Below are 56,655 nucleotides of genomic sequence, written 5' to 3'. Positions count from 1 at the left end.
GCGGTGATGAGGGTCTCCCAGTTGTCCGCCAGAGCCGGACTGGGCTGGGGGATCGGCCGACCGGCCCGGCACCCCGGGCGGCAGCGGTCGCCGGGGCACGGCGCCGGATCTGATGGAGCTGCTGCCCCAGTGGCTCGCGGCGGCGAACACGCACGGTTTCGCGGCGCCTCCGCAGACACTGCCCGCGCTGCTCGACGCGGCCAGGGGGCGTACGGACCTGCGTCCGGCGGCGCTGGAGTTCGCGGGCCCGCGCGCGCTGTGGCTGGCCCGGCTGAACACGGACTGGCGGTTCGCCCTGCGCTCGGCCCCGGGCGGGGGCACGGCCCTGCCCGGCGCCGACGAGACCGAGCGGATCCAACAGCTGTGGCAGGAGGGCCTGTTCGCCGAGCGGGTCTCCCTCCTCTCGGCGATACGCGCGCGGGAGCCCGCTGCCGCCCGGGAACTGCTGGAGAAGACCTGGCCGACGGAACGCGCCGAGGACCGGCTGATGTTCCTCGACTCGCTCCGCACGGGACTGTCCGCCGAGGACGAGCCTTTCCTGGAGCGGGCGCTGGCCGACCGCAGCCGCAATGTTCGTGCGACGGCGGCGGAGTTGCTGTCCGCGCTGCCCGACTCGGCGCTCGCCGCGCGGATGGCGGTCCGGGCGGGAGCGTGCGTGGCCGTCGACCACACGAACAGCGCCGGCCACACCGACAGCACGGCCGCCGGCAAGCGCGGTACGAGTGGCTGGCCCTCGCGTGCCGTCGAGGCATCGCACGAACGCGACGCGGGCAAGGAACGCGCCGGCGCCGCCGGCGAGGGCGGTACGAAGGACAGGCCCGCGCTCGTCGTCGAGGCACCGCACGAGTGCGACGCGGGCATGGAGCGCGACGGCGTCGTGGCCAAGGCCCCGGCGGGACGCGGCGAACGGTCCTGGTGGCTCGGCCAGTTGGTGGAGGCCGCCCCGCTCGGCTCCTGGTCGGAGCGGCTCGGCGGGCGCACTCCGGAGGAGATCGTGGCACTGCCGGTGGCCGACGACTGGCGGGCCGAACTGCACGCCGCGTGGTGCCGGGCGGCGGTCCGGCAGCGGGACGCCGACTGGTCCCGGGCTCTTCTCGGCGCACCCTCGACACCCGAGGCCGGCGGGCCCGGTGCGGTGTCCCTGGCGGAGCGGGCGAAGCTGCTCGCGACGCTGGACTCCACCGAACGGGCCGAGTGGGTCGCGGGGTTCATCGCGACCCACGGCCTGTCGGAGGCGTTCCAGCTGCTCGGGGTGTGCGCGGTGCCCTGGGCTCCGCCGCTCGGGCGGGCAGTGGTCGACGCGCTCAACATCGCCCGGGACGCGGGAAGTTACCCCTGGAGCTTCAGCGGCGTGATGGGCCTGGCGGAACGCTGTCTGGACCCCTGCGAGGCCGGCCACCTCGACGGCCTGCTGGCGGTCCCGGACGAGGGGGAGGACGCGTCACCGGGCGCGGGAAGCTACTGGGCGGAGGCGTTCCAACGCCTCGTGGGCACGTTGCGCCTGCGCGCGGCCATGGCGGAGGAACTGGCGCCGAGTGGGAAGGAGGAAGAAGCCTGAACCGCGACCACGAACCACCTGTACCCCAGAACCCCGGACCCCGCACCCCGAACACACGCCCGCCTACGCCCCCGCCGACTCCCGCACATTCCCCCGCACCCACTCCACCACCGAAGCCGTGGTCGCCCCAGGCGTGAAAATCTCCGCGACCCCCTTCTCCTTCAGGGCGGCGATGTCCGCCTCGGGAATGATCCCGCCGCCGAAGACCTTGATGTCGGCCGCGTCCCGCTCCGCCAGGAGGTCGATCACGGCGGCGAAGAGCGTGTTGTGGGCCCCGGAGAGGACGGACAGCCCGATCGCGTCGGCGTCCTCCTGGATCGCCGTGTCGACGATCTGCTCGGGAGTCTGGTGGAGCCCGGTGTAGATGACCTCCATACCGGCGTCCCGCAGCGCCCGCGCGATCACCTTGGCGCCGCGGTCGTGCCCGTCGAGCCCCGGTTTCGCCACCACCACGCGGATCGGACCGCCGGCCACACCCATCACTGCCTCCATGAAGTACATGAAGTGAACGAACGTTATGTCCAGCATCCCGCAACCCGCAGTTTCACGACGATCGGCGAGGGGGAAATCACACGGTGGGACACGTTCGCCGCGCACCGTTGCCTTCACCGGAACGGAGCAAGGGGAGCCGCATCGAGGTCGTCGCACCACCGCGCCGCGAGCCGCGCGCCGTGGCGGTGCGGTGGCTCGGAGATGGCACGAAGGGCGGAAAGGGCACGACAGCGGGGAGCTTCGTCGCCATACAGGCAAGGAGCCTCTCCACCCCTCGGCGTCACACACGCCGCACGCCCCCTCGTACACCACCGACGCCACCACAGGCCGCCCTCGGCGCGACCCCCCACTAGGGCACACGGGGGACAGAGAAGTCCTCCCGCGTGCCGACAGGAGGTCGGCCATGAAGGTCATCCGGGCAGTACAGCCGCTGCTGCCGCTCTGCGAGCGCGTCCTGCCGAGCAGGCTGGCGGGGCTCTCCATCACCCTCCTGAAGGCGACCGCCCTGGAGATCGCGATCCTGGCGGGACATCTGCTGCTCTATCCGTCGGGCATCGCCCAGGAACGCCGGGCCACGGCCACGGACCCCGCCGCCCCCTCCACGCTCCCCGAGACCCCCACCACCACCCACCTGCCGACGGAACCGAAACCCCCGGTCGTCCTCCTGCACGGCTTCATCGACAACCGCTCCGTCTTCGTCCTGCTGCGCCGTTCCCTCGCCCAGCACGGCCGACAGCAGGTCGAGTCGCTGAACTACTCGCCGCTGACCTGCGACATCCGCACCGCGGCCGAGCTGCTCGGCCGGCACATAGAGGAGATATGCCGGCGTACGGGCCACCCGCAGGTGGACATCGTCGGGCACAGCCTGGGCGGTCTGATCGCCCGCTACTACGTGCAGCGGCTCGGCGGCGACTTCCGCGTCCGCACGCTCGTCACTCTCGGCACCCCGCACTCCGGCACCCGGGTCGCCCCGCTGGCCGACGCGCACCCGATCGTCCGCCAGATGCGCCCCGGCTCGCAGGTCCTCGAGGAACTGCGCCTGCCCGCCCCCGGCTGCCGTACGCGCTTCGTCAGTTTCTGGAGCGACCTGGACCAGCTGATGGACCCGCCCCAGACGGCCTGCGTCGACCACCCGGACCTGCTGGCGCAGAACGTGCAGGTCACCGGCGTCGGCCATCTCGCCCTGCCCGTGCACCCCGCCGTCGCGACCGGAATAAGGCAGGCCCTCGACCAGAGCGACGCCCCCGTCGCCACCGGAGCACAGGCCGGAGCGCAGACCGGCGGACTGACCGTGGCGTAACCCCGCGCACAGGCGGCTCAGCACCACCGAGAAGGCGACTCAGCACCACCAGAATTCGAACAATCTTCGAACGCCAGGCCAAACCCGTGCCCGCAGTCCCCCGAAACACGGCCGAATGCCCGTTTCCCGCAGGCACGAAACCTGCGGAAGATTGTCGCGCCCGCATACCGCCGGGTACAGTCGCCGCACTGCTCTGCCAGCTCTGCCAGCCCCTGTTGTCGAGGCGAAAGAGAAGTTGGTGAACGAACGTCACCCGTCGGGGACCATGACCACCCCGGCTCCGGCTTCCGATGCCGCGACAGCGCATTACGCGTCGTACGGCACCCAGGAAGTCCCTTTCGGTGACTTCACCACGTACGACCCCACCTTCGCCAACGGTTTTGACGCGGGTATGGGCACGGGTACCGGCACCGGCACTTTTGCCGCCGACCCGCTCTTCGGCAACATGCCGGCCGACGACACCACCGGTTCGTACGACAACTCCCAGTGGTCCACCGGCAGTCACCACACCCTGAACTACGACCCGTACGCGGCCCAGCACCACGCCGCCTACGACACCGGGGCGTACGACACCACCACCTGGGCGCCCGGCTACCAGCAGCTCGCCGACATCCCCGCCCAGTCGCCGCCCCCGGGCGCCGAAACCAGTGGCCAGTGGGACGCGAACGCCTGGCTCCAGCCCGAACAGGCCGGCCAAGCCGACCAGACCCAGCAGTGGGCGTGGGGCACACAGGTCTCCGACACCGGTGTGTACGACGCCACGCAGTGGAACTCGGACAGCGGCCCGAGCGGCACGTCCGCCGAGTACGACCACGAGCGTGAGCACGAGTACGACCAGCAGGCCACCGCGATGTTCGAGCAGATCGCGGACGTGCCGGACGTACCGGAGTACGACCAGCACGCTCTCGCCCACGACGAGTCGGACCTCGTCGCCGACGGCGAACTGCCCGCCGAGACACCGCTGCTCGACGGCCAGGAAGAGACCGCCCCGAGCACTGCACCCACCGGCGGGCGCGCGGCGTCCCGTACGGCGGCGCGCAACGCGGGCCGGTCCCGGCGTCGTACCCCGGCCAAACGTTCCGCCCTGCTGACCGTCGCCGTTCCGTCCGCCTGTGTGATGGGCGTCGCGGGCATCGCCGCCGCCTCCGTGGGCGGCATGAGCGACGACGAGCAGAACACGACGGCGTCGGCCTCGGACGGCGTCGCCGTGAAGCCGTCCACCGCGAACAACAAGCTGGACTCCCAGCTGGAGAGCCTCTCCGCGGGCGCCGACGACTTCGCCGACCGGGCCAGCCGGACGCAGGAACGCATCGACCTCAAGGCCCAGCAGCTCGCCGACAAGAAGGCAGCGGCGGCGGAGGCGGCCCGCAAGGAGCGCCTGCGCCCCAAGTACGCCCTGCCCGTCGCGCAGAAGGGCCTCAGCGCCTACTTCGGCCAGGCCGGCATCAACTGGATGTCCGTGCACACCGGAATCGACTTCCCGGTCTCGTACGGCACGACGGTCATGGCCGCGACCGACGGCACCGTCCGCACGCAGTGGAACAGCGCGTACGGCAACATGATGATCGTGACCGACAAGGACGGCACGGAGACGTGGTACTGCCACCTCTCCAGCTACCAGGTCGCGTCCGGTACGACGGTCAAGGCCGGCGACGCCATCGCGTACTCCGGAAACTCCGGCAACTCGACCGGCCCACACCTCCACTTCGAGGTCCGCCCGGCAGGCGGCTCAGCAATCGACCCCCTCCCGTGGCTCCGCAGCCACGGCCTGGACCCGACGTAACCGGCAGCCGCGCACCTGATGCCCCGCCAGGGGCGCTCAGGGGCGCGGGGAACTGCGCGACAAGCCCCCACCGGCCCGCAGGCGAATAAACCGCGCCCGAGCGGAGCGCTAAAGCTTCTCCACCGGCGCATACCGCAACAGCAACCGCTTCGGCTTCTCCTCACCGAAGTCCACCGTCGCCTCCGCGTTCGAACCGGTCCCCTTCACACCCACCACGGTCCCCAGACCGAACTGGTCGTGCGTGACCCGATCCCCCACCGCCAGCGCGACAACCGGCTTCTCCGCACCACCCCGCCGCGTGGCGAAGCCCGACGCCCCCGAGGCCGCGGAGCGCGAGCGCGAGGACGACAGCGAGGACGCCACCCCGGAGACGGGGCCCGAGGACGACGCCGGAGCCATCCCGCCCGTGCGCTTCCACTCCAGATGCGTCGTCGGGATCTCCTCCAGGAACCGCGAGGGCGGGTTGTACGAGGGCTGCCCCCACGCACTGCGCAGCGACGACCGGGTCAGATACAGCCGTTCACGCGCGCGCGTGATGCCGACGTACGCGAGCCGCCGCTCCTCCTCCAGTTCCTTGACCTGGCCGAGGGCACGCATGTGCGGGAAGACGCCGTCCTCCATGCCGGTCAGGAACACCACAGGGAACTCGAGGCCCTTGGCGGTGTGCAGGGTCATCAGGGTGATGACGCCGGAGCCGTCGTCGTCCTCGTCGGGGATCTGGTCGGAGTCGGCGACCAGGGCGACCCGCTCCAGGAACGCGGCGAGCCCGACCGGGGCCGCCGCCTCGCCCTCGGCGGGCTGTTGGGAATCATCCGCCTGCGCGGACTCCTGCTCGAATTCCAGGGCCACCGCCGCGAGTTCCTGGAGGTTCTCGATCCGGGTCTCGTCCTGCGGGTCGGTGGACGCCTGCAACTCGGCGAGATAGCCCGTGCGTTCGAGCACCGCTTCGAGGACGGTCGCCGGGCCCGCGCCGGACTCGACGATCGTACGGAGGTCCTCCATCAGCGTGTTGAACTTCTTGACCGCGTTGGTCGAACGCGACGCCATCCCGTACGCCTCGTCCACCCGCCGCAGCGCCGCCGGGAAGCTGATCTTCTCGCGCTGCGACAGCGCGTCGATCATCGCCTCGGCACGCTCCCCGATACCCCGCTTGGGGACGTTGAGGATCCGCCGCATCGGCACCGAGTCCTCCGGGTTGGCGAGGACACGCAGGTAGGCCAGGACGTCCCGGACCTCCTTGCGCTCGTAGAAGCGGACGCCGCCGACGACCTTGTAGGGCAGGCCGACGCGGATGAAGATCTCCTCGAAGACACGGGACTGGGCGTTGGTCCGGTAGAAGACGGCGACATCGCCCGCCTTCGCGTCGCCCGCGTCCGTCAGTCGGTCTATCTCCTCGGCGACGAACTGTGCCTCGTCGTGCTCGGTGTCGGCGACGTAGCCGGTGATCTGCGCGCCCGCACCCGCGTTGGTCCACAGGTTCTTGGGGCGGCGGGACTCGTTGCGCTCGATGACGGCGTTGGCGGCGCTCAGGATCGTCTGCGTGGAACGGTAGTTCTGTTCGAGCAGGATCGTCGTCGCGTCCGCGTAGTCCTCCTCGAACTGGAGGATGTTGCGGATCGTCGCGCCCCGGAAGGCGTAGATCGACTGGTCGGCGTCACCCACGACACACAGCTCGGCGGGGCGCAGGTCGTGCTCGCTGGGCGGTACGTCCACCGGGTGCTCGGCGGTGCCGACGAGTTCCCGTACGAGCGCGTACTGGGCGTGGTTGGTGTCCTGGTACTCGTCGACGAGTACGTGCCGGAAGCGGCGGCGGTAGTGCTCGGCGACGTCCGGGAAGGCGCGCAGCAGGTTGACCGTCGTCATGATCAGGTCGTCGAAGTCGAGCGCGTTGGCCTCGCGCAGCCGCGACTGGTACATCGCGTACGCCTGGGCGAGGGTCTTCTCGAAACCGTCGCTCGCCTGGGCGGCGAAGTCCTCCTCGTCGATCAGCTCGTTCTTCAGGTTGGAGATCTTCGCGCTGAAGGACTTGGGCGGGAAGCGCTTGGGGTCCAGGTCCAGGTCGCGGCAGACGAGCGCCATCAGGCGCTTGCTGTCGGCCGCGTCGTAGATCGAGAAGGAGGACGTGAAGCCGAGCCGCTTGCTCTCCCGCCGGAGGATCCGTACGCACGCGCTGTGGAACGTCATCACCCACATCGCGTTCGCGCGCGGGCCGACGAGCTGCTCGACGCGCTCCTTCATCTCGCCTGCGGCCTTGTTGGTGAAGGTGATCGCGAGGATCTGGCCGGGGTGGACGCCCCGCTCGCCGAGCAGATACGCGATGCGGTGCGTGAGTACACGTGTCTTGCCGGAGCCTGCGCCCGCCACGATGAGCAGGGGGGTGTCGGCGTGCACGACGGCCGCGCGCTGGTTCTCGTTCAACCCGTCCAGGAGCGCGGCCGGGTCCACCACGGGGCGTGGGGCGCCGTCGCGGTAGTACGCGTCCCGGTCCGGCGGCGCGTCGAACTGCCCGCCGAACAGGTCGTCCGGAACGGGCTCCGGCACATGCTCGTCCTCGGGCGGCGGGGGCTCCTCCTCATGGGCACGAGGGCCCTGGAGGTCCGCCAGGAAGCTGTCGTCAAAGAGGCTGCTCATCGCTCTCCGAGTCTAGGCTCCCCCACTGACAACCGGCCGCCACCCCGAAAACATCCTCCGTCCTGTCCGGACAGCGGATCGCTGATCGGGATGAACACGTCAATTGCGGACCTAACGTCACACATTCCTCCAGATCGACTCCGGTGACCCGTGTTTAAGGTTGAGGTCACAAAAACGTATCGGGCATAGCGGTCATCAACCTTCACAGGGGCCACACGAATTGGTTAGCGTGCCCTCCAGGCCGCTCGACCCCCACCGGCGAACATCGCCGGGCCGCGCGGCCTCCGCCGAGTCCGATCGTGCCGCCCTGTGCGGCAGGAGCCGGGGACCCACCGAAAACTTGGGGTGAATCGGTCCGACTGCCGTCCAGGGCAAGGACCGTAGGGCAACCCTTCCGAACCACCCGCCCGAACCCGACAGCTAACCCGGTAGGCGGTACGTGGAAGGAGTCGCCTCCCTTGGCGTCGTCGCACCGCAAGTCGCGTCCTACGGGGACGCGCGTAGCAGGCATACGGACCCCCGCCTTCGCCACGGCGGCCCTGACCTCCGTCGCCCTGCTGTCCCAGACCGCCAACGCCGCGCCCACGGAGCCCGCCACTCCCCCGGCGCCCTCGGCCGACGACAAGCCGAGCATGGAGGAGGTCGAGGCGAAGGTCGGCGACCTCTACCGCCAGGCCGAGTCGGCCACCGACAAGTACAACGCCGCCAAGGAGAAGACCTCCAAGCAGCGCAAGCGCGTCGACACCCTGATGGACGACGTGGCCCAGCGCACCCAGAAGCTCAACGACGCGCGCGAGGAGCTCGGTTCCTTCGCCGCGGCCCAGTACCGCACCGGGTCGGCCGCCCCCGACACGGCGACGTTCCTGCTCGCGGACGACCCGCAGGACTACTTCGACCAGAACCAGCTGATGGACCGGCTGACCGCCCGCCAGAAGGACGCGGTCGACGAGTACATCACGGAGCAGGCCGAGACGACGCAGATGCGCCAGGAGGCCACCGCGAGCCTCGAATCGCTCACGGAGTCCCAGGACGACCTGCAGACGACCAAGACCACCGTCCAGACGAAGCTCGCACAGGCCCGCCAGCTCCTCTCCCGCCTCACCGCCGAGGAGAAGCTACGGCTAGCGGCGATCGAGCGGGAGAAGCAGGCGGAGGCCCGCCGTCAGGCGCAGGAACTCGCCCGTCAGCAGCAGGCGGCGGAGCAGCAGCGCCAGCAGGAAGCGGCGGCGGCCGCGGCGGCCCAGCAGCCGACGGGCAGCACCTCCTCCGACACGTCGACGACAACGGTCACCGACTCCTCGTACGCCGCCAAGGCCGAGAAGGCCCTCACCTTCGCACGCGCACAGGTCGGCAAGCCGTACGTCTGGGGCGCGACGGGCCCGGACTCGTACGACTGCTCCGGCCTCACCCAGGCCGCCTGGAAGGCCGCCGGAGTCACCCTCCCGCGCACCACCTACGACCAGGTGAACGCGGGCACGACGGTCTCCCTCTCCGACATCCAACCCGGCGACCTGGTCTTCTTCTACGACGACATCAGCCACGTCGGCCTCTACATCGGCAACGGCATGATGATCCACGCCCCGAAGCCGGGTGCGTACGTCCGTGAGGAATCGATCTTCTACGACGGCGAGTCGGCGATCCACAGCGTGGTGCGCCCGGCCTGACGGGCAGGTCGGGCGGCTCTCATCAGGTCCAGAGCACCGCGATGAAGATGTTCGCCGTCGTGAACAGACCCACCAGGCCGAACAGCCGCTTGTCCACGGTCTCGTCGTCCCGCTTCACGTAGACGAGGCCGAGGATCACGATCAGCAGGGCCAGCTTCACGCCGATCTTGACGTTGTTCACCGTCTGGTCGTCGGCCTGGTTGAGGCCCACCAGGGCGACGCCGGTGACCAGCATGGTGAACGCGCCGTGCAGCATCGCCGGCACGAAGCGGGCCGTGCCCTGCCCCATCGCCTTCATCTGGGTGAGGAACCCGCCCAGCAGCGAGGCGATGCCGATGATGTGCAGGCCGACGAAGAGATGGATGAGTACGTCCATGAGCCCGGAGCCTAATCAGAGGCTCCCGCGCCGCATGACACCGGGCTGGGGTGAAGGGCGTTCGCAGGGCATCCGGCGTGCCTCGCACGACACCCCAAGACCTCGCATATATGCACCCCATAGCACCGTGTAATCGCCACGTGCCTCCCAAACCTCCTCATCGGTCAGCCGTCTGCGTGAAGTCGGCGGCGCCGGAGCGCGATCACGGTCGGATGCGGTCACCCGGTGGTCGGCTCACGCCAGTTCCGTACATGGCGTTACCCCCACGTCACACTCCGGTTTAGCGTCCTCCACCAGGTGACCGGCTCCCCACCGCCGCCCGGGCCAGGGGCGGCAGTCGGACACCACCGCCGAGAAAGTCCGGCGGCGGACCGTTCCCCCTGTGCGGGCCGCCGCCGGACGCGCAACCGCCCTCCTGGGTCCGCTTCCCAGGCAGCCTTCCGGCGGTCGACGCAGTGGCGGTCGTACGAAAGGACGTGACGCCCCGGTGGCAGCGCACCGCAAGCCCCGACAGCGCTCGCTCAACGGCAATACGGCCCGCACCGCCGCCACGATCGCCCTCGCGGGCGCGGCGACGGCGACCGGCTTCGACGGCATCGGGTACGCCGAGCCACAGCTCACCCAGGCCCAGGTCGAGGCCAAGGTGAACAAGCTGTACGAGGAGGCGGAGGTCGCCACCGAGAAGTACAACGGCGCGAAGGAGAGGGCCGAGCGGGCGGAGCGGCGGCTGGGGAACCTGCGGGACGAGGCGGCCCGCAAGGAGGACCGGCTCAACTCGGCGCGGGAGGCGCTGGGTTCGATGGCCGCGGCGCAGTACCGCTCCGGCGGACTCGACCCCGCACTGCAACTCGCCCTCTCCGACGACCCCGACGGCTATCTCGCCGGCGCCGCCCTCGCCGAACGGGCGGACAGCAGACAGGCTTCGGACGTGACCCGCGTACGCCGGCAGCTGCGGGAGATCGAGCAGCTGCGCGGAGCCGCCCACGTCGAGCTGACCACCCTCAAGTCACGCCAGGCCGAGCTGAACCGCCACAAGAAGACGGTGACCGGAAAGCTGGGCGAGGCCCGCCAGCTGCTGTCCCGCCTCAGCACGGAGGAACGTGCCCGCCTCGCCGCGGCGGACGGCGGCAGTGGCAGCTGGGGCGGGGCGCATGCTTCGCGGTCGTCGGGGAGCGCTCGGGACGAGCTGGGGGCGGCGGGAGCCACCGACGCCACTGGGGCGTCCGGGACCTCCGGAGTCGCCGAGGCACCCAACTCCCGTGCGGCTGCAGCCGTTTCCTACGCCTACCAGAAGCTCGGCAGCCCCTATGTGTGGGGCGCCACCGGCCCGGACGCCTTCGACTGCTCGGGCCTCATGCAGGCCGCCTACCGCTCCGCGGGCATCTCCCTGCCCCGCACCACCTACGCCCAGATCAACGCCGGCCAACGTGTCTCACAGTCCGAACTCCTCCCCGGCGACCTGGTGTTCTTCTACTCGGGCATCAGTCATGTGGGTATGTACGTGGGCCGCGGTCAGATGATCCACGCCCCGAACCCGTCGGCGCCGGTACGGGTGGCACCTCTGGACGAGATGCCGTTCGCGGGCGCCACGAGGGTGGCCTGACTACACCAGCCGCCGGGCCGTGGCCCACCGCGTCAGCTCGTGCCGGTTCGACAGCTGGAGCTTCCTGAGGACCGCCGACACATGCGACTCCACCGTCTTCACGGAGATGAAGAGCTGCTTGGCGATCTCCTTGTACGCATAGCCCCGGGCGATCAGCCGCAGTACCTCCCGCTCGCGCTGGGTGAGGCGGTCGAGGTCCTCGTCCACCGGCGGGGCGTCCGTGGACGCGAACGCGTCGAGAACGAACCCGGCGAGCCGCGGCGAGAACACCGCGTCGCCGTCCTGGACGCGGAAGACCGAGTCGACGAGATCCGTGCCGGTGATCGTCTTCGTGACGTATCCCCGCGCACCGCCGCGGATCACACCGATGACGTCCTCCGCCGCATCCGAGACGGACAGCGCCAGGAAGCGAACCGGCTGCTCGGGATCTGCCATCAACGGGGCGCAGCGGCGCAGGACTTCGACCCCGCCGCCGCCCGGCAGATGGACGTCGAGCAGGACCACCTCGGGCCGGGTGGCGGTGATGACGGTGACCGCCTGGTCGACGTCGGCGGCCTCACCGACGACCTCGACACCGGTCCGCTCGGTCTGCCCGATCTCGGCCTGAACCCCCGTACGGAACATCCGGTGGTCGTCGACGAGCACCACCCGCACCCGCCGCCCGACCGCGTCACCAGTGCCGCTGCCGCTGCCGCTGCCGGCAGGATCACCGGACTGCGCACCTTCGGCGGGTGCGGTGGTGGGTTCGGCAGCCACTGTCGGTTCGGCCGACTCCGCCGAACCGGCCGAACCGGTCCGCCTGTTCTCCCCCTGTGCCTCGCTCATGACGTACTCTCCGCCCTCTCCATCTCCAGCTCGACCTCTGTGCCGCCATCCGGTACCGCGCGCAGCCGCGCCGTACCGCCGTTGCGCTCCATGCGGCCGATGATCGATTCTCTGACGCCCATGCGGTCGGCGGGTATGGAGTCGAGGTCGAAGCCGGGTCCGCGGTCCCGGACGGACACGAAGACCGTCCTGCCCTCGACCTCGGCGTAGACCTGCACCGCACCGCCCTCGCCACCGTACTTGGCGGCGTTCACCATCGCTTCCCGCGCGGCCTGCATCTGTGCGCCGGTTCTGTCGTCGAGCGGGCAGTCGCCGACGACCACGACCTCTATGGGGACACCGTGCTTGTCCTCCACCTCCGCCGCACTGCGCCGCACCGCCTCGGCGAGGGTGTCGGGTTCGTCGGCCTCTTCCTTTCCGGTGCCCTCCGGTTTGTAGAGCCAGTTGCGCAGTTCGCGCTCCTGGGCGCGGGCGAGGCGGCGCACCTCGTTCGCGCTCTCCGCGTTGCGCTGGATCAGGGTCAGGGTGTGCAGCACCGAGTCGTGCACATGGGCGGCGACCTCCGCACGCTCCTGGGCGCGAATGCGCATCAGGCGCTCCTCGGAGAGGTCCTGGGTCATCCGGACGAGATACGGACCTGCCAGCAGCGCTATCCCGACCAGCACCGCGAGCGCGGCCTGCAGGACCGAGCCGAGATGGGCGGCGGAGCCCTGCAGGACGAAGATGCCGGACACTCCGGCCGTGACCAGCATGACGCCGGCGGCGGCACGGACGAGGGTGAGCGTGCGCCTGCGGCTGCCGACCTCCATCCAGCGGGCCCGCCGGGCGTTGTCCGCCTGGCGCCAGACCAGGGCGACACCTGCGGCGACGAGCACGGTCGGGAACAGATAGGCCTTGGCGCCCCCGCCGAGATTCACATTGCCGACGAACACCATGGCCACGACGACCATGAGGAGAAGGGCGACGATCTGCCCCTTGTCCGGCTTGCGGGCGACGAGTCTGCGACGGCCGTCCGGCGAGGTCTCCGCGCTGACGAGGGAGGGGGGCCGCTGGGCGTCGACGCCGCCGACACCGAGCGGCACGAAGAACCAGAAGGCCGCATACAGCAGCGCACCGAGTCCGTCCGCCATGAACAGGCCGACGAACATGAGGCGCAGCCAGATCACCGGCAGCCCGAGATGCCCGGCGAGCCCTCGCGCCACGCCTCCGAGCCAGCGTCCGTCGCTGCTGCGGTAGAGCTTGCGCGAGGGCCGCGGTTCGACGAGTGGCAACGCTGCGGCTTCCGGCATGCCATCGATGTTCACACGAGCGGCAGGCCCGGGCATCAGGGTCGGCCCCCGAGACTCCCCTGATCTTCAGGCCCGTCTGCCCTCGAACGCTTCCCCCGCCCCGCGTCAGGGCCGATATCAGGGTTCGCCCAGGGTCATCCCGACTGCCGCCGAGCCGCCTCAAGCGCCAACATGGACGCATGACAGATCACGCACACGCCGCGACGGGTCCGGGACCCGGCTCCGGCCCGCGCCCTTCCTCGGGCGCCGGGCCGCAGGATGCCGCACCCGCCGCGGCAACTCCACCGCCCACGGAGAAAGGGGAACCGCGCGCGCCCGAGCACACGGACGCTGCTGCGGCTGCCGCAGCCGACGAGCAGCTGCCGGCCAGGCTCCGGCGCGACCGGCGGCAGAAGATGCTGGGCGGGGTGTGCGCCGGGCTCGGGCGGACCTGTGACATGGACCCGGTGATCTTCCGGATCACGCTCGCGGTGCTCTCCGCGACCGGTGGCATCGGCCTCATCTTCTACGGCTTCGCCTGGCTGTTCGTGCCGTACGAGGACGAGGAGGAGAACGAGGTCCGCAAACTGCTCACCGGCCGAGTGGACGGCCAGGCGCTGACTGCCGTGCTCTTCGCGCTGGTCGGCTGCGGTGTGTTCCTGACGATGCTGAAGAACGGCGGGGTGCTGTCCTTCGCCGTCATACTGTCCATCCTTCTCGCGGGCGCCGGCTACTGGTCGCGCAACCGCGGCGCCCCCGACCCCGACCCCCTGGCCGCCCAGGCCGTCGCGGACGCCCCGCCGGAGGCCCAGGCGCCCCCGGCCCCTTCCGCCTACCCCTCGTGGTGGCGCGACCCCATCGTCAAGGACGGCACACACGTCGGCGGGACGGGCTATCTGTGGGGCCCCCACGACACCCGCGACCGGGACATCTCGGCAGCGGTCAACATCACCCACGGCAACTACAACGGCCGGCGTCCGGATGTCCGGGCGGCCTGGCCCCGCCCACCGAAACCGCGCGGCCCGCGCTGGATCGGCGGCTGGATCCTCCTGCTCGCCCTCCTCGCCGGATTCGTCGGCACAGCCGCGAAATGGGACGACGAGGCATTCGCCACCAGCTTGCAGACCGGCCTGGCCTGCGCGCTCACGGTGTTCGGTGTCGGCATAGCCGTCAGCGCGTTCCTCGGCCGTACCGGAGCCGGCTCGGTCTTCCTGGCGATCATCACAGCGGCCCTGCTGGCAGGCTCGGCCGCGCTGCCCAAGGACGTCAGCACCCACTGGGTGCGCACGGAGTGGACACCGACCGCGGTGGCAGCCGTCCAGCCGAGGTACGACCTCGGCACGGGTGAGGCCACCCTGGATCTGACCGGGCTGCGCCTCGCCAAGGGGCAGACGGTGACGACGTCGGCCGGGGTGGGCGTGGGCCGGATCGAGGTGATCGTGCCGAAGAACGCGACGGTGAAGGCGAACATCGAGGTGGGGGTTGGTGACATCCAGCTGCCCGGCGACGACAAACAGGACGTGGACGTGGCACCGGGCAAGCACAAGCAGGTCACGCTGTCGCCGACGAGCGGCGGCACCAACACCGGCACGGTCGTCCTCGACCTCGATGTCGGCCTGGGACAGGCGGAGGTGACCCGTGCTACGTCATGAGTTCCAGCCCGGAAAGCTGATCGCCGGCATCTTCGTCACCATCGCCGGCATCACCTATATCGGCGACGCGGGCGACGCCTGGGAGACACCCTGGTTCGCGGTGATCCCGCTCCTCGTCTTCGGCCTCACCCTGGCAGGCGCCGTGGCCTTGCTCACCGGAGCGATACGCCGCCGTAGGAAGACCCGCCGCACACCGATGCCCCCAGCCGGCTCACCGGAGGCGGTAGCCCCCTCAGGCCCCCCGGAGATACCGAACTGACCGGCTCTCGATGACCCGGCCAACCACCCGCTACCGCCGCTGCTACCGATATCCCTCGGACCGCTGCCGCCGTCGCCCCCGCAGGGCGGCGTCCACGGAGAAGACGGACGCACCGGCGAGAACCAGAGGAAGCCAGGCCATCAGATAGGGGAGGTCGTTGCCGAAGTAGTACGGGTCGGAGGCCCAGCTCACGGTCAGCCAGAGGCTGAGCGAGATCAACGCGCCGCCGACGGCCGCCAGCCGGGCCAACAGCCCGAGCAGCGTGCCGATACCGACGGCCAGCTCACCGAAGGCGATGGCGTAGCCGAAACCGGCGGGGTTCTTGAGGGCGAGGTCCACCAGGGCCGGGATGGCGGAGGAGTCCCGGACCGTGCGCATCAGATCACCGATCGACCCTGATCCGGAGTCGGCGAAGAAGGAGCTGTCAGTGAGTTTGTCCAGGCCGGCATAGATGAAGGTGACGCCGAGGAAGACGCGCAGGGGCAGTAGGGCATAGCGAGTGGCGGTGTCCCGCCAGTCCCGTTCGCCGTCGAGATAAGGAGAGTGCGTGTCCGTTCGAGTGCTGTGAGTCATCGCTCTTAGCCGCCTCTCGCCCGCCATACGTTGACCCCTCAACAGACGATACGTACGACGACGTGACCTCGCTCACTTCCGGTACGCCAAATTTCCGCCTTTGGCCGGGAAGCAGCAGCGACCGAGCGCCAGGCCTACGCAACCACCATCAGGAGGCAGACCCTCAGTCCGTCACATCGATCACACACCGGTTCGTCTCCACGCCCGCCGCGGTGACCACCTGCACCTCGACCCGTCCCGGCTCCACATCCGCCGGTACAGGCACCGTCAGCACGTCGTCGCGAGGGTTGCTGAAGCCGCCGGGTACCGGGACCAGGGGGACGTGGACGTGGACGGGGCCGATGCGGACGACCATGCGGGACAGCCGGTCGGCGGTGCCCGCACCCGGGGGCACGAAGCCGGCGCCGCGGATCTCGATGTCGTCGCCGGTGCGGATCGGGGCGTCCAGGTCGCCCGCCTCCCGGGACCGGACGACCGACAGGATCACCGGCCGGCCGCCCTCCGCGTACTTGCCGGCCACGTAGGTCGCCGCCGACACCAGCACCACCACCGCCAGCCCCCACGGCAGATCCGGCAACTGATCCGGGCGCCGCGCCAGCCGTACGACAGCGAAGAGGAGAGCGACCGTGCCGATCATCACGTACTGGATGTCCGCGAAGGTGCCGCGGCCCGAGTCGTCCGTCAGGAGGTCGGCCGCGCGGGGACGGTCCGTGCGTACCTTCTGGAGGCGCTGGCCGAGGACGCGCAGGCCCACCACCCTGCGTACGAGCACCGCGATCGCGCACACGACCGCGAGGACGGTCACGACGCCCGCGCCCCGGGCGAGTTCGAGGCCGGCGATCAGCGCGTCGCGCTCCTCGTGGCCGGAGGCCGCGGCGAGCCGGCCGACCAGCACGAGTACGGCGTACGTCACGAACAGCACCCAGACCGCCGCCACGACACGCGACGTCGACAGGCGGTTGTCCTCGCCGATCAGGGGCGCCAGCGCCCCGCCCCGCGCCCGGTGGAACCAGGACGCGGCCGTCAGCGCGCCGCCGACCAGTACGGCGGCCACAAGGCCGGCCGTCCGGGCGGACGTCCAGCCCGCCCCGATCGCGGTGAGCGCCTGCACGAGCAGCAGGACGCCGATCAGCGCCCACACCGTGAACGCCGTTCGGCGCCACAGCCGGGCGAGCCAGACCTCGCCCTCGGCCCGGCCGCGCTCGGCGACGACCGCCGCGGACTGGGTCAGTTCGTCCGAGACCCACTGGCGGGAGGCCGAGGCCGAATGGGCCACCGCCGCCGGCAGCCCCTGTCCGGCCGCGAACCCGTCCCGCATGACCAGGAACTCGGCGACCGCACGCCGGTGTCCCGTACGTGCCCCGTGCGGGCAGTCCCCGCAGGTGCAGCCGCCCCCGTGTTCCCCGGGCAGCACACCTTGTCTCGCCTCCTGCACCGCCACGCCCGACGCCTGCCTTCCCGCACCCGAAGCCCGAACCACACACGCGCGGATCGCCACCCGAACCGCACTCCCGAACCGTTCAATCGACCGCCGTGCAACTCCCCCGCGACGAGAGCGAATTGTGCCCTACGCAACACCCTCCGCGTACGGCAGGTCGGCCCCGGCAGGGGAAAGTGCGAGTGAAACCGTGACCCCCATGTTGACCCGGCTGCGAGAATTTGCGTATGGCCGAGATCATCCAGCGCGACGGGACCTGGGCCTTCGACGGCAGCACGGTCAGGATCACGCCGGGGCTCCACCGTTCCGTGCCGCTGTTCCGGCAGACGTACGGCGAGGTCGCCGTGCCTCTGGAGGCGGTCTCCGGGATCGTCTACGAGCCCGAACACAAGCGTGGGCGGCTGCGGTTGCGGCTCCGCGAGGGTGCCGACCCGTTGCTCCAGGCGACGGGCGGACGGCTGCCGGACGCGGCGGACCCGTACCGGCTGACGGTGGACATCGACCGGTCCGGAGTCGCCGAGTACATCGCCGAGGAGATCCGGCACGCCCTGCTCCTCGACCAGGTGCCGAAGGAACCGGCGAAGGCGTATCTGCTGCCGGGTCCGCCGGTGCCGGTGTCGGTGCGGTCCAGCGACGGCATGGTGTCCTTCGACGGTACGCAGGTCCGTATCGACTGGTCCGACACCTCCGACCGGGTCAAGCGGGCCACCGGGCCCCGCATCGTCTCCGTGCACGATCTCGTGCAGGTCGACTGGCTGCCCAACTCCGGCTACGAGGACGGGTTCATGCGCTTCGTGACCCGCGAGACGGTGTTCTCCAAGCTGCCGCCGGAGAAGGACCCGTACGCCCTCGACCTGTGGGGCAGCGCCCGCCGGGACCTGCTCACGGCGCTCGTCGCGACCGCGGTCACCGCCCGGCTGCCGCACCCCTCCACCCGGGCGGTGGACTACGTGGAGCGCCCCCGGCTGACGCCCGCGGTCCCGCCGCAGTCCGACCATCACGACGTACTCCTGCGCAGGCTGCGGGAGTTGGGCGAGCTGCACCGCGAGGGCGTGCTCACGGACGAGGAGTTCGCGACGACCAAGGCGGCCGTCCTACGGGGTTTCTGACCCACCCGGCTCACCCGGCACCTGATCGAACTCGGCCACACCCGGGGCACCCGGCGTCTCCGGCCCGGCACGCCCACCGGCATCCCCGGTCGTCGTCAGCTCAACAGGTCCGGCTCACTCCTGCTGATGTCGCGCCACATCGGCTGGTAGTTGATCCAGGCCACCAGGTCGCCGCCGAGCTGCTCGCGTGTCGAGACCGCCTGTTTGTGGTCGATGAGGATGGGGCGGCCGGCCGCCCTCGCGGTCAGCTGGACCTGGCTCGACCGTTCCATCGACAGGAACCACCAGGCCGCCGCGTCCACCGAGTCGCCCACCGTGAGCAGCCCGTGGTTGCGCAGGACGAGGGCCTTGCGGGTGCCCAGCGCGGAAGCGATCCGCCGGCCCTCGTCGGCGTCCACGGCGACGCCCGTGTACGCGTCGTACAGGGCGTGGTCCTCGTAGAAGGCGCAGCTCTCCTGGGTGATCGGGTCGAGGAGGTCGCCGAGGGCGGAGAGGGCGCGGCCGTGCACCGAGTGGCAGTGGGCCACGGCGACGACGTCCGGGCGGGCCGCGTGCACCTGGGCGTGCACGGTGAAGGCCGCCTGGTTGATGTGGTAGCGGCCCTCGATGACCTGGCCGTCCTGGTTGGCCATGACCAGGTCGCTGACGGTGACGTGCTTGAAGGGCATCCCGAACGGGTTCACCCAGAAGCAGTTGCTGTACTCCGGGTCGCGCGCCGTGATGTGCCCCGAGACGCCGTCCTCGAAGCCGAGCCGCCCGAACAGCCTGAGGGCACCGGCCAGCCGTTCCTTGCGGTGCCTGCGCTCGTCGTCGAGCGACTCGTACATCGGGGGCATCGCGAACTGCAGCTGGTCGGTGGGCAGCGGCAGGGGCGGAGTGGGCCCGTGCATAGGTCCTCCAGCACTGGGTTCCTTTACGGAGCGGAAGTTACCGTCGGTCCGCGCAGGAGAACAGGGATGGTTGAGAAGAGGTTGAGAAGAGATAAAAGAGATACCGGAGACAGGGTCCCGAGACCCACCCGAGATACGGACGAGCCCCGGACAGCGGCGAATACGAGACACCCACGGGACGCCTGCGGGATGACAGCAAGATACCTACGGGACACCAGCGAATACACGTCACAGGATGTCGGGTATCCGCGTCAGACTCGGTCCCATGAACTGGGCAGTGTTCACCACCACGGAACCCGAACTGGCCGAAACCGTCGAGGAGCGCTTCCGCGCCTTCACCCACCACACCCTCGCCACCCTCCGCAAGGACGGCTCGCCGCGCACTTCCGGCCTCGAAGTCCGTTTCCTGAACGGCGAGTTGTGGCTGGCGATGATGCCGGACTCGCTCAAGGCACAGGATCTGCTCCGCGACCCCCGCTTCGCCCTCCAGGCGAACCCCGGGGCGGGGACGGACATGGGCGGGGGCGACGTACGGGTCGGCGGGCGGGCGTACGAGGTCGAGGATCCGGCCGCCAAGGCCGCGTACGCCGAAGAGGTGGAACCGCCGGAGCCGTTCCACCTCTTCCGCACCGAGCTGACGGAGGTCGTCAGGACCTACGTCGAGGACGAGAAGTATCTGGTCGTCCAGGTCTGGACGCCCGGAGAGCCGGTGCGGACTCTCAAGCGGACATAGACCGGCAAGGGGTTACTCCCACTCGATGGTGCCCGGCGGCTTGCTCGTCACGTCGAGGACGACTCGGTTGACGTCGGCGACCTCGTTCGTGATGCGGGTGGAGATCTTCGCCAGGACCTCGTACGGGAGGCGGGACCAGTCGGCGGTCATCGCGTCCTCGGAGGAGACCGGGCGCAGGACGATCGGGTGGCCGTACGTCCGGCCGTCGCCCTGGACGCCCACGCTGCGCACGTCGGCGAGGAGGACCACCGGGCACTGCCAGATGTCGCGGTCGAGGCCGGCGGCCGTCAGTTCCTCGCGGGCGATGGCATCGGCCTCGCGGAGGAGGTCGAGGCGGTCCTTGGTGACCTCGCCGACGATCCTGATGCCGAGGCCGGGGCCGGGGAAGGGCTGGCGCTGGACGATCTCGTCCGGGAGCCCCAGCTCCTGGCCGACCATCCGGACCTCGTCCTTGAAGAGCTTGCGGAGAGGCTCGATCAGCTGGAATTCGAGGTCTTCCGGCAGGCCGCCCACGTTGTGGTGGGACTTGATGTTGGCGGTGCCGGTACCGCCACCGGACTCGACCACGTCGGGGTAGAGGGTGCCCTGCACCAGGAAGGCGACCTCGGGACCCTCGTCCGCGATGATCTCGGCCTGTGCCTGTTCGAAGACGCGGATGAACTCGCGCCCGATGATCTTCCGCTTCTCCTCGGGGTCGGAGACCCCGGCGAGCGCGTTCAGGAACCGCTCCTCGGCGTCGACGACCTTCAGCGTGACACCGGTCGAGGCGACGAAGTCCTTCTCGACCTGCTCGGTCTCGCCCTTGCGCATCAGCCCGTGGTCGACGTACACGCAGGTCAGCTGGGAGCCGATGGCCTTCTGTACGAGGGCTGCGGCGACCGCCGAGTCCACGCCGCCGGAGAGGCCGCAGACGGCGCGCTTGTCGCCGACCTGCTCGCGGATCAGCGCGACCTGCTCGTCGATGACGTTGCCGGTGGTCCAGGAGGGGGTCAGGCCCGCGCCCCGGTAGAGGAAGTGTTCGAGGACCTGCTGGCCGTGCGTGGAGTGCATGACCTCGGGGTGGTACTGGACCCCGTACAGCTTCTTCTCGTCGTTCTCGAAGGCGGCGACCGGGACGACGTCCGTGGACCCGGTGACCGAGAAGCCCTCCGGGGCGGCGGAGCAGGCGTCGCCGTGCGACATCCACACCGACTGGTCGGCCGGGGTGCCCTCGAAGAGGGTGGAGGACGGCTTGGTGACGGTCAGCTGCGTACGGCCGTACTCGCGGGCGCCGGTGTTGTCGACCGTGCCGCCGAGGGTGGTCGCCATCAGCTGGAAGCCGTAGCACATGCCGAAGACGGGGACGCCGGCCTCGAAGAGGGCGCGGTCGACGGTCGGGGCGCCCTCCGCGTACACGGACGAGGGGCCGCCGGAGAGGATGATCGCCGCCGGGTTCTTGGCGAGCATCTCCTCGACCGGCATGGTGCTCGGCACGATCTCGCTGTAGACCCGGGCCTCGCGGACTCGGCGGGCGATGAGCTGGGCGTACTGCGCACCGAAATCGACGACCAGGACGGTGTCGGGGGCGGGGGTCGCTGCTGACACGGGGGCCTTCCGGCGGTTGGGCGGGGGTCTGTGCGGATGATTCTACCGGGGTGGGGGTTGGACACCTTGCCGTCTGCTGGAGATGCCCGGTACGGCGCTGAAGGAGTCGCCGCCTTGCACAGGCGCCTCCCCGCATGCACACTGACCTCCATGCTCACGCACCCGACCTTCCTCTTTACCTATGGCAACCGGCCCGCCGGATGCCATGGTCGTGCTGCTTGAGCAACTGACAAGCGACTTCCCAGGCGCCCCGGGCCGACAAGGCCCGGGGCGTCTGTCGTTTCCGGGTCCTGCCGATCCGGGGCACACCGTCCCGTCCGACAAGGAGCCCCGAATGACCACCACCGACACGGCCGGCACCGCCGATGTGATCGCCGACGCCCGTGCGCGTATCGACGCCCTGGACGACCGGATCATCGGTCTCGTCCAGGAACGGATGGCCGTGTCCGCGGTCGTCCAGGAGGCGCGTATCTCCTCCGGCGGGCGGCGCGTGAACCTGTCCCGGGAGATGGAGATCCTCAGCCACTACCGGGACGCGCTGGGCAAGCCCGGCACCTCGCTCGCGATGACCTTGCTGGAGCTGTGCCGGGGCCGGATCTGAGGTCGTATGTGAGTTCGGGCGCCGTCTCACCCGTCCGGCGCGTGACCGTCGTACGGACTCTTCGTTGGTACCGGTGTCCGTGCCAGCCAGGGGCGGGCCCGCACAAACCACGCGTGGCTCCAGGGTTGTGACCGGACGGCAGGGGACAGCAGCCCGGTCACCCCCGAGAACGGTCGGCTCCGGGGACGCCCGGAGTCGGCCGGCAAAGTTCAAGGCCAGGGCAGCCGGAGCCTGGGCCAAGGTCAAAAAGTACAAGGCTGGGTCAAAAGGTTGCGTAGTCGACGGCCTTCCAGCACGATGCAAGAGCGACCCCAAGTCCCGTAGCAGACAACCGCATTGACGTGTGACCACTGACTGCCATTGGTCCAGACCGGGTGTGCGCCCCCCGTACGCCGGGGCGCCGACCGGTGGACACAGACCAATAACGCGGCGCAACCCCCCGGCGCCGCTCCCCCAGGCACCGGCGCTGCCCTGACGCCGGTGCTGACGGAGAAGGGCCCCGCGGCTCCGTCCCGCGGGGCCCTTTGCCATGCCCGGGCACCCACAAGATCCACGACACATGTGACCCAGCACACATAAATTTCGCGTGAGTGAAGAGCAACCATTCACAGCGGCCGCATGTCACACGTTCAGAACCAGGGGTCACATCCGTGCCCCGCATCTGGACGTTTCGAGGTCGTGAGGTCTTCATGAAGCTTCGCCGAGCCATGGCCGCAGCAGCGGTGACGGCTGTCATAGCCCCGCTGGCGCTGCTGTCCGCGCCCGTCGCGTTCGCCGACGAGTCGACCTCGGCCACGCCGAGCGAGCCGCCGGCCGTCACGGAGACCCCCTCGGAGACCCCGAGCTACAGCACGTCGGCGACACCCTCGGACCCCGCGCCCTCCGACACCGGCCTGCCGTCCGACACGGCGTCCTCCACCGCCTCCACGAGCGCGAGCGCGAGCCCGAGCGACTCCACCTCGGCCTCCCCGTCCGACTCCGCCTCCCCCTCGGTCTCCGCCGAGCCGAGCGAGGACCCGACGGACCCGGACGTCCCGTTCTGCGAGGACCTCGACGAGAACTACAGCAACGCCCAGGTGTCCGCCGACATCAAGGGCCTGCCGGGCAAGATCGTCGCGGGCGACGGCTTCCACGCCTTCAAGCTGGTCGTCACCAACGACTCGACGGTCGACCTCAAGGGCGTCGCCTTCTACGCCGAGATCGAGAACTACGAGCTGGACGAGGCGAAGTTCCTCAGCCCGTACGTCGACCTGGAGTTCAAGAACCCCGAGACCGGCACCTGGGACCGCATCGGCGACGACGAGTGGGCCGGCGACTACTTCTTCTACGTCGAGAAGCTGAAGGCCAAGGCGAGCCAGTCCGTCGACCTGCGCGTCAGCATCGACAAGCAGGCCCCCGCGGGCGACGCCTACTCCTTCGGCTCCGGCGCCTACATCGACAACGTCGACGGCCAGGACTGCATCGCCGAGGGCTGGGCACAGTACGACTTCCAGGTACTGAAGGCCGGTTCCTCGAACACCGACCCGGGTTCGGCCACGCCGAGCGACGGCGGCTCCAAGGACTCGGTCAAGAAGCCCCAGGGCAACGTCTCCGAGCTGCCGACCGGCAACCTCGCCGACACCGGCTCCAGTTCCGCCCTGCCGATGATCGGCCTCGTCGGCGGGGTCGCCGTCGTCGCCGGTGCGGGTGCGGTGTTCGCGATGCGTCGTCGTAAGGCGGGCACGGAGGCGTAGGCCTCCGGCAAGAACAAGAGAAGGACCTGCACTCGGAGGGGGGTGCGGGTCCTTCTCTTTTGCTCTGTGAGCCTTCTTCGACCTCTTTGCTCTACAGAGCCTTCTTCGGCACCGCCGGTATCCCCAGGAACGGCAGCCGCAGCGCGCCGAACGCCTCCGCCGGGACCGCCGGTGCCTTCGGCTCGACCGCCTGCAGACGCTCGTACGCGGCGCCCTGAGCCGGACGCGGGTCGGCCTCGCCGTTGTTCGGCCAGTACGACATCGCGCGTTCGGCCTGGGCGGTGATCGTGAGGGAGGGGTTGACGCCCAGGTTCGCGGAGACCGCGGCGCCGTCGACCACCGAGATGCCCGGGTGGCCGTAGAGGCGGTGGTACGGGTCGATCACGCCCGTCTCGCGTGAGTCGCCGATCGGACAGCCGCCGAGGAAGTGGGCGGTCAGCGGCATGCCCATCAGTTCGCCGACGTTGCTGCCGGCGAAGCCGTTGATCTCGGCGGCGATCGCGGAGGCGCTCTCCGTCGCGGCCCTGATCTGCTTGGGGTTGGGAGCGCCGTGGCCCTGACGGGCCGTCAACAGGCCTTTGCCCGCGCCCTTCGGCTTCAGATAGGTGGTGAGGGAGTTGTCCAGGGACTGCATCACCAGGCCGATGATGGTCCGCTCCGACCACTGGCGGTTGGAGATCGAGCGCAGGACCAGGAGAGGGTGGCGGGCCGCGTTCGCCAGCCAGCCCAGGACCCTCGACGACCCTTCCGCGTACGGGACCTGGAGGATCGACAGGCCGCCCATCGAGTTCGAGCCCTTGCCATAGCGGACGGGTTCGATGTGGGTGTTCTCGTCGGGGTGGATCGAGGACGTGATCGCGACTCCGCGCGTGAAGTCGACCTTCGTCTCGCCCGTCACCTTGCGGTAGCGGCGGTTGTCGGTCTGGGCGCCGACCAGCGCCTCCGAGTTGGTACGGGTCAACTCGCCCAACCGCTCGGAGAGGTACGGGAGTTGGCCGCCCGCCTTCATGCGGTGGAGGAGGGTCTGGGTGCCGTAGGTGCCGGCGGCCAGGACCACGCGCCGGGCTGTGTACGTACGGCCCCCGCTCTTCCTCTTCGCGTCCGTCGGGAGCGTGGCGACCGCGTAGCCGCCGCGTGAGTCGTCCGTGACGGACACGACCGTCGTCAGGGGGTGGACGACCGCGCCCGCCTTCTCGGCCAGGTAGAGGTAGTTCTCGTTGAGGGTGTTCTTCGCGCCGTGCCGGCAGCCCGTCATGCACTCACCGCACTCGGTGCACGCCTTGCGCGCGGGTCCGGCGCCGCCGAAGTAGGGGTCCGGGGCCTGCTCCCCCGGCGCCGCCTTCACCCCGCCCGCCGCGTCCTCGCCGTCGCCGAAGAAGACGCCCACCGGCGCGAGGTGGAAGGTGTCGCCCACGCCCATCCGCTCGGCCGCCGCCTTGAGGTGGACGTCCGACGGGGTCATCGTCGGGTTGAGCCGTACGCCGAGCATGCGGCGGGCCTGGTCGTAGTACGGGCTCAACTCCGCCTGCCAGTCCGTGATGTCACGCCACTGGGGGTCGTCGAAGAACGGCTTCGGCGGTACGTAGAGGGTGTTGGCGTAGTTGAGGGAACCGCCGCCGACGCCTGCGCCCGCCAGGACCATGACGTTGCCCAGCAGGTGGATGCGCTGGATGCCGTACATGCCGAGGCGGGGGGCCCAGAGGTAGTTCTTGAGGTCCCAGGAGTTCCGGGGGAGCGTGTCGCGCGTGAAGCGGCGGCCTGCCTCCAGGACGCCCACGTTGTAGCCCTTTTCCGTGAGGCGCAGGGCGGTTACCGAGCCGCCGAAGCCGGAGCCGACGACGAGCACGTCGAAGTCGTAAGCTTCCTTTGGCACTTGCCTTCTCCCCTTTGAGTGTGCAGTGCGGGTGCTCTGTGGTTGCTCGCGCAGTTCCCCGCGCCCCTAGGTTGGCTACCGCAGCCTCAGTGCCTTCATCACCCTCAGACTCCTGCTCATGAACTCCGCGTACTTCTCGTCGTCCATGCCCAGTGCCGGGGCCATCGGCAGCAGGCGCTGTTGGGCGATCGTCTGGGCCTCGGTGTACTTGAGGATGCCCTCGGAGCCGTGGCGGCGGCCGAGGCCGGAGTCCTTCATGCCGCCCATGGGTGACTGGACGCTGCCGTACGCGGACGCGTAGCCCTCGTTGACGTTGACCGTGCCGCAGCGGACGCGGGCCGCGACGGCGCGGCCACGGGTGGCGCTCTTCGTCCAGACCGAGGAATTCAGGCCGTACGGCGTGGAGTTGGCGAGCGCCACCGCCTCGTCGTCCGTCTTGAAGCGGTAGATGGAGACGACCGGGCCGAAGGTCTCCTCCGAGCAGACGGCCATCGGGGTCTCGACGCCGTCGAGGATGGTCGGCTCGTAGAAGTAGGGGCCGATGTCCGGGCGGGCCGTGCCGCCCGCGAGGACCTTCGCGCCCTTGGCGACCGCCTCGTCGACGTGCTTCGTCACCGTCTCCAGCTGGCGTTCGCCGACCAGCGAGCCCATGTCGGCGCCGTACGCGAGGGACTTGCCGAGCCGCATCGCCTTCGTACGGGCGACGAAACGCTCGACGAACGCGTCCGCGATCGACTCGTGGACGTACAACCGCTCGATGGAGATGCAGAGTTGGCCGGCGGAGGAGAAGCAGGCCCGGACCGCGCCCGCCGCCGCCTTCTCGATGTCGGCGTCCTCCAGGACCAACATGGCGTTCTTGCCGCCGAGTTCGAGCGACACCCCGACCAGACGCGCGGCGGCGCCCTGCGCGACCTCGCGGCCGGTGCGGGTGGAGCCGGTGAAGGAGACGTAGTCGGCGTGCTTGACGACCTCGGGGCCGACGACCGGGCCCTCGCCGAGGACGACCTGGAAGACATCGGCGGGCAGCCCGGCCTCGATGAGCAGGTCCCGGGCCCACAGGGCCGTCAGGCAGGTCTCCGTGTCCGGCTTCATCACGACCGCGTTGCCCGCGACGAAGGCCGGGATCGCGTCGCCGACGGACAGTTCCAGCGGGTAGTTCCAGGGTGCGATCTGGCCCACCACCCCACGCGGGTGGCGCAGTTCGGTGACCTTGGTGAGGGTGGGCATCGCGCCCGCGTGCCGCTTCGGCTTCAGATAGCGGGGTGCCATGCGGCCGTAGTGACGGGCGGCCACGGCGACGGCCTGGACCTCCTCGTGGGCGTGCAGGCGGGCCTTACCGGTCTCCAGCTGGATGAGGTCGAGGACCTCGGCCTGGCGGGCCAGCACCAGGTCGTGGAAGCGGAGCAGCACGGCGGCGCGCTGCCGTACCGGGGTCTGCTCCCAGACGGCCTGCGCGGCGCGGGCGCGCTCGTACGCCTTCTCCACGTCCTCGGGGGTGGACTCGGGCAGGTCGGCCAGCTTCTCGCCGGTGAACGGGGTGTGGTTGGCGGTGCGGCCTGAGCCGACGACACCCTTGGTGAGCTGGGCGATCAGCTCGGGCGTGACCACGTCCGCGGCGGTGCGGGCGCCTGTGGGCGAGGGGGCCAGGGGGTTCGTACCGGTGGGGGCGTCGGTGCCGGGCTTTACCGGGGCCTGCGAGTCCGTCATGAGCCGCAGGGTATGACGGCTCGGAGCCTTTGGGTACCCATGGGTAACCCGGATTCACCGTCTACGCACAAGCCGCCGGCTCTCACCGGCATGCCGCCAGTGAGCACTGGCAACGAATCCGCTGATCAGGGCGTTGGGCGTCGCGTGTGCACCCGAAGTGCGGCGGCAGGGCAGCGATCTGCATCACTTCTCCTCCACCGGGAGGCGCTACTTCTCGATCGCGAGCTGGTCGCGCGCCCCCTTGAAGACCTCGGTGCCCCGCTTCTCGTCCGGTGTTCCCTTGGGCATGTCGACGCGCAGCTCGTACAGCCGGCTGTCGTCGGTCAGGATCATGACCTGCATGACCCGGACGAGCCTGCCCTCGGTCTCGTACGTCGTGTCGGCCTGCACTGCCTCGTAGCCGTCGACGGTCGTGTTGGTGTACTGGGTGGTCGACTCTCCGTACCCCGCCCAGATCTCGGCGGACTCCTTCGCCCGGCCCATGGGAGAGCTGGGCGCTCTGTCCCACATGGTGAGGCGGACCTGGATGACCTCGTCGTTGTCGTAGAGCGCCATCCGGGGCTGGTCGTCGGCGTCGCCCTGCTCGTGGAAGCGGACGTACTGGCGGGGCAGGGCGAGCACCGCCCGCAGGTCCTTCTCCTCGTGGGCCAGCCAGCTGGTGAGGGTGGGGAGGGCCTCGGTGGGCGCGGGGACGGTGGTGGGTACGGCAGGCGGCACGACGGACGGGGTGCCGGGCGCCCCCGCGACCGCCGCGTCCCCGTCACTGGTCTCGACGATCGTGCCCTCGAACACCATGCCCACGCCCACGAGAACGACAGCCCCGGCCAGGACCGCGAGGGCCACCCGCAGCCGACGCCGACGCCGCGCGGGCTTCGGGGCGGGCAACGAGGTGGCGCGGGTCTCGGGGGAGGGCTCGAGTACGGGTGCGCCTGGTACGGGCGTGCCAGGCACCGGTGTCTCGGGCACGGGCTTAGGCACGGACTCGGACTCGGACTCGGACTCGGCTGAAGCGCTGTCCCCCCGCAACCGCACCGTTCCGGCGTCGTCCGCGAACTCCCTTATCCCGGACGGCTCCTGAGCCACCGTCAACTCCCCGCGCTCCGGCGCCTTCGGCAGCGGCCAGCCCTTCGCCACCGCCTCCAGGGCCGCCGTGACCTCGTCCGCGTCGGGTCGCTCGGCGGGGTCCTTCACCAGCAGCCGGACGAGCAACGGGCCGAGCGGGCCCGCCTGTTGGGGCTGGGGCGTCTCGGCGGCGAGGATCGCGGCGAGCGTGGACTCCAGGGTCGTACGGCGGAAGGGGGACCAGCCCTCGACGGCCGCGTAGAGGAGTACGCCGAGCGACCACAGGTCGGAGGACGGACCCGCGCCCCGGCCCGACATGCGCTCGGGGGCGATGAACTCGAGGGAGCCGACGAACTCCCCGCTCATCGTGAGGGATTCCTCGCCCATGATGTGGGCGATGCCGAAGTCGGTGAGGACGACCCGGCCGTGCTGCCCGAGCAGGACGTTGGCGGGTTTCACGTCCCGGTGGACGATCCCGACGGAGTGCGCGGCGCGCAGTGCGCCGACCACGGCGAGGCCGATGCGCGCGGACTCGGCGGGCTCGATGGCACCACGTTGGAGCACCTCGTGCAGGGACTCGCCGCGCACCAACTCCATGACGATCCAGGGGAGTCCGTCCTCGACGACGACATCGTGGACGGAGACGGCGGAGGGATGGTCGACGCGCGCGGCGGCCCGTGCCTCGCGGTGGAGGCGGTGGGCGATCCGCTGATGGGCGGCGTCCTGCGGGTCCCCTGGCAGCCTCGGCTGCTTGACGGCGACCTCACGCTCGACGAGTTCGTCCTGGGCCCGCCACACGGTGCCCATGCCGCCGGAGCCGATGCGCTCGGTCAGCCGGTACCGGCCGCCGACCAGTCGCCCCTCGTCACCCTTGCTCCCCCGGTCCGTGCCCCTGTTCCCTCCGCCGTCCCCGCCATTGCTCATGCCCCATCCCTACCCTGCGGGGACGACGCTTGTCGACGCCGGTTCAGGGCGTCCGTCGTACGGCGGGGCAGTGCCGTACGTCCGACCGTCGCCGCCAGTTTGCGCAGCCGGCGCCAGTCCATGGGTGGCGTCGGCGCGGGAACGCCGGGCCGGCCCCGGGGGACGCGGACGCGCAGAGCGCCCGGTTCGACGCGGCAGCGGACGGGGGTGGGCAGGACGAGGGCCTCGCCGTCGAGGCCGACCTCGATCTCGGGCAGGTCGGCCTCGACGACGACCTCGCGGGCGGTGACGACGGTCAAGCCGGTGGCGTACCGGCCGAGGAGCAGTTCGGCGGCCTGGGCGGCGTCCTCGACCTTGATGCCGAGCACGCCGAGGACACCGGCGTCCAGACGCTCGCGGCGGCCGAGGCCGGCCAGGTCGTCCATGCGGTAGCGGTTGTTGCTGACGAGCAGGGCCTGCGGTGCGTGGACGGTGGTCTCCCCGTCGTGCGTCTCCGTCTGCGGGTACGCCCGTGCGGTCAGCGTCGCGCCGCGCTCGAAGGTGAGCAGCTCGGGCAGCAGGCCCAGGGTGGTGCCGACCTTGTCGTCGCGGTAGGCGGGGCTCTGCACGATCGAGGCGTACGCGCCGAAGGAGGCGTTGTTGACGAAGGGGCGGCTGTCCGCCGTACCGCCCACGTGGGTGTCGAGGAAGCCGAGGTCCACGCGCAGCTCCACGCCGCCCGCGTCCGTGAGGGCGTCGAGGCAGGTCGCCGGGTCGTCGCGGTCGAGGCCGAGGTCCATGGCGAAGTGGTTGCGCGTACCGGCGGACACGACCAGGAAGGGCAGGCCGTGTTCGGCGGCGACGCCCGCGACGAGGGCCTGGGTGCCGTCGCCGCCGGCCACGCCGAGCAGATCCGCGCCGGCCGCGACCGCCTGCCGGGCCAGGGCGACGACGTCCTCGGGTTCGGGTTTGTCGGGGTCGAGCAGGTGGACGCGGGCGCCGAGCCGCTCCGCCTTCTCGCGCAGCCGGAAGCGCTCGACCTTGCCGCCGCCGGAGCGCGGGTTCATGAGGAGGAAGGGCCGGCCGGGCGCCGGCACCTCGTACTCACGGACCGGCACGACATGGGACTTGGTGCTGCTCAGCGCGAATTTCCCGGCCCACACGGCGACGCACCACAGGACGATGGAGGCGAGCGCGGGCCCCAGCAGATTGGCGGTGGCGAAGAGGGCGACGACAGCGATCGGGGTGGCCACGGCGAGCACCGCCCCCACACCCCGTACGAGGCCGCGCCGGGCGAGCGCCCACCACAGGCCGGAGGCGGTGAGCACGGCCCCGCCGACGCCGACCACGCCGAGCAACAGGCTGCCCATGCCCGCGTATCCGATCGGCAGCAGCACGGCCAGCCCCGCGGCCCCGAGCGCCCCGCGCGCCGCCCAGCGCTGCCGGGCATGCGCACGCCCGAACAGCTCGATGCCCACGCCGCTACCCATGTCCATGTCGACGTTTTAGCAGAGTTCGTGATCTCCCCATACCCAGCCCCCCGCTGAACAGGATGATCACGGTGGACTTTCCTTGAAGACACGATCGGGTCACGGTATCTTCACCACTCAGTCGCCACGCATATCCGAAACGGCGCACGCATTCGCACTTCACCCTCCACATTTCGCCCTTCGCATTCGGCCCCTCGCACTTTTGGAGAACGTGACGATGACCGTGCCCGAAACGGATGCCCCGAGACAGCGCGAAACACACAGAACGGACGAAATAGAGATAAGACATTACGTCTCGCGGGCCGAACTCCGCGGCACCCGGGTGCGATTGGCCGGATATGCCTATCTGCACCGGGTGGAGACGCACGACGTCACCACCGAACTGGTCGTGCGCGAAAGGGAGACGGGAACGGAGTACCGGCTGCCCGTCACGCACACCGCGTCCCCGCACCTCGGCGCCGACGAGGACGAGGGCAGATACGCCTACGAGAAGGCCGGGTTCGAGGCCGCCTTCGACATCGACACCCTCGCCGACGGTTCGCCCCTCGACGACGGGTTGTGGGACATCTCGCTGGCCGTCGGCGCCCAGGGGCTCACGCGCGAGGTACGCATAGGCAGCAGACGGGCCGAGCGGCTGGCGGGCCGTCCCGACGTGCGGATCACGGAGACCGTACAAGGTCGGCGCGCTGTCACCCTCTACACGACCGTCCCGTACGGCAACTACACGATCGACCTCGGCGAGCGGAAGCACCCGGTGCTGAAGCGGCTCACCTTCGGAGCCGTCCGCTGGCACGCCGGCCGTCCCACCGAGCTGCTGGTCACCGGCCGCTGCACACTCGGCGCATGCCCGCGCGGGGCGCTGACCGTACACCTCACCAACGAGGACGAGCCGGATGCCACGGCCGTCTTCCCCGCCGTACGGCCCCCGCACGGCGAGCAGTTCACCGTCCACATACCCGTCGCCGAGCTGGCGCCCGGCGTGTGGAGCGGCGAACTCCGGCTCGGGGAAAGGGCGTTGCCGCTGCCGCAGCCGCCGAAGAAACTGGGTGCGGCCAAGTGGTGGCGGCGAAGCGGACTTTGGTACGCGAAGCCGGTTTTCCGGCCGGAGGGCGGGTTCGCACTGCGCGTGGGGAGGACCGGGAAAGCGGGACTTCTCAGGGCGGTTCCCGGTCTCCTGAATCGCCGCGTTCTCCGCTAATTGGCGAACGTGTCCAGGGCGACGTCGAAATACTCCTTCGCCTCCCGCACCTTGCCGACGGGCGCCGACACCCATACGTCGTACATCCGCCCGCCCTCCTCCCAGCACAGGTCGTAGGTGTGGCGTGGCCCCTCGGTCGTGCTGAAGCCGTCCCAGGTGAACTCCCAGAGCGCGGCGGCCTGTTGGCCGTGCACGGTCTCGGTGACCCGTCCGTCGCGGTAACCGGGGTTCGAGGAGGGCCCGTTGGCGTGCGCCCGCTGCATCACCCCGAGCGGGCCGCCCGGTTGGGGGTCGACGACCCTGATCCCGAGCCGGAAGGTCTCCCCCGGTGAGAGATAGAAGACCCGGTCCTTCTGCTCGGTCCGCGTGAAACCGTCCGGCACGGCGAGCGCGAAGCCGCGTGGGTCGTGGGCGAGGCGGTAGCCGGAGGGAGCGGTCCGGGAGGAAGGGCTACTGGGGGGAGGGCTACCGGAGGGAGAGGGCCCGATCGTGCTGGGCGACACCTCCGTCGCCCCCGACACCGTCGCCGTGCTCCCCGGCCTCCCACCCTCGCCGTCCCCCGAGTTCATCAGCAGTGCCGCCGCGGACACCCCTGCCCCGGCCAGCGCCGCGACAAGCACCGCGGCGATGAGCACGGCCCGCCCGGAAGGCCGCGACGCCTGATCCGGCGTACGAGAAGAAGAGGTACGAGGGGATGGGGTACGCGATGAAGGGCGCCGCAGGGAGAGAGTGCGAGGTGACGGCGTCGGCGCCTGTCTCCCGCCGGAGTCCTCGCCCCGCCGGTCCTGCTGCCGGGCCGGCGAGTACCCGGCCGACAGCTTCGGCGTACGCCCGGTCGCCCGGAACGCCCGCAGCATCCGTTCCGCCTGTGCCGCGTCGAGCCGTCGCTCGGGATCGCGCTCCAGGAGCCCCCGTACGACGGGCAGGAGTGGCGCGGCCTGGGCCGGTGGCCGTACCTCGTCGATCACGACGGCGTGCAGGATGCCGCCCAACGAGTCGCGCCGGAACGGCGATTCACCGCTCAGCGCCGTACAGATCAGCGCGCCGAGCGACCACAGGTCGGACTCCGGCCCGGTCCTGGTCCCGGACATCCGCTCGGGCGCGGTGTACTCGGGCGAGCCGACGAAGGAGCCACTCTCGGTGAGGGTGGTCGCGCCCGCGACCTGGGCGATCCCGAAGTCGGTGAGGACGATCCGGTCGGTGCCGTCCTCCATGAGGACGTTCGCGGGCTTGATGTCCCGGTGCAGAACACCGGCGGCATGGGCCGCGCCCAGGGCGCCGAGCAGGGCGATGCCGATCCGGGCGGCCTCGTCGGCGTCGACGGGACCGTCCCCGGAGATCCGGTCGGCGAGCGAGCCGCCGTCGATCAGCTCCATGACGATGTACGGGCGTTCGTCCTCCTCGACGACATCGTGGACGACGATGATGTGCGGGTGGTGCAGCTGGGCGACCGCGCGCGCCTCGCGCAGGGTGCGGTCGCGCCGCTGCCGGGCCTCGTCCGCCGAGAGGGAGGTGTCCTGCGTCAACTCCTTGACCGCGACCCGCCGTTCGAGCAGCTGGTCGGTCGCCCGCCAGACGACGCCCATGCCGCCCCGGCCGAGCCTGGCCTCCAGGCGGTACCGCCCGGCGATCACACGGAAGCTGTCCCCCTCGGTCCCCATGAGCCTCATCATGCCGCACCGGAGGACAGGACTCCGGGGCGCCGAGCGGCGGATGACCGACAACCGCCCTACCAGGCGTGCCGTATGCGCGGCGGTGTCAGCCGACCTTCGGCCGCCAGCCCCGCAGCACCGCGCTGAACTGCTCGCGCGCGGTCGCCCAGTCGGCCGCCGGAGAGGACATGTAGAGCAGGTACTCGGCGCCGTCGCGGCCGAGATACGCCTGCTCGATGGCCCGCCGCGGCCCCGGGAACCCCCCGTCCTTCGCCAGCGCGGTCCAGGTGAAGTCCCAGAGCGAACCCTTGCGGTCGCGGTACACGTTCGACTCCAGGCTGACTCTCTTGTACGCGCTGAGTTTCTGGAGCTGCTGTTCCAGGTCGAGTTGGTGGAGGTAGGGGTCGTCGAAGTCGGTGTCCTCGTCGATGGCTATCCGGAGGAAGTGCTCCCCGCCGTCGGGCGAGTAGTCGATCTGCCCGTTCGCCTCCGTCCGCGTCCAACCCTCGGGCAGCGAGAGACTGAAACCGGCCGGATCGTCGACCCGCACCCAGTCCTTGGGCACGGTGCCCGGCACGGCGGAGGACTGCCCACTCGCACTCGCTGTAGCGGAAGGAGAGCCGGAGGCCGTGGCGGACGGCGAGGCCGAGACGGCCGAACCGGCGTTCTTCGAACCGGAGTTCCACTGGTGCAGCCCGAACGCCCCACCCCCGCCGACGAGCACGACCAGCGCGGCGACGAGGGCGACCGTACGCCCCCGGCGGCGCGGCCCGGCCGGAGCGGCAGACCCCACCTGAGCCGACCCGACGACCGGACCGAAGGTCCCCTGGACCGGCGTGGGGGAGCCGACCACGGCCCCGCCCATCCGGAAGGTCCCGACCTCCCCCTCCGCAGTCGTCCGCATCGCCCCCGTGTGAAGCGTCGGCACGTACTGCTCGGCCGCGCGGGGCCGTCGCCCCTCCGCCGCCTCCGCGAGCATCTGTTCGGCCTCGGCCGCTCCGGGCCGTACGGCGGGATCCTTGAGGAGCAGGGCCGTGATGACGGGCGCGAGCGGACCGGCGTACCGCAGCTCGTCGGCCTCGTCCTCGACCACCGCCTGCATGGTGGTCAGCGGGGAGGTGCGGCGGAACGGGGAGCGGCCCTCGACGGCCGTGTACAGCGTGGCGCCGAGCGCCCACAGGTCGGAGGAGGGTCCCGGGTCCTCGCCACGCAGCCGCTCGGGGGCGAGGTAGTCGACCGAGCCGACGATCTCTCCCGTACGCGTGATGGTCGTGTCCCCCTCGACCTGGGCGATGCCGAAGTCGGTGAGCAGGACCCGGCCGTCCTGGGAGAGCAGGACGTTGCCGGGCTTGATGTCCCGGTGCAGTACGCCGGCGGCGTGCGCGGCGGTCAGCGCGCGCAGCACCCACAGGCCGACCCGCGCGGCCTCGCGCGGCTCGATCCGTCCGGCCTCCTTGACCGCGTCGGCCAGCGAGTGGCCCTCGACGAGTTCCATCACGATCCACGGCCGGCCGTCGTGGTCGAGTACGTCGTGCAGGGTGACGACGGCGGAGTGGTTGATCCGCGCCGCCGCGCGCGCCTCGGCCCGGGTCCGGGCGAGCAGGACGGCCTTCTCGCTCTCGGACACGTACAGCGCGGCCGTCAGTTCCTTGACGGCGACGGCACGGTGCAGCAGCTCGTCGTGCGCACGCCACACCCGGCCCATGCCGCCGCTGCCGATGACGTCGACGAGCCGGTAGCGGCCCGCGAGGAGCAGGCCCTGCATCTCATTCACGTTTCCCCGCAATGGTCTTGACAGGGGCAAGACTAAGGAGCCCCCTCGCCGGAGGGAACCGCAGGGGTGCCTACGGGGACAGCACTGTGACGGTTCTGCCCGCCCGGCCTGCCCCCGAGGTCGGCAGATGGCCCGTTGGGGTCAGCCGGTGAACTGATAGGTGGCCGCCGCCTGTTCGTACAGGCGCGTCACCTCGTCCCGCTCGGCCTCCGGCCCACGCACCTGGACCACGTGGTACCGCCCGTCGACGACTATCGCGAGATTGCGTACGAACACCTCGCTGCCGGAGCTGTTCTGCCAGGTGAACTGTCCCTCGGCCATGGTCCGTCCGCCCACCTCGATGGTCCGCATCCCACTGGACGTGGCCCAGGTCGAGTCGCGGAACGGCTGCAGCTCGTACTCCCGCTCCCGCTGGTACGCCATCGGATCGGCGCCGTACTGCTGCGTGGTGTCCCGGCCCGGTACGACGATCAGCTCGAATGCGCCGTGCGAGTAGACGACTTGGCCGCGCCCGTTCTTCGCCGCCCGGTCCCAGCCGTTGGCGACGGCGACCCGGAAGCCCTCGGGGTCGGTACGCACGGTGAAGCCGGCCGCGACATCGGGCCCGGTGGTCGTCTCCGTCTCGGACGAACCGGCCGACGGGGAGGCGCTGTTGCCGTTCCCGCCGCCGGGCGAGGTCTGCTCGGGCCGCGGTTCGCTGCTCGCGTCCGGGTTCTCGGCCGACTGCTCCGGCGCCGTGCTCACCTCTCCGGCGGAACCGGTCCGCTCCCCGTCCTGATCCCCGCTGCTCTTGGCCTTCGGCATGAAGAACATGGCGTACGCGATCGCCGCGGCCAGCACGAGCAGTATCAGGACGAGCAGGTTACGGCCCAGTCTGCGCGGCGCCCGCTTCTCCTGCCTGCCCCGCTTGTGCCGGCCGTGCGGTCCGGTCGCGGGCAGCCCTGCCCGGCGCCTGCGCACCAGCTCGCCCCGGCGCCGTACGATCGGCAGCCGGCGCGGATCGGTGGGCGGCGCGGCGACGGTGTACAGACCGGCCTCGGGCTCCGGCGCCGACCGGACGAGGGAACGCAGCCAGCCGTTCAGCTCCTCGAAGTCGAGCCGCTCGGTGGGGTCCTGACGCAGCAGCGACTCCACGACGGGCCTGAGCGGTCCGCACTCCTCGGCGAAGGCGGGCGGCTCGGCGCACACCAGCTGCACCAGTTCGGCCGTCGACTCCTCGGGGTAGGGCGCATGGCCCTGTACGGCCCTGAAGAGCAGCGCGCCGAGCGCCCACAGGTCGGTCGCGGGACCGATGGGCGGGGCCAGCTGCCAGTTCTCGTGCACGGGACCGGCCTGCTCGGGCGCCCACCGCTCGGTCACCGCCCCGACGAGAGCCATCCGCGCCTGCCGTGCCCGCTCTGCGGCCAGCGGGGTCGCGGGCCCACGCCGGGGAACACCGGGGGCAACCACGTCGTCCCAGCGGCCCGGGGTCCGGCCGGGGACACGATCGGCGGGCGGGACCTGGTCCCGGGGCATGTCCTGGGGCGCGTCCTGGGGCTGAGCGTGAGTCGGCGGCCAGGGCTGCCGGTGTTGTTGCTGATGCGGAACGCTGTCGGCCCCGCTCGTCACGGCGCCGTTCGCTGCGGCGGGGAGCGCGCTGCGTGCCTGTCCGGCGTGCCCGGCCTGACCGGGAATCCCGGTCGCGGGGGCGATGCCACCGTTCCAGGCGGCCGGCGTACGCACGCCGTAGGGGTCGGCGATCTGTCCCGGAGGCGGAGTGGCCGGGCCACGCTCCACACCGGTGCCGTGCGCACCGCCACCGGCGCCGCCCGCCTCGATCGACGGCCGGGCACCGGGCAGCGCGGTACGCCCGCTCTGCTCGGCCTCCTGGACCCGGGCCGCGGCCCGCGCCCCCGCCCGGTACGCGGCGATCGCCCCGGCCCGCGCCGCGCGAATGTCACCGCCGGTCTCCAACGCCCGCCGCTCGCCCCCGGCGGAGCCTCCGTCGCTCCCCTCGGCACCGGGTCCGGGCACCCCGCCACCGGCCCGCGCCTCGATGGCGGCACGCCGGGCAGCCTCGGGATCCCCGGCGGCATCCCCGGCGAACGTCCCCCCGGGAATTCCGTAACCTCCCCCGGCTCCGGACGCCCCACCGCCCCGTGCCTCGACAGCGGCACGCCGAGCGGCCTCGGGATCCCCTCCGGAACCCCCGGCGAACGTCCCACCGGCAACGCCGTAACCCCCGCCCGCACCAGGACGACCGGCCCCGCCTCCCGTCCGCGCCTCGATGGCGGCACGCCGGGCAGCTTCGACATCCCCGGCGGTACCCCCGGAGAACGTCCCACCGGAAGCCCCGTAGTTGCCGCCCCCGCCGGGGTGGCCCGAAACGCCGCCCCCGCCGCCGGGCAACCCCTGGCGCCCCGCCGCACCCGGACCACTCGGCAACGGAGCCGGTGACTGCCCGTACCCTCCGCCCCCGCCACTACCGCCCGCCGAACCCGGCCTCGCGCCGCCACCGGCCCCCGGAGCGCCAACTGCCGCGCCCCCTATGGCCTTCGCGCCCTCAGGTGCCCCGGCCGCCCCAGACGTGTCCCGTCCGGGCACCGGGTCGTACCCGCACAACGCCTCTTCCGCCGCGCCGGCCGCCAGCCCGGTGAGCATCACGCGCCCGTCGTCGCAGACGAGCACCGTGCGCTCGGTGATGTTGCGGTGCACCCAGCCGTGGGCGTGCAGCACGCGCAGTGCCATGAGGACGTCGGCGGCGACCTCGGCCGCGCGGTACGGCGTCAGCGGCTTCTCGGCGAGCAACGACGCCAGCGACCGCGCCGGCACCAGTTCACTCACTATCCACAGCGAGCCGCCCTGGGCGAACACGTCGAAGACCTGGTCGAGCCGTGGGTGGTCGGGGATGGACGCGGCGGCCTGCGCGGCCTCGATGGCACGCCGTACGGCCGGATCGCTGGGCCGACGCGTGGCCGTGGACCGTGTGTCGGACGCTCGTGCCCGACGCCCGTCCCGTGCTACGAACCCGTCCGGCAGCCCGTCCGAGTCGAGCACCTCGGCCTCGACGACCTCGGGCAACGGCACCTGCCTGACCAGGACTTCCTGCCCGCTGTAGGTGTCCCAGGCCCGGGTCTCGGAGAGTTCGAACTCATCGGACGGCGGCAGCGGCAGGCGATAGCGGTCGGCGAGCACCCGCCCCGCATATTCCTCCACGATGCCTCCCCCGGGCCGTCGGCTGCTCAATTCCGTTCGCCATACGTCCCGTTCTGGATGCGTACGGTCCGCAACCACTCACGATACGTGCCGGAGGCAAGTCACAAAGAGAGGATGCGAGATCTCACGGCCTCAACTCGGAACCGCGCACATCACGATTTCGGCTCGAACGTCTCGGTGAACGTCCGCCATGTCTCCTTGCGCAGCTCGGTGCCCCAATTAGACGCTTTCGCCGTGTACATCAGCGCATACCCGGATTGACTGTTGACGACGAACCCCCGGTCCACCGACCGGTACGTCGTCCCGCCCTCCGCATAGGTGAACTCCCAGTCGGCCGTGTTCCAGCCGCGGTAGTTCACCTTCGCTATTCGGATCCTGTCGTACTGCGAACGCGTCATGTACCGCTCTTGGTTCTCCCAGTCCGCCACGGGATCGGACTTGGGCGTAGTGGTCCACCCGACGAGCAGTTTCTGCCCGGCGGGCCCCGCGAACCGGGCGCCCGCGGCCCCTGTGGACTCGAACTTCCACCCGGTGGGCAACCCGATGGAGAACCCCTGCCCACTCGTGTAAGTGGACACACCCGAGACACCACTGGACTCACTCGCCGTCGCACTGGGCGAGTTCGCCGTGCCCGTCCCCGTACCCGAGCCGGTCCCCGCCTCGGCGCTCTTCGAGGCGTCGGCGCTCTGCCCGCCGTCCGTACGGGTGCCGTCGTCCTTGTCCTCCTTGGTCTCGGCGGAGGCAGAGGCGGAGGAAGTCACCTTGCCGCCACCGCTCTTCGCGCCGCCGGCAGCATCGTCGGCGGAGTCGCCGCCCCCGAGCACGAGGGCCAGCACCACGCCGAGCACGATGACCGCGATGACCACCCCGATGATCACCAGCGTCCGCTTCGGCACCACATCGGTGATCGGCGCCCTGGGCACCGGCCGAGGCGGCAGATCCGGCGGCGGCACGACAGGCCACCCCGAACTCCGCCCCGCGGTACCGGCGTTACCCGCCGGAGCCCCGGCCTCCCGAGTCTTGCCGTCCCGCGCCCCGGGAACAACGGCCCCCTGAGCACCACCACTCTTCGCAGCCTCACCCGCCACCCCGGCGGAAGCAGCACTCCCGGAAACCGCGCTGCGAGAGGACGCGCTGCCAGAGGACGCACCACCGGAGGCCGAACTCCCGGAGGGCGCGCCGCCGGAGGGCGCGCCGCCGGAGGGCGCGGCACCCACGCCCGCACCTGTCCCGGGCCCGGCCGCCGCCGCGCCCCCGGACTCCGAAGTACCGGCGGCCCCGGCGGAGTCGGCGCCCTTCGTACGAACAGCCGCCCCAGCCCCGGCCCCCGCCGCGACAGCCGCCGCCTTCTTCACGGTCCGGAACGCCCCACGGAACCGCTCGCCGGCCTCCTCGCCCCGCTTGCCCCCGGAGCCCGAGTCGGCCGGACTCCCGCTCTCCGCACCCTTGTCCGCCCGCTTGCCCTTGCCCGGCACAGGCGGCAACGGCACGACCTTCGTGACGTCCGCCGGCTCCTGCTCGGCCTCCTTGGGCTCGGGCGCGTGGATCACCGCGTTGAGCATCGTGCGCGCACCGGCGTCGTCGAGCCGCTTGGCGGGATCCTTGGTGAGCAGTCCGTAGATCACGTCCTTCAGCGGGCCCGCGTTCTTCGGCTCCTCCAGCTGCTCCGTCATCACGGCGGTCAGCGTCGCGATCGCGGACCCCTTGTCGTACGGCGGCACACCCTCGACCGACGCGTACAACAGGCCGCCGAGCGACCAGAGGTCGGCCGCCGGGCCGGGCTTGTGGCCTCGGGCCCGCTCCGGCGAGATGTAGGAGGGCGCGCCGACGAGCATGCCGGTCGAGGTGATCGACGGGTCGCCCTCGACCTGCGCGATACCGAAGTCGGTGAGGACGACCCGGCCGTCCTCCGACATCAGCACGTTCGACGGCTTCACGTCGCGGTGCAGGATGCCCTCGCGGTGCGCGGACCTGAGCACGTCGAGTATCGCGAGGCCCACCTCGGCCGCGCGCTGCGGCTCAAGGAGCCCGTCCTCACGGATGACCTCGGCGAGCGACTTGCCCTCGACGAGTTCCATGACGATCCAGGGCCGGTCGTCCTCCTCGACCACGTCGAAGACGGTCACGGCGCTGTTGTTGCGGATCCGCGCGATCGCCTTGGCCTCGCGCAGCGTCCGCGTGATCAGCCGCCGCTTCTCCTCCTCGTCGATGCTCCCCGGGAACCGCAGCTCCTTGACGGCGACGGTCCGGCCCAGGGTCTCGTCCTCCGCGCGCCAGACGGTGCCCATGCCGCCGCGGCCGAGGACCCCTCCCAGCCGGTACCGCCCGGCGAGGAGACGCTCACTCTTGTCCTCACGGGATGCGCCCGCCCGCTCCGCCTCCGACATGCGTCCCCTCATGCAACCCGCCCTGACAGAACCTCCATTGTCCCTCACCCGACAACCGGCCGACGCCCAGGGTGCCCCTCGGGACGGACGGTGGCCTGTGGGAAGAGGGACCGTGTGAAGCGCGCGTTCCACCGCCCCACCTGCGGTCGGTGCCTCCTCACCTTCCGAACGACCTCGGAACGACCTCCGAATGAACACGGACAAGAGCGCGGGACCCGACCCCGAACCGGCCCCGCCCGTCGCCGAGTTCCGCCCCCGCACCCCGTAGAACGGACGAGTGCCGGACAAAGATCCCAGTTCACGACACTCGTTCGAGTGACGCCCAGAGGTTCGAGGTCAGTGTCGTGAAACGGCGTCAGAGCGGCACGATGTCCGGCGCGCCCAGCCGCGCAGCGTCCGCCGTCAGGTCGTCCGGCTGGCGCTGCGACTCGCGCTCGGCCTCCACCCGCTTGTCGTAGTGCTGGACCTCGCGCTCGATCTGGTCCTTGTCCCAGCCGAGGACCGGCGCCATCAGCTCCGCCGCCTCGCGGGCACTGCGCGTCCCCCGGTCGAACGTCTCGATGGAGATCCGGGTCCGCCGCGTCAGCACGTCGTCGAGATGCCGCGCCCCCTCGTGCGAGGCCGCGTACACGATCTCCGCCCGCAGATAGTCCTCCGCCGACTGCAGGGGCTCGCCGAGCGAGGAGTCCGCGGCGATCAGATCGAGAACCTCCTGCGCCAGTGAGCCGTACCGATTCAGCAGATGCTCCACGCGCACCACATGCAGGCCGGTGCGCGCGGCGGTGCGCGCCCGGGCGTTCCACAGCGCCCGGTAGCCCTCGGCCCCGATCAGCGGCACGTCCTCCGTCACGCACTCGGCGACCCGCTGGTCGAGCCCGTGCACCGCCGCGTCGACGGCGTCCTTCGCCATCACCCGGTACGTCGTGTACTTGCCGCCCGCCACGACCACGAGGCCCGGCACCGGATGCGCCACGGTGTGCTCGCGCGACAGCTTGCTGGTGGCGTCGGACTCACCGGCGAGGAGGGGCCGCAGGCCCGCGTACACGCCCTGGACGTCGTCCCTGGTCAGCGGCACGGCGAGCACCGAGTTCACATGTTCCAGCAGATAGTCGATGTCGGCGCTGGAGGCCGCCGGGTGGGCCTTGTCGAGGTCCCAGTCGGTGTCCGTCGTCCCGACGATCCAGTGCCTGCCCCACGGGATCACGAACAGCACGGACTTCTCGGTGCGCAGGATCAGCCCGGTCGTCGAGTGGATCCGGTCCTTGGGGACGACCAGGTGGATGCCCTTGGACGCCCGGACGTGGAACTGCCCGCGCTCGCCGACCATCCCCTGGGTGTCGTCGGTCCACACGCCCGTGGCGTTGACGATCTGGCGGGCGCGGATCTCGTACTCCCCACCGGCCTCGACGTCCTGGACCCGGGCGCCGACCACCCGCTCGCCCTCCCGCAGAAAGCCGGTCACCCGCGCGCGGTTGGCGACTTTCGCGCCGTACGCGGCGGCCGTGCGCACCAGGGTGGCCACATAACGGGCGTCGTCCATCTGCGCGTCGTAGTACTGCAACGCTCCGACCAGCGCGTCCTTCTTCAAGGCGGGCGCGACGCGCAGGGCGTGACGGCGGCTCAGATGGCGGTGCGTCGGCAGGCCCCGCCCGTGCCCGCGGGCCATCGACATCGCGTCGTAGAGCGCGACGCCCGACCCGGCGTACAGCCGCTCCCAGCCCTTGTGCTGCAGCGGATACAGGAAGGCCACCGGCTTCACCAGATGCGGTGCGAGCCGCTCAAGCAGCAGCCCGCGTTCCTTCAACGCCTCCCGCACGAGGGCGAAGTCGAGCATCTCCAGATAGCGCAGGCCGCCGTGGATGAGCTTGCTGGACCTGCTCGACGTGCCCGACGCCCAGTCACGGGCTTCCACAAGACCCGTGGACAGACCGCGGGTCACGGCATCGAGCGCGGTGCCCGCGCCGACCACGCCCGCGCCCACGACCAGCACGTCCAACTCACGCTCGGCCATCGCTGCCAGTGACTCGTCGCGCTGCGCCGGTCCCAGTGCCGCTGTCCTCATCGCTGCCTCCCGCTGTCGGTCGCGCCGGCCGTGTCCGTACGACCGGCTGTCTGCATCCCGTCGTACGGCTGCGCCTGCCCTGATCCCCCTGCCCGAATTCTGACCGGGTTGCCCGACTTCGGCCACCACCCGCCCTCAGCCTGTGGACAACCTCCACGGAAACACCTGTGGAAACTCGCCCACCCAATCCCGCATATCGGTCATATTTACTCCTAGTCTGACATTGCGCTCGCCCGTCCAGTCCACAGGGCTTGCGCACCTGTCCCGCTTCGGCTACTGGGAAGGACGGCCCACGCATGCCCGCAGATCTCGCCGTCATCGGACTCGGACATCTCGGCCTGCCGCTGGCCCAGGCCGCCGTCGCCGCCGGCATCCCCACCCTGGGGTACAAGACCGGCCCCGAGGCGGGTTCCCTCACCGCCGCCGAACTGCGCCGGATGCTCTCCAGAGGCTTCCGGACAGCCGTCGGCCCCGCCGAACTCGGCCGCGTACGCACCGCGGTCATCTGCGCCCCCACACCGCGCGGCGCCGACGGCACCCTGGACCTCAGCCAGGTGGAGGCAGCCGCCCGCACCCTGGCGGCCCGCCTGCGCCCGCACACCACGGTGATCCTGGAGTCACCGGTACAGCCGGGCACGACGGAGGAGTTCCTGCGCCCCCTCCTGGAAGAGGGCTCCGGACTGCGGGCGGGCCGGGACTTCCACCTCGCCTACTCCCCCAGCCGCGTCGACCCCGGCAACCGCGACTTCACGCCCGCCAACACCCCCAAGGTCATCGGCGGCCTCACCCCCGCCTGCACCGAGTCGGCCGCCGCCTTCTACAGCCGCCTCACCGACAAGGTGGTACGCGCGCGTGGACCCCGTGAAGCGGAAACGGTCCAACTCCTGGAGACCAACTTCCGCCACGTCAACATCGCCCTCGTCAACGAGATGGCCGTCCTCTGCAACGACCTTGGCGTCGACCTCTGGGACGTCATCCGCTGCGCGGAGACCAAGCCGTTCGGCTTCCAGGCCTTCCGCCCCGGCCCGGGCGTCGGCGGCCACGCGGTCCCCCAGGACCTCCATGGCCACTCCGGCCGTACCCTGCGCATGGTGGAACTCGCCCAGCAGGTCAACAACCACATGCCCCAGTACGTCATCCAGCGCGCGGCCACGCTCCTGAACGAGCACGGCAAGTCGGCCCGAGGCGCCCGCGTACTCCTCCTGGGCGTCACCTACAAGCCCGACCTCGCCGACCAACAGGGCTCCCCCGCCCAGGAGATCGCGATCCGCCTGATGGAACTGGGCGCCTCCGTCAGCTACCACGACCCCCACGTCCCGTCCTGGAGCGTCCTGGACCGCCCCGTCCCGCGCGCGGACTCCTTCTACGAGGCGGCAGCCGACGCCGACCTGACGATCCTCCTCCAGCAGCACCGCACGTACGACCTCCAGGGCCTGTCGGTGAAGGCGCAGTTGCTGCTGGACACGCGGGGGGCTACGCCTACGGGGGCGGCGCATCGGTTGTGAACGGGGGGCGCGTGCGGGTGGCTACGCCTCCGGGGCTGGTGGCGTGGGGGGCGCTTGCGTCGGTAGCGTGTGGAGTGGAGGCCATCGCAGGGGGTAAGCGTTTTACTGCGGTGGACTCCTGAACGGATCACGGGTGTCCGCCCCTAATTTCCGTAGGGGTGGCCGCTCACTTTCCGTATGTCCACAAGATGCACCATCAACGGTACCGGGCCGCCCGACGGCGAACCCGGTACCGTACAAAGAAGTGGAGCCCACCGCAGCGGTCACTGCGGCAGGCTCCTGGACGGATAACGGGTGTCCGCCCCTACATCTCATAGGGGCGGCCGCTCACCGTCCGTAAACCCACAAGACACACCTCCTCCGGAACTTGACCGCCCGAAGACGGATCCGATCCCAGCGGGTGGGCTTGCGGTGGCGACCCATGGGCGCCCCCTTCCGCGATGCCGCCCAGTTGACCCGGTGGGCGGTTTGCTGGAACTCGGGCCGGGCCCCGACGGGCGGGGGTCCGGAACCATGTCCCTGGAAGGGGGCGCTCCAGAGATCTGGGGCGCCGACACACACGCTAGCCCCCGCGCCTCCCCTGACCAGCCCGTATCCACCCCGAACGCAACCGCGCGCCCGCGCCCCGCACCACGCGCCCCCACTCCGGACAGCCAAAAGGGGGCCGGTCACCTCGGCAGGTGACCGGCCCCCTTTTCGGGCCCCGAATTCCGTCCTACGGACTACCGCTGATGCACCGAGTCCGCCACCGCGACCTCAACCCGCTGGAACTCCTTCAGGTCGCTGTACCCAGTCGTGGCCATCGCGCGGCGCAGGGCGCCGAAGAAGTTCATCGAGCCGTCGGGGATGTGCGAGGGGCCCGCGAGGACCTCCTCGATCGTGCCGACCGTGCCGAGGTCGACCTTCTTGCCGCGCGGCAGTTCCTCGTTGACGGCCTCCATGCCCCAGTGGTGGCCCTTGCCGGGCGCGTCCGTGGCACGGGCCAGCGGGGAGCCCATCATGACCGCGTCGGCGCCGCAGGCGATCGCCTTGGGGAGGTCGCCGGACCAGCCGACGCCGCCGTCGGCGATCACGTGCACGTACCGGCCGCCGGACTCGTCCATGTAGTCGCGGCGGGCGGCGGCCACATCGGCGACCGCGGTGGCCATCGGGACGCGGATGCCCAGCACGTTGCGCGTGGTGTGCGCGGCGCCGCCGCCGAAGCCGACCAGCACGCCGGCCGCGCCGGTGCGCATCAGGTGCAGGGCCGCGGTGTACGTGGCGCAGCCGCCGACGATCACCGGGACGTCCAGTTCGTAGATGAACTGCTTCAGGTTCAGCGGCTCGGCGGCGCCGGAGACGTGCTCCGCGGAGACCGTCGTACCGCGGATGACGAAGATGTCCACGCCCGCGTCGACGACGGCCTTGGAGAACTGGGCCGTGCGCTGCGGGGAGAGCGCGGCGGCGGTGACCACGCCCGAGTCGCGCACCTCCTTGATGCGCGCGCCGATCAGCTCCTCCTTGATGGGGGCCGCGTAGATCTCCTGGAGGCGGCGTGTCGCGTTGTCCACGTCCAGCTCGGCGATCTCGTCGAGCAGCGGCTGCGGGTCCTCGTACCGCGTCCAGAGGCCTTCCAGGTTCAGGACTCCGAGGCCGCCCAGCTCACCGATGCGGATCGCGGTGGCCGGGGAGACGACCGAGTCCATGGGGGCCGCCAGGAAGGGCAGCTCGAAGCGGTAGGCGTCGATCTGCCAGGCGATCGAGACCTCCTTCGGGTCGCGCGTACGACGGCTCGGGACGACGGCGATGTCGTCGAAGGCGTACGCCCTACGGCCGCGCTTGCCGCGCCCGATCTCGATCTCAGTCACGTGTGTGGCCTTTCCCTCTTCGGTTCTGCGCCTCCCAGTATCCCCGACGGGCACGACGGAGGCGGTCCCGGAGTACCTCCGGGACCGCCCCTCGCCCGCCTGGTTACCGCTCGCGCCTACTTGCGGCTGTAGTTGGGCGCCTCGACCGTCATCTGGATGTCGTGCGGGTGGCTCTCCTTGAGCCCCGCCGACGTGATGCGGACGAAGCGGCCCTTGGACTCCATCTCGGAGACGGTGGCCGCGCCGACGTAGCCCATCGTCTGGCGCAGGCCGCCGACGAGCTGGTGCAGCACGGCGGCCAGCGGGCCGCGGTAGGGCACCTGGCCCTCGATGCCCTCGGGGACGAGCTTGTCGTCGGAGCCGACGTCGGCCTGGAAGTAGCGGTCCTTGGAGTACGACTTCGCCTGGCCGCGCGACTGCATGGCGCCCAGCGAGCCCATGCCGCGGTACGACTTGAACTGCTTGCCGTTGATGAACATCAGCTCGCCCGGGGACTCCTCGCAGCCCGCCAGGAGGCTGCCGAGCATCACGGAGTCGGCGCCGGCGGCGAGTGCCTTGCCGATGTCGCCGGAGTACTGGAGGCCACCGTCGCCGATGACGGGGATACCGGCGGCGCGGGCCGCGAGGGCCGCCTCGTAGATGGCGGTCACCTGCGGTACGCCGATGCCGGCGACCACGCGGGTGGTGCAGATGGAGCCGGGGCCGACGCCGACCTTGATGCCGTCGACGCCCGCGTCGATCAGGGCCTGGGCGCCGTCACGCGTGGCGACGTTGCCGCCGATCACGTCGACGTGGACGTTCGACTTGATCTTCGACATCCAGCTCAGGGCGTTGCTGTTGTGCCCGTGCGAGGTGTCGACGACCAGGAAGTCCACGCCCGCCGCGGCGAGCGCCTGGGCGCGTTCCAGCGCCTCGGGGCTGGCGCCGACGGCCGCGCCGACCAGCAGCCGGCCCTCGGAGTCCTTGGCGGCACCCGGGTACTTCTCGGCCTTGACGAAGTCCTTGACCGTGATCAGGCCCTTGAGGAGACCGGAGTCGTCGACCAGGGGAAGCTTCTCGATCTTGTGGCGGCGCAGCAGCTCCATGGCGTCGCTGCCGGAGATGCCGACCTTGCCGGTGACCAGCGGCATCGGCGTCATGACCTCACGGACCTGACGCGAGCGGTCGGTCTCGAAGGCCATGTCGCGGTTGGTGACGATGCCGAGCAGCTTGCCGTTGCCGTCCGTCACCGGGACACCGCTGATGCGGAACTTGGCACAGAGCGCGTCGGCCTCGGCCAGCGTGGCGTCCGGGTTCACCGTGATCGGGTCGGTGACCATGCCGGACTCGGAGCGCTTCACGAGGTCGACCTGGTTGACCTGGTCCTCGATGGAGAGGTTGCGGTGCAGCACACCGACCCCGCCCTGCCGGGCCATGGCGATCGCCATGCGCGACTCGGTCACCTTGTCCATCGCCGCGGAGAGCAGCGGGATGTTGACCCGGACGTTGCGGGAGATGCGGGACGAGGTGTCGACCGCGTTGGGCAGCACCTCGGATGCGCCCGGCAGCAGCAGCACGTCGTCGTAGGTGAGCCCGAGGGTCGCGAATTTGGCGGGCACTCCGTCGACGTTGGCAGTCATGACACCTTCCCCAAATGGCCTTGATCGGTGCGGATGTCCATGCTAACGGGAAGCACGGGTCCCGAATTCCACGGTGCGGGCTGCCCCGGGGCTTCGTATGTTCGTACGGAATCGACTGTTCGTACGGAGTCGACGCCCCGGCCGTTCATACGAGAGCCGGGACGGGGGCTCTCAAAGGGGCCCTTGAGCGCCAGACCCCTACTGTTCCGCCAGCGCCCGCAGCCGGCTCAGCGCGCGATGCTGGGCAACACGCACCGCTCCGGGTGACATTCCCAACATCTGGCCCGTCTCCTCGGCCGTGAGGCCCACCGCGATGCGCAGCAGGAGCAGTTCGCGCTGGTTCTCGGGGAGGTTGGCCAGGAGTTTCTTGGCCCATTCGGCGTCGCTGCTCAGCAACGCGCGTTCCTCTGGGCCGAGGGAGTCGTCGGGGCGTTCCGGCATCTCGTCCGAGGGAACGGCTGTCGAGCCGGGGTGGCGCATCGCGGCACGCTGGAGGTCGGCGACCTTGTGCGCGGCGATCGCGAAGACGAACGCCTCGAACGGGCGTCCGGTGTCGCGATAGCGCGGCAGGGCGAGGAGGACGGCGACGCAGACCTCCTGCGCCAGGTCCTCGACGAAGTGCCGCGCGTCGCCCGGCAGTCGGGACAGCCGGGTGCGGCAGTAGCGCAGGGCGAGGGGGTGGACATGGGCGAGCAGGTCGTGCGTGGCCTGCTCGTCCCCGTCGACGGCACGGTGGACGAGACCACCAATCACCCCATGGGCATAAGCCGCCTCGTCGTCGCGCATCGGACCATGGTGCCTTGGCGCCGCTCTCTCCGTGGCACCGCGTCCGTTGTTGTGCACCGAAGCGTTATGAGCAGGTGCGCCGGAACTCATATCCTGCGCCCTCCCCTTCCGCTCGACCGACTCGTCCCCGAGGAACTCCACACCTCAAGGATGCGGCATCCGCGGCGAAACGAGCAGCGGGCACCCGGCGGGCTGTTTTGCCACCCCCGCCCACCTTGCGGTAGGCGGGGACTTCTTCACCCCCGCTGAGGCCCACTTATCGGACCAGACCCCACCGGAAACCGAGCGCCACCGCGTGCGCGCGGTCCGAGGCGCCGAGCTTCTTGAAAAGGCGCCTGGCGTGCGTCTTCACCGTGTCCTCGGAGAGGAACAGCTCGCGTCCGATCTCCGCGTTCGACCGGCCGTGGCTCATGCCTTCCAGTACCTGGATCTCGCGCGCGGTGAGCGTGGGCGCGGCGCCCATCTCGGCCGAGCGGAGCCGGCGCGGCGCGAGCCGCCAGGTCGGGTCGGCCAGTGCCTGCGTCACCGTGGCCCGCAGTTCGGCACGCGAGGCGTCCTTGTGCAGATAGCCGCGGGCACCGGCGGCGACGGCGAGCGCCACGCCGTCCAGGTCCTCGGCGACGGTGAGCATGATGATGCGTGCTCCGGGGTCCGCGGACAGCAGCCGCCGGACCGTCTCGACGCCGCCCAGACCGGGCATGCGTACGTCCATCAGAATCAGGTCCGAACGGTCGGCACCCCAGCGGCGGAGGACTTCCTCGCCGTTGGCCGCCGTGGTCACGCGCTCGACACCGGGCACGGTCGCGACCGCGCGGCGGAGCGCCTCTCGGGCAAGCGGGGAGTCGTCGCAGACGAGGACGGATGTCATGGCCGCCCTCCGCAGCTGATGCGCGTCACCTTGAGCCTCCAGGCTGGTACTAATCGTCACCTGTGCGGTTGACGCTCGACCGATTTTCCCGGCAGTGGGTACTGCCGCCCGTCCGAGCGCTTGTTCCTCCAACCGCCTCCGCACTCTCAACGATGGTCACTCGAAAGAGTTACGGGGCTGTGTGTCGTCTTCGGCACTCTACGTGAGGGCGTGGACACGGTGCAGACATGCACAACAGACCCTCAACGTTTCATCACAACCTATGCCCCATTCAGACTGTTTTCTTCCCATTTGTTGGTGTCTGAGGCTAGATTCGCAATGAGTCATATTTTCATCTCCTTAGATCGTAGTTGTACGGTCAGAGGCACAACCTCAGCCCAGAACGGCAACAAGGGGACACGTAATGGCAGATTTCTCCCGCCTTCCCGGTCCGAACGCGGACCTCTGGGACTGGCAGCTCCTCGCGGCCTGCCGCGGGGTCGACAGCTCGCTCTTCTTCCACCCGGAGGGAGAGCGCGGTGCGGCACGGAGCGCTCGTGAGAACTCGGCCAAGGAGGTCTGCATGAGATGCCCGGTCCGCGCGCAGTGCGCGGCGCACGCGCTGGCGGTGCGCGAGCCGTACGGCGTGTGGGGTGGATTGACCGAGGACGAACGCGAAGAGCTGATGGGACGCGCCCGCAACCGGCTGGTGTCGGCGTCGGCCGGTGGCGGGGACCTCGGCTCGAACAACTGAAGGAACGTTTCTGCGATACCCGCGGTGCCTACGACACGGGTACGCGCACGCGTGCCCGTGCTGTGACCGGGGCGCGCCTCTAGGCCCGCGTCGCCGCCCGCGCCAGCTCGTCCAGCGTCGCCGCCACCGCCGGCACCTTCGCCAGGTCGGGCAGGGTCAGCGCGACGATCTCCCGCCGTACCGCCGGTTCCAGCGTCACCGCACGCGCACCCCGTGGCCGTACGGAGTCGATGGCGAGCTGGGGCAGGACGGCCACGCCGAGGCCCGCGCCCACCAGGCCGATCACCGCCGGGTAGTCGTCGGTCGCGAAGTCGATGCGCGGGGTGAAGCCGGCGCTCTCGCAGGCCTCGACCAGCTGGCCCCGGCAGCGCGGGCAGCCGGCGATCCACGGTTCGGCGGCGAGTTCGCCCAGGGCGACCGACTCCGCGCGGGACAGGCGGTGCCCCTCGGGCACGAGGCCGACGAGCCGGTCGGTGAGGAGCGGGCGGACCACCAGGTCGTCCCACTCGCCGGCGCCCGCCGCGCCCTCGTACCGGAAGGCGAGGGCCACGTCGCAGTCGCCCTCGCGCAGCAGTTCGACGGAGTGCGGGGGTTCGGCCTCCTCCAGGGAGACCCGGGTGCCGGGGTGGGCGGCACGCAGGGCGGCGAGGGCGGTCGGTACGAGGGTGGAGCTGCCGCTGGGGAAGGAGACCAGCCGGACCCGCCCGGCGCGCAGGCCGGCGATCGCGGCGACCTCCTCCTCCGCCGCCGTGAGGCCCGAGAGGATGCCGGCCGCGTGCCGCACCAGTGCCTCGCCCGCCTGGGTCAGGCGCATCTCGCGGCCGTTGCGGACGAGCAGCGGGGTGCCGACCGAGGCTTCCAGTGCCTTCATCTGCTGGCTCACGGCGGGCTGGGTGCAGCCCAGTTCGCGGCCCGCCGCCGAGAAGGAGCCGGTGGTGGCCACGGCACGCAGGACACGGAGGTGACGGGCTTCGATCATTTTTCGATCATAAGTGATTCTTGGGGATGAGGGTGAATAATGCGTCGACGCTTTGGGCAAGTCTGATTTAGCGTGGGGTCATGGATGTTGGGGCGGATACGGGGGCGAGTGCTGTGATGAAGGTGTTGTCCGTGAACGTGGGTCGTGCGCAGTCCGTGCCGTACACGGACCATCCGCAGGGCACCGGTATCGACAAGCGGCCGGTGGACGGGCCGGTGCGGGTGGCGGCGCCCGGGCTCAAGGGGATCGGCGGCAGCGGTCTGGCCGGGGACACCATCTGCTCGAAGGAGCACCACGGCGGCGACGAACAGGCGGTGTACGCGGTCGCGCGCGAGGACCTCGACGAGTGGGAGCGCGAGCTGGGCCGTCCGCTGCGCGACGGGATGTTCGGCGAGAACCTCACCACTCGGGGCCTCGATGTGTCCGGCGCGCTGATCGGCGAGCGCTGGCGGATCGGCTCCGAGGTGGTCCTCGAGGTCACCAGCGGGCGTATCCCCTGTGCGACGTTCCAGGGCCATCTGGGTGAGAAACGGTGGGTGAAACGGTTCACGGAGCGGGGTGCGCCGGGTGCCTATCTGCGGGTGATCGAGCCGGGTGCGATACGGGCGGGCGACCAGATCGAGATCGTGCACCGGCCGGAGCACGAGGTGACGGTCGCCCTGTACTTCCGCGCGCTGACGACCGAGCGGACCCTGATGCCCCGGCTGCTCACGGCCGGTGCGGCCCTGCATTCGGAGGCGGCGGCGAGGGCTCACGAATATGTGAAGAAGTACGGCTGACGCGCGGACACGGCACGGCTGCTGACAAGGCATTACGCCGGAGGTCCGGGCGGGGACTTCACGATCTGGAGGGAGCGTGCAGGGGGCGGACGGGAAGGGACGGGAACAGTCCGGGTCACTAATCTTGCGCCATGACAACGGCTCTGATTACGGGATCGACCGCGGGAATCGGTGCCGCGTTCGCGCGGCGGCTGGCGGCCGACGGCCACAACCTCGTCCTGGTGGCGCGCGACGCCGAACGGCTCGGCGAGCAGGCGACCGAACTGCACGACCGGCACGGCATCGAGGCGGAGGTGCTGAGCGCCGACCTCGCGACGGACGCCGGCATCGAGGCGGTGGCCGCGCGCCTCGGCGACCGCAAGAACCCCGTCGACCTGCTGGTCAACAACGCCGGCTTCGGCAACAAGGGCCGCTATCTCGACGTACCGATGGCGGACGAGCTGAGGATGCTCAAGGTGCACTGCGAGGCGGTGCTGCGGCTGACCGGTGCGGCGGCCGAGGCGATGCGGGAGCGGGGGCGCGGGGGTGTCGTCAATGTCGCGTCCGTCGCCGCCTTCGTGCCGCGCGGTACGTACGGGGCGTCGAAGGCGTGGGTCGTGCAGTTCACGCAGGGGGCGGCGAAGGACCTGGCGGGGAGCGGGGTGCGGCTGATGGCGCTGGCGCCCGGTTTCGTGCGTACGGAGTTCCATGAGCGGGCCGGGATGGGGACGGACAACATCCCGAACTGGATGTGGCTGGACGCGGACAAGCTGGTCGCGGCGGCGCTCGCGGATCTGGCCCGGGGCAAGTCGCTGTCGATTCCGGACCCGCGCTACAAGGCGCTGATGGGCGTGGTGAAGGTGACGCCCCGCGCGCTGCTGGGCGGGATCTCGTCGAAGACGGGGCGGAAGTACGGGCCTCAGTAGCCTCAGTGGTCCCGGTGGCCTCCGCGGTCTCCGCGGTCTCCGGCAGAGGTGTCGCCGTCGTTCCGGTGGGAGTATGGAGAGAGGTACCGGACCCAGGGGGGCCGAAGGCGGCGCCATGACATTCGTACAGTTGATCGATTGCAAGACCAGTCGGTTCGACGAGATGAACCGGCTGATGGACACCTGGGTCGAGCAGACCAAGGGGAAGCGGACCGCGACGCACACTCTGATCGGCAAGGATCTCTCGGACTCGTCGCACTTCGTCGAGATCGTGGAGTTCCCGTCGTACGAGGAGGCGATGCGGAACTCGAACCTTCCCGAGACCGACCGGATCTTCCGGGAGATGGTCGCCCTGTGCGACGAGATGCCGACGTTCACCGACCTGGACGTCGTACGGGACGAGCAGTTGTGCGCGGACACCGCGCGGCGGTTCTTCGAGGTGATCGCCACCCGGGGTGAACTGCCCCCGCTCAACGACCTGTTCGTGGAGCACTACCACGACCACGATCCGTCCAACGAGCAGGACAACCTCGGGCTGGACGCGGCGCGGCGCGAGATGCAGATGTGGCGCGCGTCCTTCGACTTCGCGTTCACCGTCGAGGACCAGATCGCCCAGGGCGACCGGGTCTGCACACGCTGGACATGGAACGGGACCCAGCGGGGCGAGTTCCTGGGGATCCCCAACAGCGGGAAGAAGGCCTCGATGACCGGCGCGACCATCTTCCGGTTCGACACGGACGGGAAGATCGTCGAGGGCTGGTGGCAGTACGACCGGCTGGGGCTGATGGGGCAGTTGGGGGCGCTGGAGGGCTTGGAACAGTAGGACGTACGGGGCATCGGACCGCCCGCGAAGGGAGAAACCCCCCGTTCCGGCCAGGAACGGGGGGTTTCTTCGTCTGCCAGTGTTCTGGCCGGTACCTCGACTAGTGGGAGTGGCCGTGGCCGTGGCCCGCAGCCGGCTCTTCCTCTTCCTTCTTCTCGACGACCAGGGTCTCGGTCGTGAGGAGGAGGGAGGCGATCGAGGCCGCGTTCTCCAGAGCGGAGCGGGTGACCTTGACCGGGTCGATGACGCCCTGCTTGACCAGGTCGCCGTACTCGCCGGTGGCGGCGTTGAAGCCCTGGCCCTTGTCGAGCTCGGCGACCTTGGAGGTGATGACGTAACCCTCCAGGCCGGCGTTCTCGGCGATCCAGCGCAGCGGCTCGACGGCGGCCTTGCGGACGACCGCGACACCCGTCGCCTCGTCGCCGGTCTTGCCGAGGTTGCCCTCGAGGATCTTCACGGCGTGGACGAGCGCGGAGCCACCGCCGGAGACGATGCCCTCCTCGACCGCGGCGCGGGTCGCCGAGATGGCGTCCTCGAGACGGTGCTTCTTCTCCTTCAGCTCCACCTCGGTGGCGGCGCCGACCTTGATCACGCACACGCCGCCGGCCAGCTTCGCGAGGCGCTCCTGGAGCTTCTCGCGGTCCCAGTCGGAGTCCGTGTTCTCGATCTCGGCCTTGATCTGGTTGATCCGGCCGGCCACGGCACCCTTGTCGCCACCGCCGTCGACGATGACCGTGTCGTCCTTCGAGATGGTGACGCGGCGGGCGGTGCCCAGTACGTCGATGCCGACCTGGTCGAGCTTGAGGCCGACCTCCTCGGCGATGACCTCGGCGCCGGTGAGCGCCGCCATGTCGCCGAGCATCGCCTTGCGACGGTCACCGAAGCCGGGGGCCTTGACGGCGACCGCGTTGAAGGTGCCGCGGATCTTGTTCACGACCAGGGTCGACAGGGCCTCGCCCTCGACGTCCTCGGCGATGATCAGCAGCGGCTTGGAGGAGTTGGTCTGGATGACCTTCTCCAGCAGCGGCAGCAGGTCCTGGATGGAGGAGATCTTGCCCTGGTGGATCAGGATGTACGGGTCGTCGAGGACGGCCTCCATACGCTCCTGGTCGGACACCATGTACGGGGACAGGTAGCCCTTGTCGAAGGCCATGCCCTCGGTGAAGTCCAGCTCCAGACCGAAGGTGTTGGACTCCTCGACGGTGATGACACCGTCCTTGCCGACCTTGTCCATCGCCTCGGCGATGAGCTCGCCGACCTGCGTGTCCTGCGCGGAGAGCGCGGCCACGGCGGCGATGTCGGACTTCTCCTCGATCGGGCGGGCGGTCGCGAGGAGTTCCTCGGACACAGCCTTGACCGCCGCGTCGATGCCCTTCTTCAGGGCGGCCGGGGAGGCGCCGGCGGCGACGTTCTTCAGGCCCTCGCGGACGAGCGCCTGGGCCAGCACGGTGGCGGTGGTCGTACCGTCACCCGCGATGTCGTTGGTCTTGGTCGCCACCTCCTTCACCAGCTGGGCGCCGAGGTTCTCGTACGGGTCGTCCAGCTCGACCTCGCGCGCGATGGTGACACCGTCGTTGGTGATGGTGGGAGCGCCGAACTTCTTGTCGATGACGACGTTGCGGCCCTTGGGGCCGATCGTCACCTTGACCGTGTCGGCAAGCTTGTTGACGCCGCGCTCAAGGGCGCGACGGGCGTCCTCGTCGAACTTCAGGATCTTCGCCATGGGAGCGGTTCAGCCCTCTCGGAAAATTGGGAGAACGAACTGCGCCCCCGGCACCCGGCTGTTGAAGGTCGCGGGGGCCAGGGGCGTAGTTCGCACTGCAATGCTGGTAATACCGGGTGAACTACTTCTCTACGATCGCGAGCACGTCGCGAGCGGAGAGGACGAGGTACTCCTCGCCGTTGTACTTCACTTCGGTGCCGCCGTACTTGCTGTACAGCACGATGTCGCCGGTCTTCACGTCGAGCGGAAGACGCTCGCCGTTCTCGAAGCGGCCCGGGCCCACGGCCAGGACGACGCCCTCCTGGGGCTTCTCCTTGGCGGTGTCCGGGATGACCAGGCCAGAGGCCGTGGTCTGCTCGGCGTCGAGCGGCTGGACCACAATGCGGTCCTCGAGCGGCTTGATGGCAACCTTGGAGCTGGTGGTCGTCACGATCCGACCTCCCCCTTCGGAGATCTCACGGGGTTAACTGTCTGAGGTGGCGACCAGGTGGATCCGTCGTCGCGGGTGCCGGACCTGCCCGTCGCTATTGGCACTCTCCAGGGGGGAGTGCCAGACCTGAGACTATGACTGCGATTAGCACTCGGTCAAGCGGACTGCTAATGCCGCCGGCGGTTTGGCGGGGGTTTCTGGTGATCGTGGGTCCAGTTGTCCGGCCGTTGGTCGGTGTGAGCGCCGGTTCCTGGGGGCTCTGCCCCCAGACCCCCGTTGTCGC

General features: G+C 70.5%; 42 protein-coding genes and 1 riboswitch. Of the genes, 17 read left to right on the top strand and 25 right to left on the bottom strand.

The genetic code is table 11. The annotated features are described in order from the left end of the window. Positions 1 to 112: 112 nt before the first annotated feature. Entirely contained in the window at positions 113 to 1,558 is a 1,446-nt protein-coding gene (locus ACWCRB_RS23830; protein ID WP_450997958.1) for a DUF5691 domain-containing protein, read from the top strand. Positions 1,559 to 1,621: 63 nt separating this feature from the next. On the opposite strand, the gene ACWCRB_RS23825 is transcribed toward ACWCRB_RS23830, so the two are convergent. Further along, positions 1,622 to 2,038, bottom strand: coding sequence for a cobalamin B12-binding domain-containing protein (locus ACWCRB_RS23825; RefSeq protein WP_235479934.1), 417 nt, complete (start codon positions 2,036 to 2,038; stop codon positions 1,622 to 1,624). 415 nt (positions 2,039 to 2,453) lie between these two features. Here ACWCRB_RS23825 and ACWCRB_RS23820 point away from each other — a divergent pair, with 415 nt between their 5' ends. Further along, complete coding sequence (locus tag ACWCRB_RS23820) at positions 2,454 to 3,350, top strand: esterase/lipase family protein (RefSeq protein ID WP_450997957.1); 897 nt, start codon at positions 2,454 to 2,456, stop codon at positions 3,348 to 3,350. Between the two features lie 238 nt (positions 3,351 to 3,588). Next, positions 3,589 to 5,133 (top strand): M23 family metallopeptidase, encoded by a 1,545-nt coding sequence (locus ACWCRB_RS23815; RefSeq protein ID WP_450997956.1) that lies wholly within the window; start codon positions 3,589 to 3,591, stop codon positions 5,131 to 5,133. Positions 5,134 to 5,241: 108 nt separating this feature from the next. Here the strand turns inward: ACWCRB_RS23815 and pcrA are convergent, their stop codons facing one another. Further along, complete coding sequence (gene pcrA, locus ACWCRB_RS23810) at positions 5,242 to 7,764, bottom strand: DNA helicase PcrA (protein ID WP_450997955.1); 2,523 nt, start codon at positions 7,762 to 7,764, stop codon at positions 5,242 to 5,244. 275 nt (positions 7,765 to 8,039) lie between these two features. Continuing rightward, a riboswitch (cyclic di-AMP (ydaO/yuaA leader) is annotated at positions 8,040 to 8,214 on the top strand. Between the two features lie 8 nt (positions 8,215 to 8,222). On the opposite strand from pcrA, the gene ACWCRB_RS23805 reads away from it, so the two are divergent. Further along, positions 8,223 to 9,428 (top strand): NlpC/P60 family protein, encoded by a 1,206-nt coding sequence (locus ACWCRB_RS23805; protein ID WP_450997954.1) that lies wholly within the window; start codon positions 8,223 to 8,225, stop codon positions 9,426 to 9,428. Positions 9,429 to 9,450: 22 nt separating this feature from the next. On the opposite strand, the gene ACWCRB_RS23800 is transcribed toward ACWCRB_RS23805, so the two are convergent. Continuing rightward, positions 9,451 to 9,804 carry a hypothetical protein gene (locus tag ACWCRB_RS23800; RefSeq protein ID WP_235475414.1) on the bottom strand — a complete coding sequence of 118 codons (354 nt, stop codon included), beginning with the start codon at positions 9,802 to 9,804 and terminating at the stop codon, positions 9,451 to 9,453. Between the two features lie 487 nt (positions 9,805 to 10,291). Between ACWCRB_RS23800 and ACWCRB_RS23795 the strand changes: the two genes are divergently transcribed. Beyond that, positions 10,292 to 11,407, top strand: a complete 1,116-nt coding sequence (locus ACWCRB_RS23795; RefSeq protein WP_450997953.1) for an NlpC/P60 family protein — start codon at positions 10,292 to 10,294, stop codon at positions 11,405 to 11,407. Here the strand turns inward: ACWCRB_RS23795 and ACWCRB_RS23790 are convergent, their stop codons facing one another. Together ACWCRB_RS23790 and ACWCRB_RS23785 are read right to left on the bottom strand one after the other, a co-directional pair. Further along, entirely contained in the window at positions 11,408 to 12,232 is an 825-nt protein-coding gene (locus tag ACWCRB_RS23790; protein ID WP_450997952.1) for a LuxR C-terminal-related transcriptional regulator, read from the bottom strand. Beyond that, positions 12,229 to 13,521, bottom strand: a complete 1,293-nt coding sequence (locus tag ACWCRB_RS23785; RefSeq protein WP_235475416.1) for an ATP-binding protein — start codon at positions 13,519 to 13,521, stop codon at positions 12,229 to 12,231. The genes ACWCRB_RS23790 and ACWCRB_RS23785 overlap by 4 nt, the downstream gene beginning before the upstream one ends. 179 nt (positions 13,522 to 13,700) lie before the next feature. On the opposite strand from ACWCRB_RS23785, the gene ACWCRB_RS23780 reads away from it, so the two are divergent. Both ACWCRB_RS23780 and ACWCRB_RS23775 read left to right on the top strand, forming a co-directional pair. Then, a complete protein-coding gene (locus ACWCRB_RS23780) occupies positions 13,701 to 15,152 on the top strand; it encodes a PspC domain-containing protein (RefSeq protein ID WP_450997951.1) in 1,452 nt (483 codons plus the stop codon). After that, a complete protein-coding gene (locus tag ACWCRB_RS23775) occupies positions 15,139 to 15,411 on the top strand; it encodes a hypothetical protein (protein ID WP_450997950.1) in 273 nt (90 codons plus the stop codon). The genes ACWCRB_RS23780 and ACWCRB_RS23775 overlap by 14 nt, the downstream gene beginning before the upstream one ends. Before the next feature lie 42 nt (positions 15,412 to 15,453). Here the strand turns inward: ACWCRB_RS23775 and ACWCRB_RS23770 are convergent, their stop codons facing one another. Together ACWCRB_RS23770 and ACWCRB_RS23765 are read right to left on the bottom strand one after the other, a co-directional pair. Then, positions 15,454 to 15,984, bottom strand: coding sequence for a DoxX family protein (locus ACWCRB_RS23770; RefSeq protein ID WP_450997949.1), 531 nt, complete (start codon positions 15,982 to 15,984; stop codon positions 15,454 to 15,456). Positions 15,985 to 16,147: 163 nt separating this feature from the next. Next, positions 16,148 to 17,425, bottom strand: coding sequence for a hypothetical protein (locus ACWCRB_RS23765; RefSeq protein ID WP_450997948.1), 1,278 nt, complete (start codon positions 17,423 to 17,425; stop codon positions 16,148 to 16,150). Between the two features lie 224 nt (positions 17,426 to 17,649). Between ACWCRB_RS23765 and ACWCRB_RS23760 the strand changes: the two genes are divergently transcribed. Further along, positions 17,650 to 18,531 (top strand): DUF4429 domain-containing protein, encoded by an 882-nt coding sequence (locus ACWCRB_RS23760; RefSeq protein WP_450997947.1) that lies wholly within the window; start codon positions 17,650 to 17,652, stop codon positions 18,529 to 18,531. A gap of 95 nt (positions 18,532 to 18,626) precedes the next feature. On the opposite strand, the gene ACWCRB_RS23755 is transcribed toward ACWCRB_RS23760, so the two are convergent. After that, entirely contained in the window at positions 18,627 to 19,421 is a 795-nt protein-coding gene (locus tag ACWCRB_RS23755) for a class II aldolase/adducin family protein (protein ID WP_450997946.1), read from the bottom strand. A 265-nt stretch (positions 19,422 to 19,686) separates the two neighbouring features. Between ACWCRB_RS23755 and ACWCRB_RS23750 the strand changes: the two genes are divergently transcribed. After that, complete coding sequence (locus ACWCRB_RS23750) at positions 19,687 to 20,154, top strand: pyridoxamine 5'-phosphate oxidase family protein (RefSeq protein ID WP_450997945.1); 468 nt, start codon at positions 19,687 to 19,689, stop codon at positions 20,152 to 20,154. Positions 20,155 to 20,166: 12 nt separating this feature from the next. Here ACWCRB_RS23750 and guaA read toward each other — a convergent pair whose 3' ends face one another. Beyond that, positions 20,167 to 21,738: a glutamine-hydrolyzing GMP synthase gene (guaA, locus tag ACWCRB_RS23745; protein WP_405535686.1), complete on the bottom strand. Its 1,572-nt coding sequence runs from the start codon at positions 21,736 to 21,738 to the stop codon at positions 20,167 to 20,169. A 334-nt stretch (positions 21,739 to 22,072) separates the two neighbouring features. Here guaA and ACWCRB_RS23740 point away from each other — a divergent pair, with 334 nt between their 5' ends. Further along, on the top strand, positions 22,073 to 22,339 hold the full coding sequence (locus ACWCRB_RS23740) for a chorismate mutase (RefSeq protein WP_450997944.1): 267 nt from the start codon (positions 22,073 to 22,075) through the stop codon (positions 22,337 to 22,339). 689 nt (positions 22,340 to 23,028) lie between these two features. Then, the gene (locus ACWCRB_RS23735) at positions 23,029 to 24,072 is read left to right on the top strand and encodes an LAETG motif-containing sortase-dependent surface protein (protein ID WP_450997943.1); all 1,044 of its coding nucleotides are present in this window, start codon (positions 23,029 to 23,031) and stop codon (positions 24,070 to 24,072) included. A gap of 91 nt (positions 24,073 to 24,163) precedes the next feature. Here the strand turns inward: ACWCRB_RS23735 and ACWCRB_RS23730 are convergent, their stop codons facing one another. From ACWCRB_RS23730 to ACWCRB_RS23715, 4 genes are all read right to left on the bottom strand, one after another. Then, positions 24,164 to 25,945, bottom strand: coding sequence for a GMC oxidoreductase (locus ACWCRB_RS23730; RefSeq protein ID WP_450997942.1), 1,782 nt, complete (start codon positions 25,943 to 25,945; stop codon positions 24,164 to 24,166). A gap of 75 nt (positions 25,946 to 26,020) precedes the next feature. Further along, positions 26,021 to 27,652 (bottom strand): succinic semialdehyde dehydrogenase, encoded by a 1,632-nt coding sequence (locus ACWCRB_RS23725; RefSeq protein ID WP_450997941.1) that lies wholly within the window; start codon positions 27,650 to 27,652, stop codon positions 26,021 to 26,023. Positions 27,653 to 27,859: 207 nt separating this feature from the next. Beyond that, positions 27,860 to 29,638, bottom strand: a complete 1,779-nt coding sequence (locus ACWCRB_RS23720) for a serine/threonine-protein kinase (protein ID WP_450997940.1) — start codon at positions 29,636 to 29,638, stop codon at positions 27,860 to 27,862. Beyond that, on the bottom strand, positions 29,635 to 31,095 hold the full coding sequence (locus ACWCRB_RS23715) for a diacylglycerol/lipid kinase family protein (RefSeq protein WP_450997961.1): 1,461 nt from the start codon (positions 31,093 to 31,095) through the stop codon (positions 29,635 to 29,637). Before ACWCRB_RS23715 ends, ACWCRB_RS23720 begins: the two co-directional genes overlap by 4 nt. A gap of 340 nt (positions 31,096 to 31,435) precedes the next feature. Between ACWCRB_RS23715 and ACWCRB_RS23710 the strand changes: the two genes are divergently transcribed. Then, positions 31,436 to 32,305, top strand: a complete 870-nt coding sequence (locus ACWCRB_RS23710) for a hypothetical protein (protein WP_450997939.1) — start codon at positions 31,436 to 31,438, stop codon at positions 32,303 to 32,305. On the opposite strand, the gene ACWCRB_RS23705 is transcribed toward ACWCRB_RS23710, so the two are convergent. The 5 genes from ACWCRB_RS23705 to ACWCRB_RS23685 all read right to left on the bottom strand — a co-directional run bounded on the left by ACWCRB_RS23705 (position 32,302) and on the right by ACWCRB_RS23685 (position 43,375). Beyond that, positions 32,302 to 33,966, bottom strand: coding sequence for a serine/threonine-protein kinase (locus ACWCRB_RS23705; RefSeq protein WP_450997938.1), 1,665 nt, complete (start codon positions 33,964 to 33,966; stop codon positions 32,302 to 32,304). The genes ACWCRB_RS23710 and ACWCRB_RS23705 overlap by 4 nt on opposite strands. 97 nt (positions 33,967 to 34,063) lie before the next feature. Next, on the bottom strand, positions 34,064 to 35,722 hold the full coding sequence (locus ACWCRB_RS23700) for a protein kinase domain-containing protein (protein WP_450997960.1): 1,659 nt from the start codon (positions 35,720 to 35,722) through the stop codon (positions 34,064 to 34,066). 150 nt (positions 35,723 to 35,872) lie between these two features. Then, complete coding sequence (locus ACWCRB_RS23695; RefSeq protein WP_450997937.1) at positions 35,873 to 38,926, bottom strand: protein kinase domain-containing protein; 3,054 nt, start codon at positions 38,924 to 38,926, stop codon at positions 35,873 to 35,875. 152 nt (positions 38,927 to 39,078) lie between these two features. Further along, positions 39,079 to 41,313, bottom strand: coding sequence for a serine/threonine-protein kinase (locus tag ACWCRB_RS23690; protein ID WP_450997959.1), 2,235 nt, complete (start codon positions 41,311 to 41,313; stop codon positions 39,079 to 39,081). A gap of 355 nt (positions 41,314 to 41,668) precedes the next feature. Further along, the gene (locus ACWCRB_RS23685; RefSeq protein WP_450997936.1) at positions 41,669 to 43,375 is read right to left on the bottom strand and encodes a glycerol-3-phosphate dehydrogenase/oxidase; all 1,707 of its coding nucleotides are present in this window, start codon (positions 43,373 to 43,375) and stop codon (positions 41,669 to 41,671) included. A gap of 296 nt (positions 43,376 to 43,671) precedes the next feature. Here ACWCRB_RS23685 and ACWCRB_RS23680 point away from each other — a divergent pair, with 296 nt between their 5' ends. Continuing rightward, complete coding sequence (locus ACWCRB_RS23680; protein ID WP_450997935.1) at positions 43,672 to 44,880, top strand: nucleotide sugar dehydrogenase; 1,209 nt, start codon at positions 43,672 to 43,674, stop codon at positions 44,878 to 44,880. Positions 44,881 to 45,602: 722 nt separating this feature from the next. On the opposite strand, the gene ACWCRB_RS23675 is transcribed toward ACWCRB_RS23680, so the two are convergent. The 4 genes from ACWCRB_RS23675 to ACWCRB_RS23660 all read right to left on the bottom strand — a co-directional run bounded on the left by ACWCRB_RS23675 (position 45,603) and on the right by ACWCRB_RS23660 (position 50,000). Beyond that, complete coding sequence (locus ACWCRB_RS23675; protein ID WP_389358363.1) at positions 45,603 to 46,727, bottom strand: GuaB3 family IMP dehydrogenase-related protein; 1,125 nt, start codon at positions 46,725 to 46,727, stop codon at positions 45,603 to 45,605. Between the two features lie 116 nt (positions 46,728 to 46,843). After that, the gene (gene guaB / locus ACWCRB_RS23670; RefSeq protein WP_450997934.1) at positions 46,844 to 48,346 is read right to left on the bottom strand and encodes an IMP dehydrogenase; all 1,503 of its coding nucleotides are present in this window, start codon (positions 48,344 to 48,346) and stop codon (positions 46,844 to 46,846) included. A 198-nt stretch (positions 48,347 to 48,544) separates the two neighbouring features. Then, positions 48,545 to 49,132, bottom strand: a complete 588-nt coding sequence (locus ACWCRB_RS23665) for a sigma-70 family RNA polymerase sigma factor (RefSeq protein WP_235475437.1) — start codon at positions 49,130 to 49,132, stop codon at positions 48,545 to 48,547. Positions 49,133 to 49,388: 256 nt separating this feature from the next. After that, the gene (locus ACWCRB_RS23660; protein WP_003948568.1) at positions 49,389 to 50,000 is read right to left on the bottom strand and encodes a response regulator transcription factor; all 612 of its coding nucleotides are present in this window, start codon (positions 49,998 to 50,000) and stop codon (positions 49,389 to 49,391) included. Between the two features lie 403 nt (positions 50,001 to 50,403). Between ACWCRB_RS23660 and ACWCRB_RS23655 the strand changes: the two genes are divergently transcribed. Further along, complete coding sequence (locus ACWCRB_RS23655) at positions 50,404 to 50,733, top strand: WhiB family transcriptional regulator (protein ID WP_105972818.1); 330 nt, start codon at positions 50,404 to 50,406, stop codon at positions 50,731 to 50,733. Between the two features lie 79 nt (positions 50,734 to 50,812). On the opposite strand, the gene ACWCRB_RS23650 is transcribed toward ACWCRB_RS23655, so the two are convergent. Continuing rightward, on the bottom strand, positions 50,813 to 51,712 hold the full coding sequence (locus tag ACWCRB_RS23650; RefSeq protein WP_450997933.1) for a LysR family transcriptional regulator: 900 nt from the start codon (positions 51,710 to 51,712) through the stop codon (positions 50,813 to 50,815). 116 nt (positions 51,713 to 51,828) lie between these two features. On the opposite strand from ACWCRB_RS23650, the gene ACWCRB_RS23645 reads away from it, so the two are divergent. The 3 genes from ACWCRB_RS23645 (at position 51,829) to ACWCRB_RS23635 (ending at position 54,219) form a co-directional block, all read left to right on the top strand. Beyond that, positions 51,829 to 52,491, top strand: coding sequence for an MOSC domain-containing protein (locus tag ACWCRB_RS23645; RefSeq protein ID WP_450997932.1), 663 nt, complete (start codon positions 51,829 to 51,831; stop codon positions 52,489 to 52,491). 131 nt (positions 52,492 to 52,622) lie between these two features. Beyond that, the gene (locus ACWCRB_RS23640; protein ID WP_450997931.1) at positions 52,623 to 53,396 is read left to right on the top strand and encodes an SDR family NAD(P)-dependent oxidoreductase; all 774 of its coding nucleotides are present in this window, start codon (positions 52,623 to 52,625) and stop codon (positions 53,394 to 53,396) included. Between the two features lie 115 nt (positions 53,397 to 53,511). Then, positions 53,512 to 54,219, top strand: coding sequence for an ester cyclase (locus ACWCRB_RS23635; RefSeq protein ID WP_450997930.1), 708 nt, complete (start codon positions 53,512 to 53,514; stop codon positions 54,217 to 54,219). Between the two features lie 100 nt (positions 54,220 to 54,319). Here the strand turns inward: ACWCRB_RS23635 and groL are convergent, their stop codons facing one another. Then, positions 54,320 to 55,942: a chaperonin GroEL gene (gene groL / locus ACWCRB_RS23630; protein ID WP_450997929.1), complete on the bottom strand. Its 1,623-nt coding sequence runs from the start codon at positions 55,940 to 55,942 to the stop codon at positions 54,320 to 54,322. A gap of 121 nt (positions 55,943 to 56,063) precedes the next feature. Then, positions 56,064 to 56,372 carry a co-chaperone GroES gene (groES, locus tag ACWCRB_RS23625; RefSeq protein ID WP_017239619.1) on the bottom strand — a complete coding sequence of 103 codons (309 nt, stop codon included), beginning with the start codon at positions 56,370 to 56,372 and terminating at the stop codon, positions 56,064 to 56,066. Positions 56,373 to 56,655: the final 283 nt, after the last annotated feature.

Source organism: Streptomyces sp. NPDC002156 (assembly GCF_053593675.1).
This window is presented reverse-complemented; position numbering and strand designations above follow the sequence as displayed.

What these genes read in the sequence shown, in the direction of transcription:
- ACWCRB_RS23740 (WP_450997944.1), top strand. Translation starts at nt 22,073, where the DNA reads ATGACCACCACCGACACGGCCGGCACCGCCGATGTGATCGCCGACGCC.
- ACWCRB_RS23690 (WP_450997959.1), bottom strand. Translation starts at nt 41,313, where the DNA reads ATGTCGGAGGCGGAGCGGGCGGGCGCATCCCGTGAGGACAAGAGTGAG.
- ACWCRB_RS23685 (WP_450997936.1), bottom strand. Translation starts at nt 43,375, where the DNA reads ATGAGGACAGCGGCACTGGGACCGGCGCAGCGCGACGAGTCACTGGCA.
- ACWCRB_RS23770 (WP_450997949.1), bottom strand. Translation starts at nt 15,984, where the DNA reads ATGACTCACAGCACTCGAACGGACACGCACTCTCCTTATCTCGACGGC.
- ACWCRB_RS23825 (WP_235479934.1), bottom strand. Translation starts at nt 2,038, where the DNA reads ATGGGTGTGGCCGGCGGTCCGATCCGCGTGGTGGTGGCGAAACCGGGG.
- ACWCRB_RS23725 (WP_450997941.1), bottom strand. Translation starts at nt 27,652, where the DNA reads ATGACGGACTCGCAGGCCCCGGTAAAGCCCGGCACCGACGCCCCCACC.
- ACWCRB_RS23800 (WP_235475414.1), bottom strand. Translation starts at nt 9,804, where the DNA reads ATGGACGTACTCATCCATCTCTTCGTCGGCCTGCACATCATCGGCATC.
- ACWCRB_RS23640 (WP_450997931.1), top strand. Translation starts at nt 52,623, where the DNA reads ATGACAACGGCTCTGATTACGGGATCGACCGCGGGAATCGGTGCCGCG.
- ACWCRB_RS23705 (WP_450997938.1), bottom strand. Translation starts at nt 33,966, where the DNA reads ATGGGGACCGAGGGGGACAGCTTCCGTGTGATCGCCGGGCGGTACCGC.
- pcrA (WP_450997955.1), bottom strand. Translation starts at nt 7,764, where the DNA reads ATGAGCAGCCTCTTTGACGACAGCTTCCTGGCGGACCTCCAGGGCCCT.
- ACWCRB_RS23645 (WP_450997932.1), top strand. Translation starts at nt 51,829, where the DNA reads ATGAAGGTGTTGTCCGTGAACGTGGGTCGTGCGCAGTCCGTGCCGTAC.
- ACWCRB_RS23635 (WP_450997930.1), top strand. Translation starts at nt 53,512, where the DNA reads ATGACATTCGTACAGTTGATCGATTGCAAGACCAGTCGGTTCGACGAG.
- ACWCRB_RS23665 (WP_235475437.1), bottom strand. Translation starts at nt 49,132, where the DNA reads ATGCGCGACGACGAGGCGGCTTATGCCCATGGGGTGATTGGTGGTCTC.
- guaB (WP_450997934.1), bottom strand. Translation starts at nt 48,346, where the DNA reads ATGACTGCCAACGTCGACGGAGTGCCCGCCAAATTCGCGACCCTCGGG.
- ACWCRB_RS23750 (WP_450997945.1), top strand. Translation starts at nt 19,687, where the DNA reads ATGAACTGGGCAGTGTTCACCACCACGGAACCCGAACTGGCCGAAACC.
- ACWCRB_RS23655 (WP_105972818.1), top strand. Translation starts at nt 50,404, where the DNA reads ATGGCAGATTTCTCCCGCCTTCCCGGTCCGAACGCGGACCTCTGGGAC.
- ACWCRB_RS23820 (WP_450997957.1), top strand. Translation starts at nt 2,454, where the DNA reads ATGAAGGTCATCCGGGCAGTACAGCCGCTGCTGCCGCTCTGCGAGCGC.
- ACWCRB_RS23680 (WP_450997935.1), top strand. Translation starts at nt 43,672, where the DNA reads ATGCCCGCAGATCTCGCCGTCATCGGACTCGGACATCTCGGCCTGCCG.
- groL (WP_450997929.1), bottom strand. Translation starts at nt 55,942, where the DNA reads ATGGCGAAGATCCTGAAGTTCGACGAGGACGCCCGTCGCGCCCTTGAG.
- ACWCRB_RS23785 (WP_235475416.1), bottom strand. Translation starts at nt 13,521, where the DNA reads ATGCCGGAAGCCGCAGCGTTGCCACTCGTCGAACCGCGGCCCTCGCGC.
- ACWCRB_RS23650 (WP_450997933.1), bottom strand. Translation starts at nt 51,712, where the DNA reads ATGATCGAAGCCCGTCACCTCCGTGTCCTGCGTGCCGTGGCCACCACC.
- ACWCRB_RS23830 (WP_450997958.1), top strand. Translation starts at nt 113, where the DNA reads ATGGAGCTGCTGCCCCAGTGGCTCGCGGCGGCGAACACGCACGGTTTC.
- ACWCRB_RS23700 (WP_450997960.1), bottom strand. Translation starts at nt 35,722, where the DNA reads ATGCAGGGCCTGCTCCTCGCGGGCCGCTACCGGCTCGTCGACGTCATC.
- ACWCRB_RS23755 (WP_450997946.1), bottom strand. Translation starts at nt 19,421, where the DNA reads ATGCACGGGCCCACTCCGCCCCTGCCGCTGCCCACCGACCAGCTGCAG.
- ACWCRB_RS23790 (WP_450997952.1), bottom strand. Translation starts at nt 12,232, where the DNA reads ATGAGCGAGGCACAGGGGGAGAACAGGCGGACCGGTTCGGCCGGTTCG.
- ACWCRB_RS23720 (WP_450997940.1), bottom strand. Translation starts at nt 29,638, where the DNA reads ATGAGCAATGGCGGGGACGGCGGAGGGAACAGGGGCACGGACCGGGGG.
- ACWCRB_RS23735 (WP_450997943.1), top strand. Translation starts at nt 23,029, where the DNA reads ATGAAGCTTCGCCGAGCCATGGCCGCAGCAGCGGTGACGGCTGTCATA.
- ACWCRB_RS23780 (WP_450997951.1), top strand. Translation starts at nt 13,701, where the DNA reads ATGACAGATCACGCACACGCCGCGACGGGTCCGGGACCCGGCTCCGGC.
- ACWCRB_RS23660 (WP_003948568.1), bottom strand. Translation starts at nt 50,000, where the DNA reads ATGACATCCGTCCTCGTCTGCGACGACTCCCCGCTTGCCCGAGAGGCG.
- ACWCRB_RS23760 (WP_450997947.1), top strand. Translation starts at nt 17,650, where the DNA reads ATGGCCGAGATCATCCAGCGCGACGGGACCTGGGCCTTCGACGGCAGC.